The following is a 57,671-nucleotide window of genomic DNA, read 5'->3' on the forward strand; positions in this document are numbered from 1 at the left end:
CAGGAAGTGTCTCGATCAGTATCGTGCGACGCGACAAATTCGAGGCCCAAAGCATGTACCAGAAAATAGGTAACATGATGGATAAGACGAGGAGGATAACGAGAAAATCCTTAGACAATAAATAGGTTATCGTTTTTTTATAAAGACGGAACATCTATCCATGACCTTGTATTAACAGCTTGTTTTGTTGATATTTTACATGACTTCACGGAGCCACAGGAAGTGACTCTGAAACTTGAAAGTTGGATGGCGACCTATCGCTTTAACATGAAAGAGGAAGCGCTTGGCTTTCATTCGTTCAGCCGGAATGCTCCACGTTCCTTTCTCGATATCGATCTCTGCCAATACCGTGGCGGAGGTTTCTGCAAAGCTGTTCAGGAATAGCAACTGTGATTTCCGCAGCAGCGGGGTGCCCTGTAATGAAGAACGTTGTGGACAAATTGCAGACATAAAAAAACCGCTGAACCTTGCGGTTAGCGGCTTTTTCACGTTTCCGGCCTTATCTGGTAATAACCGGAGTCTAAATTGGCTGGGGGGAATCTGAATATCTATCGTAACATTATGATTTTTATGTTTTAAGTGTGAATTAAGACTTTGTTGGTATACCTAAGCGTATACCAATGCTGAAAAGTGATAGGGCTTTTTGCTCACGTTCTAACCCTGTGAAACCCACCTTTTTGTCACCTTAATCTATGACAATCTTTTGATAAGTACACGCGAATATCACTTATTAGTGTCATTCACGTGTACTTAATTCCTCTGGATGCTATTCAGGCCAGTTCAAATGAAGCTAATTCTTTTAACAAGGTATTTGTGATAGGAAGATAGAGCGAATTAGGCTTACGTTGAAAGGCAACAAATCCATACTTCAGATAAAAGTTCTTTGCAGCCTGATCTTTGGCATCGACATGCAAAGCCCATATTCCTGTCGTCGAGCGTGATACATTGAGGATCGCATCAACGAGTAATGAACCGCCTATGCCTTTTCCTGCAAATTGAGAATCAACGGCAAGGCGACCAAGTAACGCCGCAGGTACAGAAGGATAACGCGGGAGTTTCTTGGTAATCGTATCGGGAAGGCCGCTGATGTCGATTGCACTGGAAGATAACGTATAAAAGCCTGCTACGTTATTGTTTTCATCAACGGCAGCATAACATTTAGTAAAGCGTTCCCGGCTGTCCTGCCCAGCATACTTTTGCAGGTAGGTATTTAGTTCAGGAACGCCGCAATTAAAGTCTTTCTTGTTATGGTTTTTGGCAAGTAGCGTGTAGGTCAATAAGCTCATTTTATCTTCCCAGCGCTTTACGCCTTTTCATTGCGCCTAGTAATGCAGGGGAAACCGGTGATTCAGACAGTAGCGAGTCAGCAAATTGCTTTTGGTCTTCCATTGCCAGTCTCAGGATTGCGGTTTCCTCTACGGCTCTCTTAGCGGCTTCCTGCGTTGCTGTGATAATAAAATCCGTCATTGTACGACCCTGTAACTCGGCGGCATGTTTGATCAAGGCGTGGAGTTCCGAAGGGATGCGCGCTTCCAGTCTTGCGGTGGTAGGCATAGTCACCTCATATATATTGTTCCGGCAAATTGCCGTACAAGTAGTATATAAAAGACACATATCAAAAGATAGTCTGAGTATTTGCATTGAGGATGAGCGTGCTTACCGCAAAATAAAAAGATTTTGCACAAAACTGTTCACCCTCTTCACTAGAGGTTTTTATTTTTACTAATCAATAAATTAATGGGTGATGAGTTGGTGAACAGGTGACGAGTTACTCATCACCTTACAACTTTTGGTGAACTGCTCCCGCATCGGAGCGCTCAGCTTCTTAAATTCTTTCAGCGCGTGCTCTTCAAACTCCAGCTTATAACTCATCCAGATCGACCTTCACACGTTTACCCTTCATCCGGGAATGGGCAATTTTGGCAAGTTCGATATCTTCCTGATAGTCGGCCAGCGCTTCCCATGTTTCCGGGGAAAAATAATAGCCAGAGATACGCCCGTTGGTTAACACGGCTACAGGTTCGCCGTTAGCTTCTTTCAGCGCGGCATTGGGCGATTTTTTAAAGTCGCTGATGCTCACGACAGCATTGGCAAGGATAGGTTGTACGGACATAATCAACCCCTTTTAAGTATGATATTTGATACTAAATTTAGCACTTAATCAAAGAAGCAGCAACATCACGGTATAAATGTGACACCAAATAAAATAATATTGAAAATACATTAAAAACAGGGAAGTTTAATGGATACTACTGAGGAACTCAATAATACATATTATTATCATGGGCATGGAAATTTAACTGCTGGTGAGTTATTTAACCTGATCTTTCTTGAAAATTTTTCTTCTCGCACCGGTTTAGAGATTACAGCGGCGGCGCTGATCCTCTCAGGGCAACCTTATCTAAAGGTATCAGGAAAACTATCCGCCGCCACTGCGACGCCCGGAACCAGTGTGGCTTCCAGAGTATCACGAGCATTGCTCAGAGATTTACGTTTTCCTTATGGGTTAAGACCGCTCACGCCTATGGGAAAGAATCTTGCGACATTGAAGATGGTTCCTACGAATAAGATTGCCTCTTTTGTTGGGCGTTATATTCCATGGATAGGTTATGTCCAATTAATAGCTATAATGCAATTGGTAGCAAGAGATACCCGTCGACAATATAACCTGATCGCTAGGCCAGAAGACCGCATTGAATGGACGTATTTCTGATGAACCAACGAGATATCGAAAATGAGGTTATTCAATACCTAATGCAACGTTACCCGATTAGGAAGCATTGGTTTAAATCCGGTATTAGACAAGTCACTAAAGATTGGACATTACAGGATGATTACCAGTTTCTGCCGGAGGATGCTCATGATTTCCTTCTTGATATATTCGGACATTTTAATATTGAGCACTCAAACTTTGATGGAAGAAATTATTTTGAATATGAGTATCCCATCTGGCAAAAGAAACCACTATCAAAAGCGTTAAAACCGCTCACGGTCGGGATGATTATTGAGTCAGCTAAAGCAGGGAAATGGTTATACGATTAGAGGCACCTAATATTGAAGTATCTGGGCGTAAAAAAAACCGGCCGGAGCCGGTTTCGTCGCTTCTGGTGCCTACCTAGCCGATTCACATTTGGGCAGCCAGTCTGCGTCTGATTCGTCTTTCAGCTCAAGATTGGTCTGTATGCCCTGCTTGGTTCTGCCCTTAAGGTAACTTTGCCCGTATTCCGACATCATGTTCGGCAGCACCTTACCAAAGGCCGTCAGGCTGATCGGCTTCTGGTGGCCGTGCGATTCCATAAAGGATAGATAGGCGTGGTACAGGTACTTACGCGGGTTACGCGGTGTGATGTTGGCGTTGCCCATATACAGCCCGGTGGTGTCGCTGTGCGCCAGCAGGTAGCCGCAAAAATCAACCAGCGGGTCAGCCTGCCGCTTGATTTCCAGTGCCTCAGCGGAGTGTTGCTGTGCCTGTAACAGCGTCCGGGCGTCGTTTGGGTCAGCAAAGCGTTTCATCAGGTGACGCACTATTACCGCCAGCTCTGCGCGGATTTTCTCTTTCAGCTTGGGGTCGCGTTCGCTGGCCGGGATAGTTTCACCGAAGTGGATAATTACCCGGCGACGGGATACGCCTCCGCTGCGGTCACTAAAGCGCATTGGCGAGTTATTGACGGCCAGAATCACCGCCGGAATACGGGTGGAATAGGCGTCACGGTATTTCGGGTCAACCATCACCGCATCGCCGCCGGTAATCGCCTTGATACCTGCACCGTCACCGCTCCATTTCTCTTGGTCAGGCAGTACGATGAGTGAGAAGCCAATAATCGACGAGCGCTCACGGGATGATTCAATGGTGTTGATGGTCGCCGCCGTGGCGTTATCGTCCCCGGCCAGCATGGTGGCAATTTCCGCTAGAATACTTTTGCCGCTGCCACCGGGGCCGGTGACTTCAAGGAACAGCTGCCAGTCGTAGCAGTTCGCCAGCACCATAAACAACGCGGCCAGAATACGCTCCTGTTTATCAGGGTGGTTCCCGGCGGCACGGGTCAGCCAGCGCCAGAAGTGCGGCGCGTTGTCTGCAAGGTTTTCCCCGGCCTTAAACGGGGTGTAATCCACGTCATTCACGGTATGCAACCAGTGCTCCCGGCGATGGGGTTTAAATTCCCCGTTTGCGGTATCAAACACGCCGTTACTAAAGCCGATTAACCGGCGCTGGGGTTCAGCCTGCATAGGAACAATCAGTTTCAGCGTATTAATGACACTGTCTATACCGGACGCGGTAAAGGGTGCCTGTATCTTCTGAAACAGTGCGGCGATATCCCGGCTTAACAGACGATGGGGAAGGACTTTCCACGCGCCGTTCTGGTACTGGAAGAACGTTTCCCCGAACGCGTCAATCGCCAGCGTATCGCGGTAGTGTTCGCGTATCTTCTCCGCTTTCTCACTGGCGCTCATGGCCTTGAATTCGGCTTCGCCCAGCGACTTAAACGGGCTGGCTTTTTCCGGCAAGGTGAAGGCATGCAGATGCTGTCGGGTGGCGTCGGCACCCTCGGCACGATACACATCATTCCAGTCACCAAACACCGGCGGCAACGCGACACGGCCATTGACGGCAACGGCGGCCTGTTCGGCTTTGGTCTGGCCGGTGCCGTTCTCGTCCCGGTCAGCGGCTATCAGCAGCGTGACCGACGGGTGGCGGGTTTTCAGCTCGCGGGCAAGGGACGGCAGGTTGTTCGCGCTGAGCGCTACATACACGCTATCACCGGTTAACTGATGCAGCGTTAAGCCGGTAGCGTAGCCCTCGGCCAGCCAGATAACGCTGGCCTGTTTGCCGCTGAAACAGTGAAAGGCACCTTTGACCTGTCCGCCTTTTAACGTGCGCTTGTCACCCTGTGCGTTGATAGGCTGGAGATTCACCACTTCACCCTCTGGTGTGGTCAGCGGCACCAGTACATCGCCGGGCTGTCCGGCAGGTCGCCCAGCCACGCGCTCACTTTCACAGCGGCTTCTGTCGGCGTCAGGTTCAGGGCTTTTTCCACCAGATTGAGGCCGTCACCCGCGCCGCACTGGTTACAAATCCATGTGCCGCGCCCCTCTTTGTTATCGAAGCGAAAACGGTCTTTGCCCTCGCACATCGGGCAGGCGGTATGCTGCCCGGTGGCATCAATGCGAATACCCACTGCCGGGAGCAGTTGCGGCCAGTGGCCGCTGGCGCGTTTCACGGCCTGTGTCACGGTAAGGTGTGCCATGCATTGCCCCTTAATGCAGTGTGGTGTCGGTGTAGTCAACGTCGCTCAGGTCGCCGAGCGCGTCGGGTGTATCCAGCGTGGCCGAGAGCACTTCCAGCCGTTCGGCCAGTACAAACAACAGCACCTCTTTTGCCATCGGGTTATCCAGCTCAATCACGGCATGGGTTAAGGCGCGGCACTGGTCGGTCAGCTCTTCCGGGGTCAGGGGCGTATCATCAAACATGGCGTGTACTCCGCAGCGGCAGACGGCCAGCGAACGACAGCACATAGTCACGCGCCAGCAGACGGCGGGCGCTGATTTCATCCGGGGCGATAACGGCTTCACGGTGCGGCAAGGCGCGTAATTCAGCGCGGCGCACGGCCAGAAACAGAAAGGTAAATTGCGGGTGTGACTGGGTGGGGGTCGTAGCCATGTGGCAGTCTCCGTTGAGTAGCTAAGATAGCTACCACCAGAAACGCCAATTTCAAGGGTGGTAGCCCAGACGGGGTTGGCGTAACCGGCCTCAACGAACACCGGCCAGCCCGAAGGCTGCCCCGCCTGAGCCACCATTGTTTGGATGCAATAACGGCTAAAAAGCTGCCGCACATTATGCAGGTGTGCTAAGGCTGCGACGTAAAAAAAGACGCATGGCGCGTCTGGTGTCGCCGTTGAGTTGTTCAGGACGCCAATCCCGGCTACCGATTTTGCGGCAGCGACGAAACTATAACGCCAAAAAGCCCCGGCAGGCAAGCCGGGGAAACGGATAAATTGCGCAGTCATGGACAGCCTCAGCAGTTGGTCAGCGCATCACCGGCACGGGATGCGCAGTAACGCCGGGGAGAATCAGAAGCGGCGGGCGTTGGGGCAATGCTCAGCAGCAACGCGCCGAAACGCTGTTCACGGGCGGCAATGGTGGCCGGGTTACGAATGGCGGGCAGCAATTGGTCGCACAGGCTGAGGGCTTCCCGTTCATCGAGTGTGACCGACTGCCCGGCGATAGTTAAGGTGATCATGCGTGGTTCTCCTGTTTACGGGCGGCGATACGTTCGGCCACCCAGTGATGAATTTCGGACTCAACCCACGCGACGTTCTTCCCACCCAGTGGGACTCGGGCGGGAAAGGCCTTGCGGCCGCTCAGTTCATACAGCGTTGAGCGAGAAATGCCGGTGACGTGCAGCACTTCCGGTAAACGCATTAAGCGCTCTCTGACCGGATGCTGTGACATCGGGGGCATAGCAGGAATAGGCGTTGGGGGTGTGGCTGACAACATGTGGCGCTACCTCGTTAATGTCCGCCCGGCTCTGGCCGGATGGCGCTGGATTTCTCTGGTAGCTCGCTATTATGTGAATATTTTTGGAGGCCGCAACAAGGGGCTGTTGTGTGATGAATGAACAAAGTAAAGGCGGAAAGTTATGTTAATTCTGATAGTTATCGGTAGTTACTGAATATTGCTGAGTTGAAGAAAAGTACATTGCCCATCCCTATTAATCCTTACGATATTGATAGCAAAAAACATGGAAAAAACGGCTCGCCAGAAAAAAGGCTCAAAAAACCGAGTGAACGGTATGAACACTCGGTGAAGAGTTCCTTATCAACTCTTCACCCCTTTATTTATTGATTTATCTATTCTTTTTTCTCAGGTGAAGAGTAGTGAATAGTTTTATAAAAGAGTTAGTCATCAATTGGGGGAAACGGCCTGCGGTAGAGATTGTTTTGTGTGGGAAGTGGCACAACCGGCTCAGATAGCGGGAGTTGTGTGGTGAATTGCACAATAGCCACCAGACACTCACCCCATACAGAAAAATGACCATGAGCCAGAAAATAGAACAAACTGATAAGCCAGCAGTAGTGGATTATGTGAAAAAAACGGCGGATGAATACCAGAAGAAACGAGCGGAACACTTTGCCAACGCTAGTGAACTGGACAACATCAATACCGCGATTGAGCGTGCCAAAGAGCAGAAAGCCAATACGGAAGCGGAAAATCAGCTTTCTGACACCGACTGGCGAGCGCGTTTTCTTGCCGCTCGTGGCGAAATGACGGAAGAACTGAAAAATCAGCAGTTACAACGGCTAGCACAACGTGAACTGGCACAAGAATATGATGGGCTACTGGCACAATTGGAAATAGAGCAGCTTAGACAGAAAGCGAAGTGCTACGCCTCAGCAAAAGATTGTTGCGATGCTCACGCCAGCGCCCTTCGAGACTATGCTGAATGGGAATTTAATCAGGCGTTAAATAACATCAGTACAAATCTGATCCGGGCGATTAAGTTAAAACGGCATATGCTGGATATCACCACCTCTGAATATAAACAAGGGATCGCCTATCAGAAACCCGAAAAAGTCGTAATGGATTTGGTTACTGAAAATCTCAGAGTGAAAACGGATAACTACCGCTTTGATATGAGTAACGAGCTGGTGTTGTCATCGTTGGGACTGAATTCTCCTTCATTGCCGCATTCCTATTTTGAGCCTGTGGCAAGCCCGGCACAAAGAATGAAATTTTTCCGTGAATTAAAAGAAAAAGAGGAAGCGTTAAAAGTTCGGAGCCAGAAAGTATGATGCACTGCCCGTTCTGTGGCCACGCAGCCCATGCACGCACGAGCCGATCGTTATCGGAGAACGTCAAGCAGCGTTATCACCAGTGCCGCAATATTGAATGCTCAGCAACTTTCCGAACATTGGAATCGATAGAGGAAATTATTCAACCGTCGAATAGACGAGATTTGTCAGTGCCGGATATTCCGTTATCCCCGGCCATGCAGAAAAAATATAAGGATTATCCGGCCTCAGCACTGCGGAATTAATTAGCCAGATTATAATTTCATTACCGTCAGTCTCAGGAAGTCGCCCGCCATTACGCGGGCTTTTTTGCGTACTTTTTTCTCTGGCTAGCTATTTTTTGACCGTGCATGCATACGGTGCATGGAATTGCATGCAATACTTACCCCCGAATCTGCCCTATAGCGCCAGTACTGGCGCGGCCTGAACGCTTCCATGCAACTGCATGAAAAGCGCTACATAAAGCGGGCAGGCGTGGCGGGGATAGCATTGCACGCTTATGAGATTAATTCATTCTTTTTCATTTTCTTTGGCTTTTTTAGTTTTGCTGCATTTTGAGGGAATTTATCTGGATTAGATAAAATTATGGACTGGACGGTTTCCTTGTCATCAGATTTCCAACGAGTAAAGTTGAAATTCTGTTTATCAAGCCAACCAGAAAGGCTAATAGACTCTATCGCATATGGAAATAGCCGGATGATTGTTCTGTTGACTAATTTTTTATCTGTATCCTGTAAAGAAATAATATCGCCAAACTTTTCAATCAACAAAATTTGTTTTTTGATATCAAAATCTCTTTGGTAAATTAGATCGGTTAAGTTATCCAATGTCGATTTTTTTTCTCTTTCTGAAAGTATATCAAATATCAGGCGAGAATTAATGTCTTTAAGCATTTCATTGTATGGGGTCTCAGTAAACCACCATGTAAATACCTCACTGCCATTTTTCAATAGATTTATCGAGTTCTTAGAACAATATTCTATGACGATTTTAAGGTTGCTTTCAATTTTAATAAATAATGATTGAATATCCTTGGTTCCGGAAAGCTTATCTTTCGCTGCATCTATCAATTCCTTATGCGATAGTGGAAGTGCTTTAGATTCTAATAAATCATCAATGAATAATATATCCATGCTATCGATGCTGTTTTTTTGTTTGTCTTTTATTGCTTTAGCGAACGAATGATCCCATCCGCTGAAGAAAGATAATGTGGTATCAAATTTGTAACAAGAAACTAAGATTGAGTAGTCTTTGTTTATAAAACTATTGATGCTTAGCCTTGCTACTTTACGATTTATTATAATTGATTTAATGGACTCTGCAACGTAATTGGTTATTTCTGTGTCATTGAGAGATTGAATGATGTTCTCGAAAGAAGTACTAAATAATAAGTAATCACTAAGAGTTTTTTGGAACTTAGGTGACTCGAATATACTTTCATCAATTGAGTTATTAGTAATGATATTACTAATGTCGTAGGTTTTTGATTCGATAGAGTTCAAAATGAGTAAGCATAAAAAGTTTACGATATGCTCCTCTCTAAGTGTGTCTAAAGAAATAATTAGATTGGAAAGGTTTTTTTTATGGTATGCGTTTGATAGCACTAATAGGTTTGCATCTCTTAAACTCATATCTTTTTCATCTTTTTCCAAAGATGTTGCAATTGCTTCTGCCTCTAGAAATGCCTTTGTGTTTATTTGTGTCGCTAATGGTGCCATATCAACTCTTAACCTCGAAATAAAGAATTCATCGAATATGTCGAAGTTAGGATTTTTAGAGGTTAAGCAATTAAGTGAATTTATCAATTCATTGTCATTTAGTTCTAATGTATTAATTTTTAAATTAGTATAATCTTCTATGTGTTCATAAAGAATGTTAGCGAAAAAATCACCTGATAAATTTTCAAGGTCGTTAAGGTAATTAGATACTAATTTATCTTCATCTAGGATGCAAAAACTGTTTGCAATTTTTATAATAGCTTCACATTTATCTAATTCAATTTCGCTTGTCTTGTTATTTAAATAAGATTCATTATAAAATGCTATAGCATCTATTATATATTGCCGAATGTTTGTGAAATATACCCCTCTAAAATTGATATTCCTTTTATTCAATTTTTCTAATGACTGGATTAAGTCTAAATCAAGAGTATTTTTCTCAATAGTAAGTTCTTTTGTGTTTAACGCTTTAACAACATCGTTGATAATATTTTGACTGATCCCAAGATGATTGTCATCGGCTTCTGAGAGAATCTTGATCCACTTAGTTGGTTCTGTTTTGTCTAATGTCGCTTTCCAAAGCGAATCAAACCCAAAGGTATCAGTCAAACGGAAAAAATCAATAGTATTTCCTTGATTTATAGCGACTAATAATGGCTCAGAAATTAATTCACTTTTAGCTAAGTTTTCATTTGTTTGAAAATGTAAGCATAAAATATCCTCGAGCCAGCTATTTTTATTGTTCTCATACAACCTTTGTAATTGAGGGAAGCTTAAAGAGTATTTTTTGTAGTATTCCTCAGAGATGTTGTGCAATTTTAGAAAATCGTTAATATTATCACTTTCATAATTTAAAGTTGCCCAAGAGAATGGATTAGTATTGTATCTGCAAGCGAGTATGTAGAAAGATGCTGCTATTGGAGAAACTATTTTAGGTGTTGTGAAAACACTAATATTTATATCATTGATAAGTCTTTTTAAAAGTCGAGGCGTAACTTGCTTGTAATTAGCGGGTAGCCAAGTTTCGATTAGTTGAGATATTTCTTTAGACTGATCGGTGTAATGATCGGAAAAGGTTTCTTTCCAAAAATAATCGAAAGCGCTTCTCCAGCCAGTTGATATTATCGGGGGTACTCTAAAAGTCACCGGTAATCTTTTGGAGAGAAACTCCATCCCTTCATTGCCGTCATTGTCTTTGTCTGAAAGGGATTTGGATAGATGCTCTGCTGAATATGGGATTATTATTTTTAATTTAGAGTTAGAGTTGTGTGTTATTAGTTCAATGTCGCTCCATATTTCCTTGACTTTCTCTTTCGAAACGCGATCAAGATTATCAATTATTAATATAAAAGTATGATCATCAACACACTTTAGAAAGCCATTCAAAGCGCTCTTAAGTTCTAAAGCACCAACTTCTTTAGATATAAGTACAGTCTCTGTTATCGTATCTAGGCTATTCTTTTTTATAATGTCTGAGAAATTTATAGAATTATTTCTGTCTCTAAAGAGAAAGAAAAGTAAGAGTACGGCTAATGGAGATACAAGCAGCAATGATTCAACAAATAATGTGATTTTACTATAAGATTCGTTATTGAAAAGCTTAGAAAGATCTAGGAGGAAAAATCTGAAGCTTTGAAGAGAAAGTAGGCTAGTAAAAATAAACGAAAAAGTCCAGGCGCTCATGGAACTTTTCTGATGTTTTTCATATGAGAATTTATTACCTAACGCAAAGTTTTTATAGTCAACAAATGCCTTAAGAATATAATCTTTAACTTTTGGTTTCATTCCGTCATAGAGAACATTTATTAAGGCTTTTTTAGTAGAGCCATGATGATAGAGCTCTACGTCGAAATCGATGAATGTAATTTTAGTGTTTTCTTTTAATTTTTTCTTTATAAGAGTTAATACGGTGGATTTACCTGAACCTAGACAACCATCAAGACCAATTGTATTGATATCTTTCATTAACAAAATAGATGATATTTTGTCAGCTAAATTTGAATGGTTCTGTCCATCAAAAAGATCTTGTTGAGAAGGTGTTTCATCATAAAGTTTGAATTCCATCATCATCCCTTATTTCTTATATATACAAAGTTTCCCCACCAATCCATCAACTCTTTCCGCTGTTCAAGATAGGTAGAACGGTTATAAGCTCGTCGAACTTCATTCTTATCGCAATGTGCTAACGCCGCTTCAATAACATCAGGATTAAAACCCGCCTCATTCATGGCGGTACTGGCTATCGAGCGTAAACCATGCGCGACCAGTTTGCCACCGTAGCCGATGCGTTTTAATGCGGCGTTTGCGGTCTGACTGTTCATGGGTTTTTTAGGATCGTTACGGCTGGGAAATACGTGTTCGCGGTTGCCGCTGATAGGGCGCATGATGTCGAGCAGTTCCAGTGCCTGATCGGAGAGCGGCACGATATGATCGCGCTTGGCTTTCATTCGTTCAGCCGGAATGCTCCACGTTCTTTTCTCTATATCGATCTCTGCCCATGCGGTGGCGGAGGCTTCTGCCGGGCGAATCAGCGTCAATAACTGCCATTCTAATAAGCAACGGGTCGGAATTGACAGGTTAGACATAGCAATGGTGCGCATCAGCTTGGGGAGTTCTTCTGGCCGGATAGTTGGCATATGCTGCTTTTTAGGGCGCTCAAAGGCCATACCAATGCCAGAAGCGGGGTTAGCGTCAATCAGCCCCGTATTGACCGCGTAAACCATGATTTCGTTAATGCGCTGTACCAAGCGTCTGACGGTTTCTAGTGCGCCACGGGCTTTAATCGGTTCTAGCGCCTGTATCAACGTGCGGGCTTTGATTTCCTGTACCGGGATATTCTCAATTGCTGGGAGCACGTCTTTTTCCAATGAACGCCAAATGTCTTTAGCGTGATCGGCGCTGACATTCGTCTGTTTCAAGGTGAACCAGCTACGCGCCACGTTAATAAAGATGCTTTCCACCGCGATTTGCGCTTCTTCCTCTTCTTTAGCCACTTTTTCCTGTGGATCGATACCGTTGGCTAACAAAGAGAGTTTCTCGTCTCTCATTGCGCGAGCGTCAGCTAACGACAACGCCGGGTAAGCGCCAAACCCAATCATGGTGCGTTGGCCGGTTGTTGGTTTCTGGTAACGGAACCGCCATAGCTTTTTCCCGGTAGTTTTGACTAAGAGAAATAACCCGTTGCCGTCATGCAAAGTCAGATCTTTGTCTGTCGCTTTGGCCTTTTGTACTTCAGTGTGGGTGAGGGGGCGGGTTGTCCGTGCCATGAGGGAATCCTTTGTCATTGGTATACACATGCAATTGGTATACGCCTTTTGGTATATATCCTACCGTATACCAATTCGTATACCAATAATCTCTGGATTCAGGCGAATATCGTCGGACAATAACGGACACAAAAAAGCCCGCAGGGCTTGTGCCGTGCGGGCTTTCTGGATTTCACCGGACGTATCCGGATCATAATGTGGTGGAGCTGGGGGGATTTGAACCCCCGTCCGGAACCACTCTACCGTCGGTACTACATGCTTAGTCTATCTTTACATTCGCTTGCCAGCTGCGAATAGACACGCCACTAACAAACTAGCCTGATTAGATTTAGTGCTTCAACCCCAGGCAAGGCATCCACACGATCTCTTTTGGGTTTGACCTCTCTTGATCCCCGTCCTAAGAGCGGAGGCTAGGGAGAGAGGGCTCAGAGCAGGTTATTAAGCTGCTAAAGCGTAGTTTTCGTCGTTTGCGACTATTTTTTTGCGGCTTTTTACGAGGCAAACCGCCCCTCGGCATGCACCTTGGGCTTTGCAAATCCCGTCGAATCCAGAATCAGCCCCCAAGAAACTGTCACCAGTATACCAGAACTTACCGTTGTTAAGCCAGTGGCTTAGCGATTGGCGTTCTTCATGATACGGGCTTTGTCTAACTTCCATTCACGTTCTTTGATGTCATCACGCTTGTCGTGATCTTTTTTACCTTTCGCCACGCCGATTTTGACTTTGCTCCAGGCATTTTTCCAATACATGGACAGCGCAACGACCGTATAGCCATCGCGACTGACGCGGCCAAACAGCGAATCCAGCTCGCGTTTGTTGAGCAGGAGTTTGCGCGTGCGTGTGGGATCGCACACAACGTGTGATGAAGCCACGTTCAGCGGCGTGATCGTGGCGCCAAACAGGTAAGCTTCACCGTTCATGAAGGTGACATAGCTGTCGCTGAGGTTTGCTTTGCCTGCGCGCAGTGATTTGACTTCCCATCCTTGCAGCGCAAGGCCTGCCTCAAATTCTTCCTCAATGAAGTATTCGTGACGGGCGCGCTTGTTCTGCGCAATGGTGGCGGAACCGGGTTTGTATGCTTTTTTCTTTGTCATAGTGCCGTCATTATACTGGATGTCATGGGGAATGAAATCCCCGCCGTGCGTCCGTGTCGTGGTTAATGATATCGTGCGATAAGCTTCGCAGAATTTTTGTCTGTCGGGCTATCAATGCTATTATTTTGCGCGTTTTATGAATCACGGAAAAGAGTATGCCAAAGATAAGTCGTTCCGCACTGGTGCCGTTCAGTGCTGAACAGATGTACAAGCTGGTGAATGATGTCGCTTCATACCCCGCGTTTTTACCGGGCTGTACGGGGAGCCGCGTGCTTTCCTCCTCAGAAGGGGAGATGACCGCCGCAGTCGATGTTTCCAAAGCTGGTATCAGCAAGACCTTTACCACCCGCAATACGCTGACGCATAACCAGAATATCAATATGCAGTTGGTTGATGGCCCGTTCCGTCAGTTGGGTGGCGACTGGCGTTTTACACCGCTGAGCGCTGATGCTTGTAAAGTCGAGCTGCATCTGGAATTTGAATTCACCAATGCCTTGATTGAACTCGCTTTTGGCAAAGTATTCAAGGAGCTGGCCGGAAATATGGTGCAGGCTTTCACGCAGCGAGCCAAAGAGGTCTACAGTGTCCGCAATGCAGGTTGATGTGGTCTACGCGCTGCCGGAACGCCAGTATCTGCGCACGGTGAAGCTGGAAGAGGGCAGCACGGTTGAGCAGGCGATTATGGCATCGGGTCTGCTGGAGCTGCGTCATGACATCGATTTACAGGTGAATAAAGTCGGTATCTACAGCCGTGCGGCGAAGCTGGCCGATGTGGTACAGGATGGTGACCGCGTGGAAATTTATCGCCCGCTGATTGCCGATCCGAAAGAGTTACGCCGTCAGCGTGCAGAGCGTTCTAAGAGCAAATCCTGAATCATATCGCTAAACGGCATATGACGTTTTCCTTAACGTTCTTACCTTAATGCCTTTACAAAAAACACAGGCAAACCTGAAGTGTTCAGATTTGCCTGCTGTTATACCCGCCATACATCAAGCCGCGTGTGTGTTAGCTTTCTTCAAGGACTCTGCCCATTTTTGGGGTCGTCTTAACGTGCTGCTTCTGGTTGCCGGGATCGTTAATCCTGATTCAGCCGAGCGGCATTAAAAGCATTAATTCAGCGCAGGCTTGTTGTTGATATTGGTTAACACGCCACTGCCGCTGAAGGTCAGCGTCAGCGTCTGCTGTTTTACCGACTCATGGCCAGGCTGTTGGCGGAAGACATAAAACCAGGTATCGCTGCCAAACGGATCCTGCATCATAGGCGTACCCAGCGTATAAGCGACCTGTTGTTTGGTCATGCCGGTGTGAATTTTCGCAACGTCAGCCGGTGCCAGATAGTTTCCCTGATTGATGTCCGGCCGATAGACCACCTTTTCCAGTGTGGAACAACCGGCAGTCAGCATAACAACCACCGCGGCGACGACAGTCAGCGTTTTACAGCGCATAGTGATTACATTCCTTAAGGGCATAGGTTGCCGATGATAATAGACCTTGCAGGACTTGGAAACCTGCAAGGCGATTGTATGACCTCAGGAAGGTAAAAAAGTTGAGCTTTTTTACCAGTAATGCACCTTTCTGGCCTTTGCCAGCGGTGGATTTTAGGCTGCCAGCAATTCTTTGGCATTTGCCAGCGTGTTTTTGGTTACGGCGCTGCCGCCCAAGAGACGAGCCAGTTCCTGTAGCCGAGCGCGCTTGTCTAATGGCTGCATCAGGGTTTCTGTTTCAGCACCGTCCGTTTGTTTGCTCACGAAAAAGTGCTGGTGTCCACAGCCTGCAACCTGCGGCAGGTGCGTCACACACATCACCTGCGTAGATTCGCCGAGTTGGCGCAACATTCTGCCGACGATGGCGGCGGTTGGTCCGCTAATACCCACATCGACCTCATCGAAGATCATCGCTGGCGTGTCCATTTTCTGTGCGGTGATCACCTGAATAATCAGTGCAATACGCGACAGTTCACCGCCCGAAGCTACTTTCGCCAGCGTCTGATGCGGCTGGCCGGGGTTGGTAGTCACGCGAAATTCGATACTGTCGGCGCCGGTGGCGGTCAGGCTGTCTGGCGTAAACTTCACATCAATCGTGAAGTGGCCATGTGGCATCGCCAGCTCACGCATATTGGTGGTGATAAGCTGCGCCAGCTCGCTGGCGTGGTACTGACGACGTACGTGCAGTTGTTCTGCAAGGTGTAACGCCTGCTGATGATATTCACCGACCGAAGCGCTAAGCGCATCATGATCGCTTTCCTGCTGTTCCAACTGTTGCTGTTCTTCCAGTAGTTGCTGATGGAACGCCGGGAGCGCTTCTGGAGCAACATGGTGTTTGCGTGCCAGCGCGAGCTGACGCGACAGGCGTTGTTCCAGTTCATACAGCCGAATTGGGTCGAGATCCATTTGTTCGCTGTAGTGGCGCAGTTCATCGCTAGCTTCGCTAAGTTGAATGCCTGCTTCTTCGAGCATGGACAGCACGCCAGACAGCTTGTCATCCATGCTGATGAGCTCGCCAAGCTGATGTTTTACGCTGTGCAGCATACTGATGATGTTCTGCTCTTCATCTTCGCTCAGCAGTTGCATAGCCTGTTGGCTCATCGTCAGTAGCTGGCCGCTATTCGCCAGGCGTTTATATTCAACGTCAATTTGTTCGTATTCGCCGGGCTGTGGGGCGAATTCATTCAGCTCTTTTAATTGGTATTGCAGCAGTTCCCGGCGGGCTTCGCGCTCAATCGCCGCCTGTTGCAACTGTGCCAGCGCGCGGCAACTTTGATGCCACTGATGCCAAACCTGCTGCATCGCAACCAGCAGTTTCGGTTCATCGGCATAGGCATCCAGCAGGTGTTTTTGATGATCGGGGCGCAGCAGTAGCTGATGCGCATGCTGGCCATGTACCTGAATCAGATGCTGGCCGAGTTCACGCAGTTGAGAGAGCGGCACGGCGGTGCCGTTAATAAAGCCGCGTGAACGACCATCGGCGCTAATCACGCGGCGTAGCAGGCACTCGTTGCTGTCATCCAACTGGTTTTCTTCCAGCCACTGACGTGCCGTCGGCGTATCCGCCAGCGCAAAGCGGGCGCAAATGTCGGCGCGGGCAGCACCCGGCCTGACCATGCTGGCGTCAGAACGAATTCCCAGACATAAACCGAGGGCATCAATCGCAATCGATTTCCCCGCACCGGTTTCCCCGGTGATCACGCTCATCCCTGACTGAAAATCGATTTCTAATTCGCGCACGATAGCGAAGTTACTGATAGTGAGTTGCGCCAGCATGATAAACCCCTGTATGTAATCACATGTGATTACATACAGTATAAACTGGTTTTATATACAGTAAAGTAGCTGGATAGAATTTTAGAATAATTTTTTTGACCAGCCGAGTTTTGAACTTAGTGTGTTGAAATAGCTGTAATTTTTAGGATGAATCAGATTCAGATAATGCTCGCTGCGGCGAATCAGTACTTCTTCGCCCTCTTGCACTGGCAGCGCAATCTGGCTGTCACAGCTGATCTCCAGATCGTTGGTAATGCAGGAAAATTTCAGCCGAATTGTACTGCTGCTGTTAATGACCAGCGGGCGGGCGGACAGCGTATGCGGGAACATGGGCACCAGCGCAATGGCATCCAGCGACGGCGTCAGGATTGGGCCACCAGCGGAAAGTGAATAGGCGGTGGAGCCGGTAGGCGTGGCGATAATCAGGCCGTCTGAACGCTGGGAGAAGGCGAATTTGTCGTCAATATAGACTTCAAATTCAATCATATGGGCAACCTTGCCGGGGTGAAGCACCACTTCGTTAATGGCGGTACTGATGCTGTCTGGCTGGTTTGCACGGCAAACGTGCGCTTCCAGCATGAAGCGCTGCTCGCTCAGGTAATGGCCGTCGAGCACGTCAGAAAGTTGTTGCTGCGCCTGATCAGGGTCGAGATCGGTTAGAAAACCGAGGTTGCCACGGTTCACGCCGATCACCTTGATGTCATAGCGTGACAGCACGCGCGCTGCGCCGAGCATGTTACCGTCACCGCCAACAACAACAGCCAAATCCGCCTGTTGACCGATGTCAGCAAGGCTACCCGTCGGCGCGTCTTTCAGGTTCAATTCGCGGGCGATCTGTTGCTCGATCAGAACCGCGTAACCTTTGTCGGTGAGCCAGTGGTAAAGCATCTCATGCGTTGCCAATGCCGTTGGGTGACGCGGATGGCCGACAATGCCAATACAATTAAACGGCCTGTTCATTGTAAGCGGTGTGTTCATTGCTGTTTTTGTCCTCAGCGTGGTGTATCGGCAGCGGCTGGAACCAATATGTGACTGGTTCCCTTGAATCCCCGATTTTGATCCCCATAATAAGCAACTAGCGAGATTAATGCTAAACCGCGGAGAATTTCATGAGTAGTAAAGAACAGAAAACGCCTGACGAGCAAGTCCTGGATCAAAAGGAAGCAGCAAAAGGGCAGCAAACGGATGCCACGCCAGAGACGGCAGACGTAGCTGACCCGCGTGATGCGCGCATCGCCGAACTGGAAGCCCAGTTGAGCGAACTGCAACAGCGTGAACGTGACAATATGCTTCGCGTCCGTGCTGAAGCCGATAACATTCGCCGCCGTGCGGAAATGGATGTTGAGAAAGCGCATAAATTTGCGGTAGAAAAATTTGCCAGCGAAATGCTGCCAGTTATCGACAATCTGGAACGTGCGCTGGATACGGCGGACAAGGCCAATGAATCACTGGCTGCAATGATTGAAGGTGTCGAACTGACGCTGAAATCGTTGCTGGATGCCGTGCGTAAGTTCGGTATCGAGATTGTGGGTGATGTGGGTGTACCGTTTAACCCAGAAGTGCATCAGGCGATGACGATGCTGCCTTCGGCCGATCACCAGCCGAACCACGTCATGATGGTAATGCAAAAAGGCTATACGCTGAACGGCCGTTTGCTGCGCCCGGCGATGGTTGCGGTATCAAAAGCACAAGACTGATAGTTTTTGCTTTTAAGACTGTATTTACAACGCATCTTCATTCCGAACCCCGTGCCATCGCATGGGGTTTTTTGTTTATATCTTGTTAAGATTTGTTTGATAAAAAAGATATTTTTTAGGTTTTGAATGGCTCATCATCATTAACTATTAAAAGAATTGGTATTACCACTCTAAATGCACTTGATAATCATTATCGTTTCTGTGAGAGTAATAAAACACCAGTGTTAGAAGGGTCATACTATGCCGGGTAACCGTGTTATTGAGTCAACAAGCCGCACATCAAGGAAGATCAAACTTTCTCTGATGGGCCCGGCGTTTATTGCGGCGATTGGTTATATCGATCCGGGTAACTTTGCCACAAATATCCAATCTGGCGCGGCTTATGGCTATACGCTGCTGTGGGTGGTGGTGTGGGCTAACCTGATGGCGATGCTGATCCAACTGTTGTCCGCCAAATTGGGGATCGCAACGGGTAAGAATCTGGCGGAGCACATCCGCGATCGCTTTCCGCGCCCGGCGGTTTGGGCATATTGGGTGCAGGCCGAAATTATTGCGATGGCGACCGATCTGGCCGAATTTATCGGTGCGGCGATTGGTTTTAAATTACTCTTGGGCGTGTCGCTGCTGGAAGGCGCGATCCTCACTGCCATTGCGACTTTCCTAATCCTTATGCTGCAACAGCGTGGGCAGAAGCCGCTGGAGATGGTCATCGGCGGCCTGCTGTTGTTTGTGGCGGCGGCATATATTGTCGAACTGGTCTTTTCTCAGCCGGAACTGTCCGCGTTAGCCAAAGGCATGGCAATCCCCAGTCTACCGACTTCCGATGCCGTGTTGCTGGCTGCGGGTGTGCTGGGGGCGACCATTATGCCGCATGTGATTTACCTGCATTCTTCTCTGACGCAGCATGAAGGTTCTCATACTCGTGCCGAGCGCTATTCTGCAACGAAAGTCGATGTTGCGATTGCGATGACTATCGCCGGATTCGTCAATCTGGCGATGATGGCAACGGCGGCAGCGGCATTCCATTTCAGCGGCAATCAGGATATTGCCGATCTGGATAAAGCCTACCTCACGCTGGAGCCGCTGTTGGGTAAAGCCGCCGCAGTGATTTTTGGCCTGAGTCTGGTGGCGGCGGGTCTGTCTTCTACCGTCGTCGGTACGCTGGCGGGTCAGGTGGTAATGCAAGGATTCGTGCGTTTCCATATCCCGCTTTGGGTGCGCCGCACTGTAACGATGCTGCCGTCATTTATCGTGATCCTGTCCGGTATGGATCCGACGCGGGTGCTGGTATTGAGCCAGGTCGTGCTGAGCTTCGGGATTGCGCTGGCGCTGGTTCCTTTGCTGTCCTTCACCGGCAACCGTGAATTAATGGGGACGATGGTGAACGGAAAGTGGGTACAGCGTATCGGGCAACTCATTGTAGTGCTTGTGGTTTCTCTCAATATGTATCTGCTGATTGATACGATGTTGGGGATATAATACGGGTGCCACACAGGTGGCACCGTTTCACTATTGACTGGCCTTTCTCAGCTCCGTCACGGGCACGCCGCCGATCCCCCAGTTGTCCGTTTCGACTTCATCAATCACGACCACGGTGGTTTTCGGGTTCTTATTTAGCACATCGACCAGCAACTGTGTGACGCCTTCAATCAACTGACGCTTTTGTTCAGCAGTGACGCCTTCATTGGTGATCTTGATGTTTACGTACGGCATAGATTCTCCGGGGTTAGGGTAGTGGTCGGCAGTAGGGGGAGCAGAGCCCTGCCGCGATGAAAAGTGCTGCTGCGCTACATAGAATCGTTAGTGCGACAGCATTCGCATTCGTCAGAGCGCTGGCGAGCAGTGGGCCAAGAATCTGACCTATTCCGTAAGTGAGTGTCACCAACCCAAGCAGGTTGATGCCGTGCGGTGCACGTAGCCGTTTGGCTAAGGGCATCACCAGCGAGGTGGTTCCCATAAAAGTAGCACCAAAGCCAAGACAGCTGAATATCAATGCCACAGGGGAGTGGCTGAATAGCGTCAGTAGGACGCAGCTTCCCTGAATCAACAGATTTGCCGTCAGGCAGGGCAAGGTTCCCCAACGGCTGGCGGCCCATAGCCAGAAAAAACAGCCGGGAATAACTGCCAGTCCAAGCAGCGACCATAAATGTAGGGATAAACGCGGTATGCCAAGTGATGTCACCATCAACGGCAGATAAGTGGCGATGATGATATACCCGAAGCCTGCAAGGCCATACAACAACGCAAGCCGCCGCCAGCCAAGCTGAGGGGGTTCATCGACATTGACCATGTGTTGTTGCACTACGGTGGATTTATGCGGTGAAAGAGTGAGTAGAGCGAGTAGAAGTAGCGCGGCGATCAGCGCCGACCCCCACCACAATAGCTCGGCGGTGAGAGCGTAATGTCGTCCGATGATGATGTATTCATTGCCTAACACAATTCCCACGCCAACCCCGGCATAGAGCGAAGCGATAACGCGAGGATGCTTTGTGTGATGCAAAATAGTCAACGAACCGAAGATCATCATCGCCGCACTGGCGATCCCGGCAATGAAGCGAACGATCATGACCAGCGTTGTATGGGTGGTCAACGCCATCGCGATGAGCAAAATGCTCGTTGCAGCTGCGGCGATAAACAGCAGAAACGTCGGTTGAGCGGTTGAGGCGCGTCGGCTGAAAGAGAAAAACAGGCTACCGAACAGATAGCCTGCGTAGTTTGCGCTGGCGATATAGGAAAGCTGGCCAAAGGTGAAGCTGCCTTCTTCTAACATCACCGGTAGCATCGGTGTATACAAAAAGCGCCCCAGCCCCATGCCTAATGCCAGCACGATAGTCCCGAAAAGGGCAAGCGTCAGCGTATCCGATAGCGCGATTGGGAGAGGGCGTTTCGTCATTCGATGGCTCAGGGTCGAGAGAGTATGTCGTTATCCTGCCCGTTTTCTCATCGAATGAAAGTGAATAGTAATGAGTAGATTGATGACGCAGAGAGAACAGATTGTGGTAAGGCATTGGCGCACAGAAGACAGAGCCTGTAACCCGTTTATGCTGCGGTTAAAAGGGGATATGATAAATTCGCGAGTTATATAAACGAGCCTTCCCTCCACATCGATCACCGAGGTGTTTGCATGTCGTCTCCCATTGATATCGTCGAAAAAAAACTGCTATCCGATAACTGGTATATTCTGAATAGGTATACTTTTGATTTAAAAAGAAATAATGGCGGCATCGTTCGCCAGGTTCGTGAAGTTTACGATCGTGGTGATGGCGCGACGATTCTGCTGTACAACCGGGCAAAAGGCACGGTGATTCTGACACGACAATTCCGCATTCCCACCTACGTAAACGGCAACGAAAGCGGCATGCTGTTGGAAACCTGCGCCGGTTTGCTGGACGATCATTCGCCCGAAGAGTGCATCCGTAATGAAGCAATCGAAGAAACCGGCTATGCGATCGGCAACGTGGAAAAGCTGTTCTATGCCTACATGTCGCCGGGTAGCGTGACGGAGCGAGTGTACTTTTTCGCTGCGGAATACGATGAGTCGCTGCGGGACAATCCGGGCGGCGGCGTGGAAGATGAAGACATCGAGGTACTGGAGCTGCCATTTAGCGAAGCCGTTGCGATGATGAACGATGGCCGGATTAAAGATGGCAAGACCATCATGCTATTACAGCACGCGATCATTCACGGCTGGTTTGCCTAAGCGTCAGTGTATTTTATGGCACACGGGCATCTCCGTGTGTCGCTTGATTTGCCGTGGTAACGTTTTCATTTTTGGGTAATTCCGTGATGGCTGTGTGATTATGGCTAATACTATCGGAGTAAATTTTTTATTTATTTTCCTATGATGGTTTTTTTACTTAAGTTTCAATGTAATAAATTTATTTTAGGTTGTTTTTTAATCTATTTTATCGATCGGATAGGGGTTTTTTCTAAGGAAATTTTTCCTAAATTTTTTGTATTGAGATCGAATATTTAATTATTTCTCTCCTTGTTGTGTGAGCCGTATCACTGGATTAAAGAATGTAAGCGGTGTAACTCGTTGCTTCATTATGCAGTAACTCATATTCTCTCTTTACAAAAAGTAAAGAAGGACTGCTCTGATGAAGATCAAGAATAAAGTATCTACCCTATTTGCAGTTTCATTCCTCACGTTGGGCTTATCGAGTCAAAGCCTGGCTGCTGAAGTCACCGTATGGGCCTGGGATCCTAACTTCAATGTTGCGGCAATGCATGAAGCCTCTTCGATATATACAAAAGCCGATCCAAGTTTTAGTCTGAAAGTGATCGACTCAGGTAAAGAAGATATTGAACAGAAACTCAATACGATGCTGGCTTCTGGTGTTAAGAATGCGCTGCCTGATATTGTGCTCATTGAGGATTATAATGCGCAGAAATATCTTCAGGCCTATCCTGACTCGTTTATCCCATTGCAGGATGCCATCGATTATAGTCAGTTTGCGCCTTATAAAACGAAAGTGATGACGGTGGGGGATAAGGTTTATGGTATTCCCTTTGATTCCGGCGTGGCGGGAATGTTCTATCGACTCGATTATCTGGAAGCTGCCGGATATAAAGAGAGCGATATGGTGAACATTACCTGGGATAAATATATTGAAATCGGCAAGCAGGTAAAAGCGAAAACCGGTGTCGATATGCTGACCTATGATATGAATGATGTGGTGCTTCCCCATATTATGATGCAGTCCGGCGGAGAATGGTTCTTCGATAATCAAGGTCAGCTCAATCTCACCAAAAACAATGCACTGAAAGAAACATTAAAAACGATTAAGGCGATTAACGACGCTAAGATTGCACGTCCTATCTCTGGCTGGTCGAGTTTTGTTGGTAGCTTTAATGCCGGGAAATCGGCGAGTGTGGTTTCCGGCGTGTGGGTAATTGGCTCAATTAAAAGCGCCGACGATCAGAAAGGAAAATGGCGTGTTGCGCCGATCCCACGGCTGAATCTCGACAAAGCAGTACACGCTTCCAACCAGGGTGGATCAAGCTGGTATGTCTTAAAAGGTGGCAAAAATACCCAACAGGCGATTGAGTTTTTGAAAAAAACCTTTGCGGCGGATAGCAATATGTATCAAACCCTTTTGGTTGATCGCGGTGCGCTTGCAACTTTCCTTCCTGCTACTTCCGGCCCGGCTTACGCAGTAAAAGATCCGTTTTTCGGTGGGCAGCCTGTGTTTGCTGACTTCTCTAAATGGGTGACAGAAATCCCGCAGGTCTCCTATGGTATGTATACCCAGGAAGTTGATAACGCGATTGCTGCTGAAATACCTGCACTACTGAAAGGCGATTCTGTTGATGACGTTTTAAAACGCGCCGAAACTGCATTAAAAAACCAGATTATGCAGTAATGAGTGTGAGCCTGGGGGCGGTAAGCCCTCAGGCACTTCTCTCCAGAAATCTATGGTGTGATAATGATGTATAAACCTAAAATGAATAGGCTTTATAACATCAACGGCTGGGCTTTTGTCGCTACCGCTGTTGGGTTAATTGCCCTAATGACGATATATCCTATTTTCAAATCACTTTGGCTTTCCTTTCAGTCTGGCCGTGGTGTGGTTACGCAATTTGTTGGCTTGGGAAATATCATTCGTTTATTTAATGACCCAATGTTTAAAACGGCGCTTTGGAATACCTTGACGTTTCTGGTTATCCAGGTGCCTATTATGATTTTGCTATCATTAGCGATATCTTCTTGCTTAAATTCGTCTCAGCTTAAATATCGTCAATGGTTTAGAATAGCTATATTCTTACCCTGTGTAACCTCGCTGGTTGCCTACTCTATTCTGTTTAAAAGTATGTTTGAGTTGGACGGCGTGATTAACTCATTCTTGATGTTTATTCATGTTATTGACGACCCGATTCCGTGGCTGTCTGATCCTTTCTGGGCAAAGGTGACGATTATTATTGCGATCACATGGCGTTGGACGGGGTATAATATGATCTTTTACCTTTCCGCTATGCAGAATATTGATAAGTCAATTTATGAGGCCGCCAGAGTTGATGGTGTTAGCCCCATTAAGCAGTTTTTCTTTATCACTATACCCTTACTGAAACCGGTTATTCTTTTTACCAGTGTGACATCAACCATTGGCACATTGCAGTTGTTTGATGAAGCGATGAATATCACGAATGGTGGTCCGGCAAATGCGACGCTGACGTTATCGCTTTATATTTACAACTTGTCGTTCAAATTTGTACCTAACTTTGGTTATGCGGCAACGGTTTCGTACGTGATTGTTGTTTTCTCAGCAATACTGGCGCTGATTCAATTTAAAGCGGCACGGAAGGGATAATATGAGAAAAAGTAAAATTAACAGCATACTGATGCATGTTTTTCTCGTGTTGATGAGCATTTTTTCGCTTTTCCCTTTCTACTGGATGGTGGTATCGAGTACGAATAGCACCAGTCAAATCAACATGGGGAAATTCACGTTTGGCGATCAGCTATTGGTGAACTTTACCAATCTGACGAGCCAGGTGGATCTATCATTAATATTTTGGAATACATCAAAAATTGCGTTGATCAGCACGGTGTCAACGCTTGTGGTGTGCTCTATCGCAGGCTATGCGTTTGAGATTTATTCCAGTAAAAACCGCGAGCGTGTCTATGTCGCACTATTAACGACGATGATGATTCCGTTTGCAGCCTTAATGATCCCACTCTTCACCATGTTTGGTAAGGCTGGCTTACTGGATACACACTTTGCCGTTATTATGCCAACGGTGGCTGGGGCATTTATTATTTTCTACTTTAGACAGTGTACTAAAACGTTTCCGAGGGAGCTGATAGACGCTGCGCGCGTGGAAAGCGTCGCTGAGTGGAAAATTTTCCTTTATGTCTACGTGCCGATTATGCGTGCCAGTTATTCTGCCGCTTTTATCATTGTTTTTATGACGTCATGGAATGCCTTTCTCTGGCCGCTTATTGTCCTTCAGTCTAATGAATTAAAGACGATTAATCTGGTGCTATCCAGTTTTGCTTCTGCCTACTCGCCAGACTTTGGGCTTATTATGGTTGGAACGGTTATCTCCACACTTCCTAGTTTAATTATCTTCTTCGCCATGCAAAAGCAATTTATCGCGAGTATGACGGGCGCGGTAAAATAATTCGCGCTCAATGGCAAGTTAAAGTTTGAGGTTCACATGGCTGATATTTTACTAAAAAATATAGTGAAGCGTTACGATAAGACGGAAACGATCCATCGTATCAATCTTGAAATTAATTCTGGCGAGTTTGTGGTCTTCGTCGGCCCGTCGGGATGTGGTAAATCGACATTGCTGAGAATGATCGCTGGGTTGGAGGAGATAACGGATGGCGAAATTCATATTGATAACCGTTTAGTTAACCATTTCGATCCCGCAGAGCGAGGGATTGCGATGGTATTCCAGTCTTACGCGCTGTACCCGCATATGACAGTGGCTGAAAATATGGGGTTTGGCCTAAGGATGAATGGGCGCCCTAAAGCTGAAGTAGAACAAATGGTGCGAAAGGCGGCCATGACGCTTCAGCTCGAAGCATTGCTGGATCGCACACCGAAACAGCTCTCTGGCGGTCAGCGGCAGCGCGTTGCGATTGGGCGAGCTATTGTGCGCGATCCTAAAGTGTTCTTATTCGATGAACCTTTATCAAACCTCGACGCTGAATTACGCGTGGAAATGCGTTTACAGATCGCCCGGCTGCACCAGGAAATGCGTAATACCATGATTTATGTAACGCACGATCAAGTGGAAGCCATGACGCTGGCGGATAAAATCGTGGTACTAAACAAAGGTTATATTGAGCAGGTAGGCACGCCAATGGAGTTATACCATAAGCCAGAAAATCTTTTTGTCGCTGGCTTTATCGGTTCGCCGAATATGAATTTTCTACCCGGTGAAGTGATGCAGGTTGAAGGAAATAACGTGAGTATATTGATCAATACGCTCAATACACTTTCCGTTAATGTTGCCGATCACGGGCTGCAAATCGGACAAAAGATTACCGTGGGTATTCGGCCTGAACACCTGAGTATTGATCCAAATGGTGGCGATGTCAGCCTGTCAATCAATAGTGAGGTAACTGAAAGACTGGGTAATGCCACCTATATTTTTGGTGCTTTTTCTGGCGTTAATCATTTCAAGGTACATTTGTCGGGTGACAACAGTATTGTACCCTACTCAACGATTCCACTTACGTGCCGTAGTGAACATCTGCACTTTTTTGATGAAAATGGAAAACGAATTAATTAAAAATAACGTTCTGTAATTCTGGAAATAGCGTCACAAAAGACGCTATTGCGTAAAGTGAAAAGCATAAATTTAACCAAGCAGCGATTAAAATTGGTTGCTTGGTTTCTTGTATGAAATTTATTTTTATAAATATCGCCCTCTATTTTTTAATCTGTACCTGGGTATTTATGTAATAAATACCTTTTAAGCGTGTTACCTCAAGGAGAAATGAATGAAAAAGAATAATTATTCAGGAATCATCTCTATATTGTTAATGCTGTTTATCGGGTTTATGTCAGCCAATCTGGCGAAAGCCGCACAGCCGTTTGCTTATGGCGCGGATATTGGCTGGGTAAAGCAATTGGAAGATCGCGGTGTCACCTGGCGTGACGATGCAGGTACTCAGCGTGATGTATTGCAGATATTGCGCGATCACGGCATAAACGCGGTGCGGCTACGCATTTTCGTTAATCCCGATCCCAGTGCGTTATGGCATAAAGATAATACGACTTGGACGATGCTTGGCTATACGGATAAAACCCGCGTGGTGGATGCCGCGCAGCGTGCCAAAGCGATGGGAATGCGCGTCATGGTGGATTTCCACTACAGCGATGTTTTCGCAGATCCAGGTCATCAAATAAAACCCGCCGCGTGGGCGAATTATAATCTTAGTCAATTAACGACGGCCGTTTATAACCATACACATGAGGTGATGACGGCGCTCATTGCCGCTGGCGTAACGCCGGAATGGGTTCAGGTCGGCAACGAAATGAACCCCGGCATTTTACTACCGGAAGGTAGTACAAGTCGTTTTGCCAATTTAACGCAGCTACTGAACGCTGGCTATGATGCGGTTAAAGCAGTCAGCCCTTCGTCCAAAGTGATCAGCCATTTGGCGCATGGGGATAATAATTCGAACGCTCGCTGGTTTTTTGATAATTTCCTCACCACGTATGGTGGGAAAACCGATGTGATTGGTTTTTCATTCTATCCCTATTGGGAGGGGAAAAACTATTGGGAGCTCACTGGGGCTCTAGCCAGCAATCTTAATGATATGGCGAGCCGGTATGGTAAGGAAGTCATGGTTGTTGAAGTCGGCGGTTTGGAGACCAACCCGACAGACAGCTACTGGACTATCAAAGATACCATTAATCTTGTTAAAGCCGTGCCGGGAAATAAGGGGATTGGGGTTTTTTATTGGGAGCCTGCGGGTAATGCCAGTGTGTTGCCGGATGGCTACGCATTAGGGGCGACAACGCGTGTTTCAGCGAATGTATTACAATTTACCCGCGCATTGGACGCGTTTGCTGAATCGCAAATCAATTTCGTCAATGGAACGCGCTATAAAATCGTTAATCGACATAGTAGTAAATCGCTGAATATCGTGAGTGGTTCGCACGAAGACGGCGCATTTGTTGAGCAATACAGTGATGGCAACTGGGACAGCCAGCGTTTTTATTTTAACGCGATTGGCAATGGTTATTTTAATCTGGTGAATGTTAATAGTGGAAAATACGTCGATGTTGCTTCCAGTGCCGATGAAGATGGCGCACAAATTCTCCAAATGTATAACACCGGTCATTTTAGTCAGCAATGGCTGATTTTGGATGCTGGAGATGGCTATTATAAAATTCTGAATAGAAATAGCGGAAAGCTACTGGATATCAGTAGTCGTTCGACAGAGAACGGCGCGTCAGGTATTCAATGGCATGATAATGGGGGATGGAATCAACTATGGCAAATTACGGCTAATTGACTCTTGCCGGCCGCGTCATTTCTTTGCGTGGCCGTTTTATTTGTAAAAATAATAAATAGTAGGGCGGTATTATGAACGGCATTGCTACGGATTGCTGAGCGTAAAACTTTCACGCCAGACCATCTCATAGCCCAGTTCTACATGTTTCTTGTAATAGCGCCCCGCAACCAATTCTAAAAACAGATCGACAGCCGCTTCGCCCATTTCAGTGGGGTAGAGTCGCATGGTGGTCAGGCTTGGGTTGAGGTGTTGGGCGGTAGGAATATCATTCATTCCAATCACTTTTATTTGTCTGGGAATGGAAATGCCTTTTTCTTGCAGCGCGCGGTAGACACCTATCGCGATAATATCTGTTGCCGCGAACACAACATCGGGCCACTCTTTTTGTTGCAGCAATTCATTCATCGCCTGATAGCCGGACTCAATACAGAATAGCTGACTCACCTTACATCGTGATTCGTGATAGATACCGTGTTCTTTTGTTATTTCTTGAAATACATGCAACCGACTCTCATTATTGCCGATAAATGCAGGGCGTTGAGCACCGCTATTAACGATGTAATGCAATACCTCGCGTGCAGCCGCTTCCCGGTCGAAAAGCACGGCGTCACATTTCTTATCGAGGGGAGCCGAATCGATAAAAATCAGGTTCTTATTTAATGAGTAAATTAAGGCAGTATCGTTATCGCTAAAGTGGCCAACACAAATGATGGCCTGTGCCTGAGCTAAGGTGTTGCTATTGGATGATAAATTTGTGGTGAATATATTTCGCAATGAAACATTAAAGTGGTGACAGCGGTTTTCAATCCCAATGCGTATTGCGGTGAAATAAGGGTCGTTGAGTTCTTCTGAAGGCGTAAGAAAGTGGACGACGGCGAGATGTAATAAATTATCGTTATCTATTTTAAAATGGGATCGTACAACAATCGCGTTCTCTGATCTCTTTTTCTGCTGTTTACGCTGTGTGGGCGATAAATATTCCAGTTCGTGAGCAATTTTCTTGATGAGTTGACGTTTTTCTTTCGTTACCGACAGACTGGGATCGTTATTAAGCACACGAGAAACGGTTGATGCTGCCACCCCGGCTTTTTGGGCGATATCTCTAATCGTTGTCACAAAAAATTTTCCATAATTTTTCTATGAGGCTGATAGTAGCGAATGCTTAATTAATTTAAAACGCTAATTATTCAAAAGTACGCTTAAATCTTCAGAAGTGCGACGAGTTCACTGACCCGTAGCCGTAATATCCTAAATTATTCGAGTGGCGTGAAAAAACGAGTTCGTTTTGAACGCCGCTTGCGGCAGCCTTTTAGGGGGAAGCTCAGACATGAGCCGAGCACAAGCAGCTTGAAGTATGACGGGCATAAATAGCAGAACATGCACTAATCACAGCACGGTTGAGAAAAAGGCCTGCGTGCGGCGGTTCTGTGGGGCGTCCAGCACCTGTCTGGCTGGGCCGGTTTCGACAATTCGACCGTTTTCCATAAACACGATGTTATCGGCGATCTCACGGGCGAAGCCGATCTCGTGCGTGACGATGACCATCGTGATACCGGAATGTGCCAGCTTCTTAATGACCTGAAGCACTTCGCCGACCAGTTCTGGGTCTAATGCCGAAGTGGGTTCATCAAAGAGCATCACCTGCGGATTCATGGCGAGGGCGCGGGCAATCGCGACCCGCTGCTGTTGGCCGCCAGAAAGCTGGTGCGGCCAATCGTCGGCTTTCTCCGCGAGTCCAACCTGTCGCAGCAGCGAATACGCCTGATCGAGTACCTCCTGCCGTTCGCATTTTTTGACGCGCAGCGGGGCATCGCTCACGTTTTGCAGCACGGTACGGTGAGGGAACAGGTTAAAGTGCTGAAACACCATACCCATCTTGCTGCGCTGGGCTGCGACCTGTTTGTCACTCAATTCATAGAGCCGATAGCCTTTCTGCCGATAGCCAACCAGCGTGTCACCAACGCAAATGGTGCCGCCATCGAGTTTTTCCAGGTGGTTAATACAGCGCAGCAGCGTGGATTTACCTGCACCGGATGGACCCAGAATAGCAGTGACCGATCCAGCCTCCATCTGCAAATCGATGTCATCTAAAATCAGGTTTCCCGACAGAAATTTACGTACGTTTCGCAGTGTGATGGGCTCACCCATAGTTTCCTTTCCTTCATCATTGATTGAGATCACGACTTTGGTCGCCCGCCGATTCAGGTGCCAGGGGACTCGCTGGGCTGTTGCCGGTTTGCTGGCTGGGTGAGTTGGGTAAGCCTTGCAGCGCGTGGTTTACGGCTTCTGCCTGGCTTGCTGCGTTTGAGCGTGGAACGGCCGAAATAGCGTTCAACATAGTATTGGCCGACAGACAGCACAGAGGTCAGCAGCAGATACCAGATAGTGGCAACCAGCAGTAGCGGGATGACTTCATAGGTCCGCTGATAAATGATCTGTGCCGAATACAGCACATCCTGAAGCGAAATCACGGAAACTACCGCCGTGGTTTTCAGTTGGCCGATGACCTCGTTGCCCGCAGGAGGCAGGATGGCGCGCATCGCCTGCGGCAGAACGGTGTAGAAGAATATTTGCGGTTTACGGTATCCCAGCGCGCGGGCTGCTTCTAACTGACCGGGGTTGACGCTTTGAATGCCCGCGCGAACGATTTCTGCCGCATAGGCAGACTGGTGCATGACCAGCGCCAGCACGGCGGCATTAAACGGGCTGATGAGTGTATTGCCGGGAACGCTGAAAAGTTCGCCAACAAACGGCAGCGAGAGCGAAATCGTTGGGTAGAGTGCCGCGATGTTATACCAGAGAAACAGTTGCACCAGCGTCGGGACGCCACGGAAGAACCAGGTGTAGCCCCAACTGACCGCCACCAATACGGGGTTGCTGGATAGTCGCATCAGCGCCAGTATCGTGCCACCGCCAAAGCCCAACACCACCGAAATGGCGGTCAGTTTCAGCGTCATGATGACGCCCTGAAGAATGGAGTCCTCTGTAAAACTGTCCACAACGACCCGCCATTCGAAACGGGGATTGTTCAGCACGGAATGGGCGATAGCGCCTAACAGCAGCAGAACCAGCAGGGCGCTGATCCAGCGCCCGTAGTGTCGGTTGGCAACGATGTGCAGTTCCTGCTGCGGCGAGGAAGTACTCATCCGAAGATCTCTGCGTTACGTTTCGCTTCGGGGACTGCGCCGTAGCCGATGTCCCATTTATCCAAAATCTTCTGGTAGGTGCCATCTTTAATCAGCGAATTCAGCGCCGCCTGAACCGCGTCTTCCAGAGCCGAGTCTTTAGGGAACGCAATGGAAACTGGCGCATCGTTAACGGCGATATCACCGCTGATGGTCAGCCGTTTTACCTGACTCACCTGGTAGCGTAGTCCTTCATAAGGGCCGAAGAACAACGGTACGCGCCCGCTGATCACCGCCTGTACGCCAGACGGACGATCTGGGAAGATCGCGATTTTGATCGCGTCTTTCTGCTCTGCGACACACTGCTTGTCGGCTTCCTGTAAACGCAATAGCTGAGTGGTACCGGCTCCCGCCCCAACTTCTTTCCCGCACAGCACGCTGAGGGAGGTAAAAGGCGCGACGTTAGCGTCTTTCAGGGAAATGATGGCCAGTTTTGACGCGTTGAAATAGCCGATGAAATCGATTTGCTCAAGGCGCTTTGGCGTCGCATTGATATTCGACAGCGCCACATCGTAACGGCCTGATTTCAGACCGGGGATTATGTTGTCGAACCCGCCGGTATCGTTCCAGTTCACCGACACGCCCAACCGGTCGCCAATCGCATTCATGATATCGATCTCGCGGCCTGCCAGCGTTTTATTATCTTCCTGATAAAAGGTGGTTGGTGGCGTATTGGGGTTGGTGCCCGCAACGATAAAGCCTTTTTGCAGGACGGCCTCTGGCACTTTGGCTTTTAAGGCCGCATCGGACTGAACCTGAAAGGTGCGAGTGGTGGGGACATTTTGATCGGCAGAAAAGGCCGGCGGCAATACGCCAAGCATAAGTAACGGAAAGGCAAGCAGAGTTTTTTTCATTGTTTTTACCTGGGTTAACTAACATGCCTTTCTTCATAAGACATGAAAAAATAAATGGGTTTTTCTTATCAAAAGAAAAGGGCTTATGCGGTATGTGATTTGCCAAACGGCATTTTTTGACACCTTTTCTCTTTTAATCGTCAGGGTAAAACAGGACAAATAAAAAAAGGTTATAAGTTATAAGCGAGCGATTTTGTTACTTTTGTTATTGGATTACGGGAGTGTGAAATGGGTTTTTTACTATGATAAACATAACGATAGCGTTTATTTCGTTATTAGCTTGACTGGGTTGAATGCTAAAGAATAAATATCGAAAAGCAAAGGCAATCAGAACATATACCCGAAAAGGGACCGGTGATAATGGCAGAAATCTTGCCCAATAGCGGCGTTTCGCCTGGCTATTGGGAAGGGGTTATTTTTCCGGTGTGATGCGGACGATATGAATAATCAGGTACAGCATTTCATCGTTAGAAATGTCGATGTTGAGCAGGTTGTGAATATAGTCTTTGATCAGTCGACTGCATTTATAGGCATCAGGGTATTCTTTGGTGACCTGCTCAAAAATAAAGTCATCATTTGAATGGATCAGGCTATTTTCCAACAGACGTTGAATAAAGAATTGCATATGCGTCAGGAAGCGGGAGTAGTTAATCGACTCTTTATCAATCACGATATGGAAGTTGTACTGGATGATATTAAAGATATCTTTCAGCATCTTGACCGACTGGAGCGTGTTTTCCATATTCTGGACGTCGGTTTGGGCATTGACTAAATGAAACGCGATATTGCCTGCTTCCTCTTCGGGTAATTCCAGCTTCATCTGTTGGTTAATGTCGTTGAGCGCCCGCGAGGCAATCGCGAATTCCTGCGGATAAAACCGCTTTACCTCATAAAGCAGACGATTTTGTATGCTGATGCCTTTGCGATAGCGCGCAATCGCAAAGCTGATATGGTCGATCAGCGTAAAAAAGACCTGTTCGCTCAAGCGACCATGAAGCTGCCGGTTCGCATCATCAATAATCTTATTCACGATGTGAACATATTCTTCCCCAACGTGCTCAATCAGACGAGCAAATTCGCGTGGCGATGTACCATCCTTGAGAATAAAGGTCTTCTCAATTTTGGCCGGATCGAGAATATCCCCGGTCTTGCTGTTAAAGCCGATTCCTTTCCCCATAACAATGATTTCGTTGTTATCTGCATCGGAAGATAACACCAGGCTATTGTTCAGTATTTTTATTGCTTTTATCGGTTCAGCCATCATGCGTTTCTTGAGTGATTCAGTGGGAAAGCCAGTGAGATAAGCCTGCTTCATGATGTGTCACGTTGCGGGAAAATAGGCTTCCTGCAACGTGACACATCCGGCGTCGTACTTATCCCCGTTTTAACAACGTGTACTGGATATCTGTATCACGGGACGCTGGGAAATAAGCGCGCTCCATTTGATTCTATGACACCTTGATACCAGTAAAAACTTTTCTTTTTGATGCGGCGCAGATCTTTCAGATCGAATTCGTCACGGTTCACGTAAATAAACCCGTAGCGTTTACCGTAGCCCTGATGGGTGCTGACCACATCGATCGCCGACCACGGACAATAGCCAATAAGATCAACGCCATCGCTGATGGCGAGCTGCATCTGTTCAATATGGCGAGCAATAAAATCGATGCGATATTGATCGTCGATTGTACCGTCGGCCTCAAGCTTATCCGGCGCGCCCATGCCGTTTTCCGTAATCAGGAGCGGCAGATGATAGCGCTCGTAGGTTTTCCGCAGTGTTAAGCGTAAGCCAATAGGATCGATCACCCAGCCATAAGGCGTTTTATCAACGTGCGGGTTTTCCGCTGCGCGATAGACGCCGGGTTCGCCCAGCATGATTTGCTGATCGCCCGCGCGGGCGCTGACATCCGACGCATCGCCTTTGCTGGCGGCAATGGTGGCGGTGGAGTAGTAGTTGATCGCCACGTAGTCGGGCTTTCCTGACTGTAGGATATCGTCATCGCCGGGTAATTTTTCCGGTGCCAGACCGCGATCTTCCAGATAACGCCAGGCCAGCGCGTTGTAGCGGCCATGCACGGCAACATCCAGAAAACTCCAACAGCGCAGCGTTTCCCAGTTGTGTGCGGCGATAGCATCTTCCGGTTTGCTGGTGGCCTGATACATAGACGTGGTGTTGATCGCCGGACCAATCAGGCCATTGGGCGCGAGTTCGTGACACAAGGCCATGACCTGAGCCTGCGCCAACATCATGTGGTGGTTTTGCTGATATAGCACTTTTTTAGACGGTAAAACTCCACCTTCCGGCAGGCCAATCGCGCCGGGATGCAGAATCATGGTGTTCTGCTCATTGATTGTCAGCCAATATTTTACCTTATCGCCGAAATGCGTAAACAGCGTGCGGGCGTAGTGAACAAAGGCATCAATCGTGGCGCGATTCTGCCAGCCGCCTTGTTCTTCAAGGCAATAAGGCAAGTCGAAATGGTAGAGCGTGACGACTGGTTCGATATTGTGCGCGTTCAACTCATCAATCAGATTGTTGTAAAACGCGATACCCAGCGGATTGATGGCACCAGTGCCATCGGGAAGAATACGTGTCCAGGCGATAGAGAAGCGATAGGCCTTTAAGCCCAGCTCCGCGAAAAGCTGCACATCTTCTTTAAACCGATGGTAGTGATCGCTGGCGACGGTGAAGTCGGCAGTGTTTTCCGGGTGCTGGCATTGATCAATGATCGACGGGCTTTTCCCATCGGCCTGCCAGCCACCTTCTACCTGATAAGCCGACGTCGACGCTCCCCACAGAAAACCTGCCGGGAAGTGTTTTTGCTGTTGATAGTGCATATTTTTCTCACATACAGGGAGACTGAAAAGCATTGGGCAGGGTGCCCAATGCTTTTATGGATCGTCAGGCATTCACTTTAATGATGGTATCCATCGGGGCGATCGGCTGTGGTGCGGTGCAGACGACGCTGGCGTACTCATCGCTATTGATAATCACGACTGGCGTAACCGGGTCATAACCCAGACGCGTGATTTCATGCAGATCGAAGCTAATTAGCCTGTCGCCAGCGATGACACGGTCGCCCGGTTTGATATAGCCGGTAAAGTGCTTGCCGTTGAGGTTCACCGTGTCCAGACCGACGTGAATCAGCAATTCCAAACCGTTGTCAGCCCGGATGCCGATGGCGTGTTTAGACTCAAGGAACGTGATGATTTCGCCACTGACTGGCGCGACCACTTCACCGTTGTCAGGAATAATCGCCACGCCTTGCCCCAGTAATCCCTGTGAGAATACGTCATCGTTGATGTCGCTCAGCGCGACCAATTTGCCGGACAGGGGACTCATAATCGCTTGCTGTTCCGCGTGGCCTTCTGCGGCCTGCGTTTTTTGCGCGGTATCGGCTACCGGTGCGGCTTGACGTTGGTTTGCCTGAGCCGAGTCGGTTTGGGCACTGTCCGTTTCATCCACTGGATCGTCGAATCCCATGATCCAGGTGAGAGCAAACGTGACGACAATCGCAATGGCGCAGGTGATCAGCGCATGGACGATGTTCATCGGGTTTTCACCAATGAAAGCAGGCAGCGCTGCCAGCCCCGGCGAGACGAAGGCGTAGCGAACCAGCCCAGCCAGCCCGGCATAAATCCCCGCACAGCCCCCACCAATCATGGCGGCAATCAGCGGTTTCTTCAGTTTCAGCGTCACCCCGTACAGAGAAGGTTCGGTGATACCCAGCAGCGCGGTGAAGCCCGCCGAAGAAGCCAGCTGTTTCAGATTCTTGTTCTTGGTTTTAAACGCGACGCACAGTGTGGCGGCACCCTGAGCAATGTTGGAAGCCAGCATACCGGGCCCGTTGATCATTTCGAAGCCGTTATGGGTAAGCTGTGAGGTGGCAATCGGCGTCATCGCCCAGGCCGTACCGGTGATCACCAGGAACGGTTGCAGGCCACCCATCAGCATCGGGATTAACCAGCTTGCCTTGCCGTCAATGATGGCCGCGCCGCTGGCGACCAGATCGTTGAGGAAAATACCGAAAGGCCCAATCACCACTAACGCCAATGGCGCGGTAAACAGCAGTACGATCATCGGTTTGGTGAAGAAGGTGATCATCGATGGCGAGACTTTTTCAGCGAATCTCTCGATGTAAGACATGATCCACACGGTGAGAATGATCGGTAACACCGATCCGGCATAGTCCGCTAGCCGTACCGGAATACCGATAAAGCTGATTGGCCCGCCTGATGCTAACAGCTGAGCCAGATTCGGGTGCAGCAGTGCGCCAGCAATTGTCATCGCCAGAATCGGGTTACAGGCGAACTTGATGGAGGCACCGTAAGCCAGCAGCACGGGCAGGAAGAAAAAGGCCGCATCGGAGATGGTATCCAGCAAGCGATAGGTCGTGCTGTCGGCAGAAATTAAACCAGTCAGCTTGAGGATTGCCAGCAGTGCTTTGATCATCCCTGCGCCGGTAATTGCTGGAATGACGGGGGTAAAGGTGGTGGAAATCACGCTGATGATTTGCGTGAAAATGCCGCCTTTTTTCTGCTGCTTGTTGCCAGCATTGCGCTGGCTGTTCATCTCGCCAATCTCATTCAAAATCGCCCGGTAGGTGACTTGAACGTCGTTGCCGATCACCACCTGAAACTGGCCGCCGCGATCGACCACGCTGATGACGCCGGGAAGTTTAGCAATCGCCTCTACCTGTACGGCATGGCTGTCGTTGAACTCGAAACGTAAACGGGTGGCGCAGTGGGTCAGTTTGCTGATGTTCTGCTTGCCGCCGCTCAACGCGAGGATGTCGACTCCAAGTTTTTGATAATTCATAGTTTTACCCTGTGTTGACGCCAATTAGGCCAAAAAAAAAGACCAAAATAAAAATGCACCTCTTAAAAAGAGGAAATGCATTTTTACTTTGGTCTTGCCTGCCGAAGCAGTAGCACGCCGCGATAAAAATAGGCTGGTGCAACTTGTGGTGTTGCGCCGCAATATCAGCATGCGGCGCTGGAGTCATGCAATGTACTCAGGTGAATTAATTGATCTTGATCACAAACAATAGCGCGGTTTGCGATCCTTTTGCGCACGGTATCGCAGTCTGCTATCGGTGTTTTACTGCATCGTCAATTTACCGAACCGCCGCTTTACTTCAGCAGCGCCTGCGCTTTTTCGACCACATTATCGACGGTGAAGCCGAATTCTTCGAACAGCAGTTCAGCCGGAGCCGATTCGCCGAAGCTCGTCATGCCGACAATCGCACCGTTCAGGCCGACGTACTTGAACCAGTAGTCTGCAATACCCGCTTCAATCGCCACGCGTGCCGATACCGCTTTCGGCAGCACCGCTTCACGGTAGGCCGCATCCTGCTTGTCAAACGTATCCGTTGACGGCATGGATACCACGCGTACCTTGCGGCCTGCGGTAGTCAGCTTGTCATACGCACCGACAGCCAGCTCGACTTCAGAGCCGGTGGCGATCAGGATCAGCTCAGGCTGGCCGTCGCTGTCTTTCAGCACGTAACCGCCTTTCGCCACGTTCGCCAGCTGTTCAGCCGTACGTGACTGCTGTGCCAGATTCTGACGAGACAGGATCAGCGACGTAGGGCCGTCCTGACGCTCAATGGCGTATTTCCACGCCACCGCGGTTTCTACCTGATCCGCCGGACGCCAGTTGCTCATGTTCGGCGTCACGCGCAGGCTGGCCAGCTGTTCAACTGGCTGGTGTGTCGGGCCGTCTTCGCCCAGACCGATAGAGTCGTGGGTGTAAACGTAGATGCTGCGGATTTTCATCAGTGCAGCCATACGCACCGCATTACGCGCATATTCCACAAACATCAGGAAGGTCGCGGTGTACGGCACAAAACCACCGTGCAGCGCAATCCCGTTGGCAATCGCCGTCATGCCGAATTCGCGCACGCCGTAGTGGATATAGTTGCCCGCGTGGTCTTTATCCAGCGAGACCGAGCCGGACCAGATGGTCAGGTTGCTCGGTGCCAGGTCGGCAGAGCCGCCCAGGAATTCCGGCAGCAGTTTGCCGTAGGCTTCCAGCGCGTTCTGTGAGGCTTTGCGGCTGGCGATTTTCGCCGGATTGGCCTGCAAATCGTCGATAAATTTCTGTGCGTCGGCCTGCCAGTTGGCTGGCAGTTCACCGCTGGTGCGGCGAGTGAATTCGGCAGCCAGTTCAGGATACGCGCTGGCATAGGCGGCAAACGCCTCATCCCAGGCTGCTTCCTTACGCTGACCGGCCGGTTTCGCATCCCAGGCAGCATAAATGTCAGCCGGGATATCAAACGGCGCGTGCGTCCAGCCCAGCTGTTCGCGGGAAGCCGCGACTTCCGCCTCACCCAGCGGGGCACCGTGGGAGTCGTGCGTACCGGCCTTGTTCGGTGAACCGAAGCCAATCACGGTTTTGCACATCAGCAGCGACGGCTTGTCAGTGACAAGCTGAGCTTCGCCGATGGCGCGTTTGATGGCGTCCGCATCGTGACCGTCCACGCCGCGCACCACGTGCCAGCCGTAGGCTTCAAAGCGGGCCGCAGTATCATCGGTAAACCAGCCTTCAACGTGACCGTCGATGGAGATGCCGTTGTCATCATAAAACGCGGTCAGTTTGCCGAGCTTCATGGTGCCGGCCAGCGAACAGACTTCGTGGGAAATCCCTTCCATCATGCAGCCGTCACCGAGGAAGGTGTAGGTGTGATGATTAACAATCTCGTGGCCCGGACGGTTGAACTGCGCGGCCAGCGTGCGCTCGGCAATCGCCATGCCGACCGCGTTGGCAATCCCCTGACCCAGCGGGCCGGTGGTGGTTTCGACGCCGGCGGTGTAGCCGTATTCAGGGTGACCCGGAGTTTTGGAGTGCAACTGACGGAAATTTTTCAGTTCTTCAATCGGCAGGTCGTAGCCGGAGAGATGCAGCAGGCTGTAAATCAGCATGGACGCGTGGCCGTTGGACAGCACAAAGCGGTCGCGGTTGGCCCAGTTAGGGTTGGCCGGATTATGGTTGAGATAATCGCGCCACAGCACTTCGGCGATATCGGCCATGCCCATCGGTGCGCCCGGGTGACCGGATTTGGCTTTCTGCACCCCATCCATGCTCAGCGCGCGGATAGCATTGGCAAGTTCTTTACGAGAGGACATGCTTGACTCCAGACGTTACAGCTTGGCCGCCAACAGCGCTTCCAGCTTTTGTTGATCGGCAGCGAACAGGCGAATGCCTTCCGCCAGTTTATCGACGGCCATCGGATCCTGATGGTGCTCCCAGCGGAATTCGGCTTCAGACAGCGGCGAAGGATGATGGAACGCTTCGGTTGACGGCGTCAGTTGACGTTCGACCGGAGCATTACTGTTTTTCAACTGTTCCAGCAGCGCGGGGGAAATCGTCAGGCGATCGCATCCCGCCAGCGCCAGAATCTGTTCCACTTTGCGGAAGCTGGCGCCCATGATGACGGTTTGGTAGCGGTGGCGTTTGTAGTAGTCGTAAATATTACGTACAGAAATGACGCCGGGATCGTTTTCTGCCTGATAGTCGCGGGTGGGCTGTTTTTCCTGATACCAGTCATAAATCCGGCCGACAAACGGGGAGATCAGAAAGACGCCCGCTTCAGCGCAGGCGCGCGCCTGTGCAAACGAGAACAGCAGCGTCAGGTTACAGTTGATCCCTTCTTTTTCCAGCTCTTCAGCCGCGCGAATGCCTTCCCAGGTGGCGGCGAGTTTGATCAGAATGCGCGAGCGCGGAATGTCTTTTTCCTGATACATCCCAATGAGTTTGCGCGCTTTCGCTACGCACATACCGCGATCGAACGAGAGGCGGGCATCCACTTCAGTGGAGATGCGCCCCGGAATACTTTTCAGCACTTCTGCACCGATATTCACGGCCAGTCGGTCACTGGCGTTGATGAGCCGCGTTTCCGGGCTACCACCTTGCTGGTTTGCATAGGCAATCGCGTCATCAAACAGCGGTTGATACTGGGGCAGGGTGGCGGCTTTCAGAATCAGAGACGGATTTGTGGTGGCATCTTGCGGTGAAAATTGACGAATAGAGTCGATATCGCCGCTGTCGGCGACCACCACGGTAAACTGCTTAAGGGCTTCTAATTGATTCATGCTTGAGCTCCTTGGCATAGCAAAGAAAGTAATCAGCGGAATCGTATCCGCCGCGGCATGCCACACTGCCCCATTGCTGGGTAGAATGACATGCGCTTTTTCTGATTACTGCGATTGGAAAAGAATCTGAAGAGAGGGATTCGCCACTGGAGAATCCCTGAGCGTTATAATTAACGAGCGTTTTCCTGATGCTCGTAATAGCCGATCTTTTCGACTTTTGATGCGGAGCCACCGCCTTCAAATTCAGACTCCAGCCAGGCGCTTATAATCTCTTTTGCCAGCTCTGGACCAATGACCCGCGCACCCAGCGCGATAATCTGCGCGTTGTTACTTTTTCTGGCTCGCTGAGCGGAATAAGTGTCATGGCACTGAGCGGCACGAATGCCATTGACCTTGTTAGCCACGATACTCATGCCAATCCCAGTGCCACATAGCAGAATCCCGCGTTCGTACGTTCCCGCCTTAATCGACACCGCTACCGTATGGGCAACGTCGGGATAGATGGCGTTATCCTGATTTTTGTCGCTGCTAAAATCGACCCAGGGAATAGCGATCGAGTCCAGATGGCGGGTGATAATATCGCGTAAACTCCAGGCTGCATCGTCTGCGCCAATAGCGATTGGTTTCATGGTGATTGTCCTTACATTTTATTAAAACAGTGATATTTAAAAGTTTGTTATTAAAAAGCGTGTGATATTAATAACCGAATTATTTATTACTCTTCGAAGAACGTAATCTTTCCTTGCGCTGATAGGGCCTTGGGTATCTGTCCTGTCAGATGAAGGGTGCCGGGGAGTTCTGCCTTTTCTGCTCCATCAAATAACAGCGTAATGTGTCCCAGTTCTTTCAGGTTTTTGTTTGCAACATCACCAATTGCGCTAATCGAATACGTGATGCCAAATAATTCCATTTTATGATGAACAGAAAGCGGTTTAATTAACTCGCCATCATGGTGGGTAATGCAATAATCTCTGATGTCTTTAGGCGCATTATCACTGAAAAGAATGAGGCGTTTCTCAGCCAGAAATAATGCAGCATTTTCACCCACCGAGCTTATGACCGCCTGCCAGATAATATGCCTCATGTTTCTTTCCCTTATTTTTGCTTATCTGTTTGTGTATTGAGCGCATGGGAAGTGGCGGTTGGTAACGTGTTCTTTTCTTCCCCTGATGGAATAATGCCTTTTTTCTTCAGTCGATTATCAAACCAGGCAACGAGCACGGGCGCGGTAAGCATGGTAATAATGCTGGCCGTTGCCAGCTGTGCGGTGGCGGAATCAACAAAAACCTGAAGGCTGGGGTCAGCTTGTGCCACCATGGCAGGCGTGAGGGCTGAGCTAGCAGCGGTGGTACCCAACGCGGCACCCAGCGCCGTTTTTCGTTTCAGGAATAGGTTGTACAGGAAGTAGAAAACCAGCCCGGTTATGGCGGAAATGATACCCAGAACAATGCCGGATAAGCCCGCAGTAAAAACGGTGTGCATACTGGAATTGGCACCGATGGCGAAGGACATGATAATAATCACCAGCGGTTGAGCCGCAGCACAGAGCTGCTTGAACTTCTCATCAAGGTTACCCCACATCATGCCGATGAGTAGTGGGATGAGCATAGAGAGCAGGGCTGCGAACGGGATATTGGCTAAACCGCTGACGCCGAGAACCACCATCGTGACGAAGGGGCCATCCTTAATACAGAAAACGGAGATGGCGCCGGCATCGCTGGCATCACCGTAGTTACTGCACAGGGCGATATATAATGAGCTGTTTGAGCTGGTGATACAGGCAATAAATGCCAACGTTGAAATCCCAAAAAAGCCAGCGGGGCCAAAAAAGGTACCCATTCCCCATACGGCCAGTGCACCCGCACTGAATTTCAGCATCAGTAGAATAGTGCCTTTATAGAGCGGAAGCCCTGCCTGGCGAATATTAATTGACGAACCACAGATGAGAAGAAATATCCCCATCATCGCGCTAGAACCCGCCTTAAATAATGCCGTTGTAGGGCCGCCTATTTGTAATAATGATGGTGCGAAGGTATTCATCATTATCGCCGCCAGCAGGGGGATAATGATCAGTCCGCCAGGGACTTTATTCATTTTCTCAAGAATGTTTATATTTTTCATGGTGTTTCTCTCGTGTAGGGTAGAGCAACATCCAGGTCTGTTAATCAGACCTATGCAATACGTCAGATTTATTATTTATATCGACTTTCTTTTTTGCTCTTTTTTACCGTTTTTTATTTATTACATCGTTTCCCGGTGAATATGATGAATAATGGTATGGATGATATCTTCCGGTCCGGTTAGGCCACCTTTCCCGACACAAATTAGCCCTTCATAATCACCACCAATAATTTTGACCAGATCGGTTTGGGGAATAACGTAATCCACCATTTCAATGCCGTTAGCACCGAGCTGCTTGAGCACGTTGACCATCGTGTCCCCGCCCGTCATATACAGCCCTTTAATCTCAGAGGCGGCGGCATCAAGCACCGTTTTGACGATATTTCCCAGACCCTGATTGATATTTTCTGCTGCCTGACCGTGCGCCAGCCCAAAGCGCTGCTCTTCCTCATTAAGATCGAGCAGACGGCCTGTTAATGCGGATTCAAATACGAAGATGGCATTGGCGTGAGTTTTCACGCACTCCAGCGCCTGCTTGACGACTCTTTCTACTTCGATATCCGCCGAATGTTCTTTATCAATCAGCAATTCGGCATCGATAGGAATATGGCAAACGCGTGGGTCGGTTTCAATCAGTGCGGTAAGCTGCTTTTTGGTGACCGGAGTTGCGCTGCCTGCTACGACAATAATGGAACCCTGTTGTTGTTCCTGAGGAATGAGCGCTTTCTCTTTGCGTTCCTCGTCGCGGATCATTTCTCGGGTGAAGGCCAGACGCTCGGTGAAGGGGCCAGGGTCGACGGCCAGCACATTCCAGTTCAGCTTGGTGACTGCGCGAGCAATATTCTCTACATCGGCGAGTGAAATCGCATCGACGACAATCACGCGAGCGCCTTCCCGCTGCTGCTGAACCAGCGCATCGCTGATGGCGTGATAGCCTTTTAGCACGCAAGAAAGGGGAATATGTTTCACCTGATGATGGGTTTGCTCACTAAGCAGCCCAGGAACAAAGGTTTCCGTCACCGGCGTACGAACATCTTTAGCGACATCGGTGCAGGATAGGGCAACGGAATCAATCACCGAGTAGCCGCCGACGACAATACGGCGTGACTGTGGCATGGCAGGCACCACCACAGCGACAGTTTCCTGCGGCAGTACTTCCAGCATGGCATCAATTTCATAGCCAATACCGCCGCGCAGCGTAGTATCAACCCGTTTGGTGAAATACACCGCACCGCGTTCCAACAGGGCTTGCGTCGCGTTTCTTACGCGATTTTTTGCTTCTGCTTTGGGTAGCGGTCGGCTATCGCTGCTGATCACCATGGCCTGCCAGTCTGATTCACAGTCCGTAAACGACGTGGTATTAAAAAAGGCCGCGGTTTTCATGCCGCTGCGTGCCAAGAGAACGCCAATCGTTGTCGCGCCAGTGAGATCGTCAGCGACGATGCCGAGTTTATCTCCTTGTTTCCCCTCTGCCCGTAATCGAATTCCGGCTGGCGTGACATCCGAGACGTAGATCTCTTCCCGAATGTATTCCGCCAGCGGCCCCGTTTTTGCCGTTGGATGGAGATTGATTGTCGGGATCCCACGTTTGGGATAAAGACCGCAGCGCAGCGTACCGCCGCAGTCGATGACCACTAAGCCGATCTCCTGTTCATCCGGTTCGCCGTGTTTGAAGACATCCACAGATTCCCAGCCAGTGAGTTCCATTAACCGATCGACTACGGTGGGGCGAATGCCCCCGGTGATGTAGGCAATCTTTTTCCCTGGTGTGACATTAATAAGCAGTGGTCCGCCCCAGCCTTTACCGCCTCTAATAATTTCCAAATATCGCGTCATGGCATGTTCTCCGTCAGTGATCTGAAACCTGCATTAGTGCTTCATTTTCCAGTAACGTGCGGCAACCAGCGTCGATTCCAACATGCTGACCGTGCCCGCTTTACCCGTTCCCGCAATATCAAAAGCCGTGCCGTGGTCGACAGAACTACGCATAAACGGTAAACCGAAAGTGATGGTGATAGAGCGCTCGAAATCGAGTGTTTTGCAGGCGATATGCCCCTGATCGTGGTAGAGCGACAGAATGGCGTCGTAATGCCCTTGTTTTCCGAGGTGGAAAACCGAATCCGCCGGAATCGGGCCTATCGCGTTGATGCCCATCTCCTGAGCGGCTTTGACGGCAGGAATCAGGTTGTCTTTCTCTTCATGACCAAATAGGCCGTTATCTGAGGCGTGCGGGTTGAGGGCGGCAACGGCGATACGCGGATTGTTGATATTGAGTGCGGTGAATTCATGATGGATTTGCTGAACGCAAGCGAGGACACGTTCTTTGTTGGCGTAGTCGCAGGCTTCTTTCAGGGCGATATGGCGGCTGACAAAAAACACCCGCAGTTTTTGCACATGAAACATTGTCAGGCCGTAATCTGAACCGGTTTCGACCTGATAAATTTCGGTGTGGCCTGGTAATTTACAGCCCGCGAGTTTTATCGCTTCTTTATGAATCGGAGCGGTAGAGACGACATCGATGTCACCGGCCATACCTAATTCAATGGATTTCATCACGTAATCAAGAGACATCTTCCCAGCCAACTGCTGGACCTTACCCCATTCGATGCTATCGCAATCATATTCACCGGTTTCCAATACATCCAACGTGCCCCAGGTGAATTTGGCCTCGGCGGGAGAGGTGATGACATTGATCGAAAAATCACAGTGTTTGATGGTCATCGCGCGGCGGATGATGGGGACCGAACCGATGAGGAAAGGGCGGCACTCTTCATACACGTCTTTATCCATCATGGTCGCTACTGAGATTTCAGGGCCAATCCCTGCTGGATCGCCGATAGTCAGAGCAACAACAGGTTTTTTTGCGGTCGACATAATTTCCCCTTTTTATCGTAAACCGATGTGGTTTTTGTTCATTTGTTCATGTATTGAACTTTTGTTTTATGGGATTTTACGGTTTAATTAAGAAATAGCTTTGAATTCGATCACATTAAAGACAATTTATTTCTTTTTTATACGTTTTAGTGATCGAGCATTTGTTTGTTGTGTGAATATAAGTTTGGTGTCAGGACTTTTGTTACGCTACGGCGAAAGGCACAGTGTGAAAGGAGGAGATGACATGAAAAAAGTGATGATAGGCACGAGCTGGAAAATGAATAAAACCCGACAGGAAGCAATAGACTACTGCGCGGTGTTATCCCGACAGCTTAATTCTGTGGCGGGTGAATGCATTCAACCCTTTGTGATTCCCCCCTTTATGTTGATAAGGGAAGTAACCGAGTACCTGTCTGCGCACAAGGTGAATTGCCTGACAGGGGCGCAAAATATGCACTATGCTGACAGCGGCGCGTGGACGGGAGAGGTTTCTCCGGTGATGGTATGTGATTGCGGTGCGACGCTTGTCGAGCTGGGGCATTCCGAACGGCGGCAACACTTTGCGGAAAATGATGCGGATATCCAGAAAAAAGTGCAGGCGGCACTGCGCTATTCGTTACGTCCGCTGGTTTGCGTGGGGGACAGCGCACAGGAGAAGGCGTGGGGTGTTTCCAGAGAAACTGTTATTCGGCAAATGAAAATTGCGCTTGCAGGTTTACATGCAGAGCAGGCGGAAAACGTCATCATCGCGTATGAGCCTATCTGGGCTATTGGCGAAGGGGGAACGCCTGCCACCGCACAGGAAGCGCAAGCTATTCACGCTGCTCTGCGTCAGGCGTTGGTTGCCCTGTATGACGAAGACATTGCTTCTCGAATGACGCTTCTGTACGGCGGCAGTGTGAATCCGCATAATACGAGCGAACTTATTCAATGCGTCGATATTGACGGATTATTTATTGGCAGGTCTGCATGGGATGCGGAGCATTTCTGCCAGCTGGTACGCAGTGTTTCAGCATTGTTGAATGAACAGGGTGAGTGAGTGACCCTAAGCGAAACCAAAATGGGTTAAGCCATGAGTGAATTTGATTCAGACAGTGAATTACTAACGGAAATAGCCGTCGCGTATTATGAAAATCAACAAACTCAGGAAGAGATAGCCAGCCGTTTTGGTATCTCTCGTATTAAAGTTGGACGTTTGTTGAAGCGTGCGCGGGCGGAAGGGATCGTGGAAATCAATGTCCGTTATCATCCGGTATTTAGTTCTCAGCTCGAACAACAATTTATTAAGAGCTTCGGCATCAAACGTGCGCTTATTGCTATTGACCACCACGATGAAGACGAACAACGCCAGCAGGTGGCCTCGCTGGTGTCCACTTACTTGTCCAGCATTTTGAAAAATGGCATGTCCGTGGCAGTTGGGCAGGGGCGTAACGTGGCGGCTGTCGCCAGTCACGTGGGCGTTTTTCCAGAACGACACTGCAAATTTATCTGTGGTATTGGCGGTACGCAGCGCGATGGCGAGCTGATTGATGCCGATCATATCAGCCGTCATCTGGCGCGAAAATTCAATGCCACAAGCGAAACGCTGTACGCCCCTGCTTATGTTGAAAATCCGGCGCTGAAATCTTCCTTTATGCAAAACCGTTTGATTAATGACACGCTTGAACGTGCAAGCAAAGCGGATATTGCGCTGGTGGGATTAGGCGATATGAACGAAAACAGCTTCATGGTTCAACTCGGCTGGTTCACCTCACAGGAAATCATCACGGCGCGTCAGGATGAGGGGGTTGTCGGTGATATCGCTGGCTATGCTTTCTTGGATATTCAGGGGCGACCTGTCGATACGGTGATGAATGACAGAGTGATTGGCCTGAGTCTTGATCAGCTTCGCAAAATCCCTTACGTGATCGCTATCGCCTCTGAGAACACTAAAGCAACGGCGATTCTGGCTGCGTTACGCTCCGGTATTGTGGATGTTATTGCCACCAGTGCTAGCAACGCGCGTACGGTGTTGAGTTTGATCTCCGCCAAACACTAGTTTTGCCCTATCTTTTCTCGTCGCCCATCTGTTTTATCGACTCTCTGCTTTATCGCGTGGTGCATCAGCACCGCGCGATTTTTTCTTGTTGCGCAACTGGCCGATGAACAAAAAACCGTCAAATAAAATAACTATATTAACCAGCATTCCCCCGCAGTTTTTGCCATCCTCGGTAGTTTCGTCATTCGCAAACACTATACTGGGTACTCTTGACCCTACAGACACAACACAACAAAACCGAAAAGGTACATAAAATGGATGAACAGCTAAAGCAAAGCGCCCTTGATTTCCACCAGTATCCGATTCCCGGAAAAATTCAGGTTTCCCCGACGAAACCGCTGGCGACACAGCGCGATCTGGCGCTGGCCTATTCTCCTGGTGTTGCCGCTCCCTGTCTGGAAATTGCGGCAGATCCGCTGGCTGCCTACAAATACACCGCGCGCGGCAATCTGGTTGCCGTTATCTCTAACGGGACGGCTGTTCTGGGTCTCGGCAATATCGGCGCACTGGCCGGTAAACCGGTGATGGAAGGCAAAGGCGTCCTGTTTAAAAAATTCTCCGGCATTGATGTTTTCGATATCGAAGTCGACGAGCTGGATCCAGACAAACTGATCGATGTGATCGCCGCGCTGGAACCGACGTTCGGCGGTATCAATCTGGAAGACATCAAGGCACCTGAGTGCTTCTACATTGAGAAGAAACTGCGTGAGCGCATGAAGATTCCGGTCTTCCACGACGATCAACATGGCACCGCGATCATCTGTACCGCCGCCGTTCTGAACGGCCTGCGCGTAGTCGAAAAAAATATCTCCGATGTGCGTCTGGTGGTGTCCGGTGCGGGCGCGGCGTCTATCGCCTGTCTGAACCTGCTGGTGGCGCTGGGTCTTCAGAAGCACAACATCGTGGTATGTGATTCACGCGGCGTGATTTTCCACGGCCGTGACGAAAATATGGAAGAAACCAAAGCCGCTTACGCGATTGACGATAACGGTGCCCGTAAGCTGGCAGACGTGATCCCTAATGCGGATATCTTCCTCGGCTGTTCCGGTCCCGGCGTACTGACGCCAGAGATGGTGAAAACCATGGCTCCGCGTCCGCTGATCATGGCGCTGGCGAACCCAGAGCCGGAAATTCTGCCGCCGCTGGCGAAAGAAGTGCGCCCGGATGCGATTATCTGTACCGGCCGTTCGGACTACCCAAACCAGGTGAACAACGTGCTGTGCTTCCCGTTCATCTTCCGTGGTGCATTGGATGTCGGTGCGACGACGATTAACGAAGAGATGAAGCTGGCTTGCGTGCATGCGATTGCCGATCTGGCGCTGGCGGAGCAGAGCGAAGTGGTTGCCTCTGCTTACGGCGACCAGGAGCTGTCGTTTGGCCCGGATTATCTGATTCCAAAACCATTCGATCCGCGTTTGATCATCAAGATCGCACCGGCGGTGGCGAAGGCGGCGATGGATTCCGGCGTAGCGACGCGTCCGATCGAGGATTTCGATGCCTATATCGAAAAACTGACCCAGTTCGTCTACAAAACCAACCTGTTCATGAAACCGATCTTCGCACAGGCGCGCCAGCAGCCGAAGCGTGTCGTCTTCGCCGAAGGTGAAGATGCGCGCGTGCTGCATGCTACGCAGGAGCTAGTGACGCTGGGGCTGGCGTTCCCGATTCTGATTGGTCGTCCGAGCGTTATCGAAATGCGTCTGCAAAAGCTGGGGCTGCAATTGACCATCGGTAAAGATTTCGAAGTGGTCAACAATGAATCCGATCCGCGCTTTAAAGAATACTGGAGCGAGTATTTTGAGCTGATGAAGCGTCGCGGCGTGTCACAGGAGAAAGCGCAGCGTGCGGTGATCGGCAACCCAACGCTGATTGGTTCTATCATGGTTCATCGTGGCGAAGCAGACGCGCTGATTTGTGGCACGATTGGCACGTATGAAGAACACTTCGATGTGGTTGAGAAAGTCTTCGGCTACCGCGAGGGCGTACATGCGGCGGGGGCGATGAACGCCTTGATGCTGCCGAGCGGCAACACCTTTATCGCTGATACCTACGTCAACGCGGATCCGACGCCGGAACAGCTGGCGGAAATCACGCTGATGGCGGCAGAAAGCGTACGTCGTTTTGGTATCGAACCGAAAGTCGCATTGCTGTCGCACTCCAGCTTCGGCACCTCGGACTCGCCAACAGCACAGAAGATGCGGGAAACGCTGGCGCTGGTCAACAAGCTGGCTCCTGAACTGGAGATCGACGGCGAGATGCACGGCGACGCCGCGCTGGTGGAAGCGATCCGTCGCGAGCAAATGCCGGACAGCCCGCTGAAAGGCTCGGCGAACATCCTGATCATGCCGAACATGGAGTCTGCGCGTATCAGCTATAACCTGCTACGCGTGTCTTCTTCAGAAGGCGTGACGGTTGGGCCGGTGCTGATGGGGATCTCGAAACCCGTACACATCCTGACGCCAATTGCCTCTGTGCGCCGGATCGTGAACATGGTGGCGCTGGCGGTGGTAGAAGCACAAACTCAGCCGCTGTAAGGGATTTTCAGCTCTCGCAATAAAGACAAACCCAGCCGATTTCTGGCTGGGTTTTTTACTTTCTCAGCTTATCGACCAAATAGTCGCTTAAGAACATAGAACCGATAAAGCACAGCGCAAAGGCGGGGAACATGAGGTTCTCTGGGAATAAATACCAGACCATGAGAAACGAGATCACCCAGAAAATAAATCTCAGTATCCTAGAGAGAATATCGAATAAAACAGACTTCACTGCTTTTAGCATTACCGCATCATCCTTAAACAACTTTTCCCTTTAGTCGCTTACAACATAACACACCATTTTGGGCAGAACCTGAGGTTTTCCATACCGTATAATACGCTAAATCAATGGAATAATTTTCGTTTTATGCCATGATCCAGCTTCATCTATAGAACTTGGTTCCCCGGACTTGATAAAAATCCAATGAGCGACTATCGGTTATGGCAACTCGCGCAGTGAACGAAAATACAGTAGAAAAAAGCGGTACAGAAAAACGTCGTCCTTCGCTGTTTGGCGGGTCGATGATTATTGCGGGAACCATTATCGGTGCCGGGATGTTTTCCCTGCCGGTGGTGATGTCGGGCGCCTGGTTTTTCTGGTCATTTGCCGTGTTGGTGTTTACCTGGTTTTGTATGTATCACTCGGGGTTGATGATACTGGAAGCTAACCTGAATTATCAGACGGGAGCCAGCTTCGATACGTTGACCAAAGATCTGTTGGGTAAACACTGGAATGTCATTAACGGCATATCGATTGCCTTTGTCCTTTATATCCTGACCTACGCCTATATCTCGGCGAGTGGCTCAATTATCCATCACACGCTCGCTGAAATGTCGATCGATTTCTCTGCTCGAACCGGCGGCTTCCTGTTTGCGCTGTTTGTCGCATTGACCGTGTGGTGGAGCACCGCTGCGGTGAGCCGTATGACCGCGTTTTTTCTGGCGGCAAAAGTACTGACCTTTTTCATGACGTTTGGCAGTCTGCTGTGGAACGTTAAGCCGGTTGTTTTACTCAATGTTGCGGAAGAAGCGCCCCGCTATCTGCCGTATGTGTTGATGACGCTGCCATTCTGCCTGGCCTCTTTCGGTTTTCATGGCAACGTCCCCAGTTTGGTGAAGCATTACGGCCACAAACCACAGATCATCAAGCGTTGCCTGTTTATTGGCAGCGTACTGGCGCTGGCGATGTATGCCATCTGGCTGATTGGCACAATGGGGAACATTGCTCGTCCTGATTTTATCGGGATTGCGGAACGGGGCGGTAATATTGACGTGCTGGTGCAGACGCTGGGGAGCGTGTTGAACAGTCCCTATTTGGACGTGTTGCTCACCGTCTTTTCCAACTTCGCCGTCGCTTGTTCATTTCTTGGGGTGACGCTGGGGCTGTTTGATTATCTGGCGGATTTGTTGAAGTTTGACGATAGCCGAATGGGAAGAGCCAAGACGGCGCTGGTGACTTTTCTGCCACCAATCATCGGCGGTCTGCTGTATCCGAACGGCTTTATTTATGCGATTGGGTTTGCCGGATTGGCCGCTACCGTATGGGCCGTGATTACGCCTGCGTTGTTGGCGCTTGCATCGCGTCGCCGCTTCGGTAGCCCGCTGTTCCGCGTGCGAGGTGGCAATGCGATGGTTGCACTGGTGCTGCTATTTGGCATTGGCACCGCGCTGATACACATTCTTTCTAGCCTCGATCTGCTACCGGTTTATCGCTAAGTCATATCGCCATCCTGCTTTGCCTGTTAAAAGTAGCAAACGCGGGATGGCGAGAGCTAGGCCGTTACGGTTTTTTCGCCTGCTGTAACCACTTGTCCAGCTCATTAGCGAACTGTTGGCGGTCTCGCTGATTCAATGCGCTAGGGCCACCCGTTTGTATCCCGCTAGCGCGCATGGTATCCATAAAATCCCGCATGTTAAGCCGTTCTCGGATGGTATCCGGTGTATAGCGCTCTCCACGCGGATTCAACGCGACGCCGCCTTTTTCTATCACTTCTGATGCCAGCGGAATATCGGCGGTGATCACCAGATCGCCAGCTTCAACGCGGTGCACTATCTCATTGTCGGCGACGTCAAAACCCGCCGAGACGCGGAGCGTGCGGATAAAACGCGACGGCGGCACTTTTATGGTCTGGTTGGCAACCAGCGTGACCTGTGTTTGTGTGCGATCCGCCGCGCGAAATAGCACTTCTTTAATGACGTTCGGGCAGGCGTCGGCATCGACCCAAATCTGCATGTTTTATGCTTCCTTGTTGTGCGTGTGACTTTCTGCCAGCCAATCTTTAGCCGGTAAAAAATCTTGATACAAAAGGGCTTCCGGGCTACCGGGTTCAGGCTGGTGCTGATACTCCCAGCGTGCCAGCGGCGGCATGGACATCAAAATTGACTCGGTGCGTCCACCGCTTTGCAGGCCAAATAGCGTCCCACGATCCCAAATCAGGTTGAATTCCACATAGCGGCCACGACGATAGAGCTGGAATTCACGCTCGCGTTCTCCCCACGGCAGATCTTTACGCCGTTCAACGATGGGCAGATAGCCATTGAGGAAGCCGTTACCGACGGCACGAATGAAGGCGAAACTGGTCGCAAAATCTGGTTCGTTGAGATCGTCGAAAAAGAGCCCGCCTATGCCGCGTGCTTCGTTACGGTGCTTGAGGAAGAAGTAATCGTCGCACCATTTTTTATAGCGCGGATAGACATCGTCACCGAAGGGCTGGCACAGGTCGTGGGCTGTCTGATGCCAGTGCACTGCGTCCTCTTTGAAACCATAATAAGGCGTGAGATCGAACCCGCCGCCAAACCACCAAACCGGCTCTTCTCCGGGTTTTTCGGCGATGAACAGGCGCACGTTGGCGTGACTGGTGGGAATGTAAGGACTTAGCGGGTGAATCACCAGCGACACGCCCATTGCCTGAAAGCTACGGCCTGCCAGCTCGGGGCGATGGGTGCTGGCGGAAGGCGGAAGCGATTTACCGATGATATGAGAAAAATTTACGCCAGCGCGTTCAAAGATGCGTCCGCCGGACAGCACGCGGCTGCACCCGCCGCCACCTTCGGCACGCAGCCATTCATCTTTGGCGAAATCGGCTCCGCCATCGATCGCTGCAAGCTGCTGGCAGATATCTTCCTGTAAGCTAAGCAAAAAATGTTTTACCGCATTGACGTCAGACATAGTGGGCGTCTCGTTTCTCTGGCGATGAGGGCACAATAATAAAGGCGGCAGTATACCATCAATGAAATCGATCCCCGGTCACCTGTTGTGTGATTCCTGATGGCGGCGCGCAATTTGAGATTGCGTCTGATAAAAATCACGCGATAATCACGATTTACCTTATTGCAAAATGGCGACTGTGATGGAAATCCGCATATTCAGGCAGGATGACTTTGAAGCCGTGATCACCCTCTGGGAGCGCTGTGACTTGCTGCGCCCGTGGAACGATCCTGAAATGGACATCGAACGTAAGCTCAATCACGATCCCGATCTGTTTCTGGTGGCAGAGGTGAACGGCGAAATCGTGGGATCGGTGATGGGCGGTTACGACGGCCACCGTGGCTCGGCGTATTATCTGGGCGTACACCCGGATTTTCGCGGTCGTGGTATTGCGAATGCGTTGATAAGTCGGCTGGAGAAAAAACTCATTGCCCGCGGCTGTCCGAAAATTCACCTGATGGTGCGTGAAGACAACGATGCCGTGATCGGCATGTATGAAAAACTCGATTATGAGATCGTCGACTGCATCACGCTGGGAAAGCGCCTGATTGAAGATCGGGAATATTGATTGTTATCTCACAGATGCTAAACCGCTATACCCGCGCAGTATCTCCTCTCCATTTCCCTTTCAAGTAAAAAACGCGCCTCGTTAGCGCGTTTTTTATTAATTATCAAATCTTTACTAGTTTTTGTAATGATATTGCAGGCAATTTGTGAGCCTTTATGGGTAATAGTTTTCATTTGTAAAACGATTCTCATTTGTATTATTATTTATTAATGTTGTCCGATCGGTCTTGACATGTTTTTTCGTGTACCGATCTTGCTTACATTTTATTGCCTGGAAGATTGTGATTGCACTGCTGACACCAGGAAGTTGACGTTCAAGAGATGGAGTTGGATAGTGAGTGGTGAAAATCTTCAGGGGGGGTTACTGGGTGCGAATCGCACTGGCGGCGGCGCATTGCTGACTCCCTCATTTGCTCATCCTTCTGCGACCACGTTGACCTCTGATGCCCCTAACTGGCGTTCTCTGGCATTTTTTGTGTTGTCCTGCGTGGCGCATGCGGCGCTGGCAGTTTTCTTTCTATTGCACTATTCCCCGAAAGAAAGCATTGACGATATGGCGGGAAATGCAGGTGGAAGTATGCAGGTGACGATGATGGCTGCGGCGATGTCACAGGTAGCCGAAGCGGCACCACCACCGATTGACCCTCCCGTTGTGCAACCTACTCCCGTGGTGATGCCAATCTTAACGCCGTTACCAGAACACCCCAATCCGGTTATTAAACAGCCTGTCATTGAGCGCAAACCTGTCACGCCCACAGCGGAAAAGAAGCCGCCCGTACGTGAGAAAAAGCAGTCTGAAAAGAAACCAGAAGATAGGCCGAAAGAACAACTGAGAGAACAACAGCAGGCCAAGGCACAGCAGGCAGAAAGGAAAAGTGAGTATCCTGTCGCGACAAGCCAGGCAGGCGATGCGCCTTCGCCGCTGCAAGCTTCTGCTGGCATGCCGGGCAGTGCGGCAACAGCCAAAGCTGGAGAGAGCGAGAACGGTCAGGCAGCGCGAGGTGCCGGGAAAAGCAACAGCCAAAATTTTAGAGCATTGCATCGTCGCGTGAACTATCCCGCGAGGGCAAAAGCGCTGGGTGTGGAAGGAAAAGTGCGCGTCAAATTCGATATCACTGGTAGCGGTACAGTCACTAACGTACAGATTCTATCTGAAACGCCAGACGGTGTATTTGGCGATGACGTAGTGAAAGATATGGCGCGCTGGCGCTATCGGACGGAGGCACCGGTTGAGAATCAGGTGGTTTCCATCGTTTTCAAACTGAATGGTCATATTCAGGTTGATGATTAGCAATAAATGTTACATGCGGTAATTACAAAAATAATTTTATTTTCAAATATTAAGGTTCACTGGGGATTTTGAATAAATGAATAAAAACGTCTATTTAATAATGATTTTGTCATTATTATCAGGGTCGGCGCTCGCACAGCAAAATGATACCTCTGCTGATGAAAATCAGCAGAAAAACAATGCAGAAGCTGAAGAAGAACAGCAGGGTGATTCCTCTTCGGAGAATAGTGAAGATACGATTTTAGTCCGCTCAACCCCGACTAGCCAGTCGATGGGAACGCAGATCATTAATGCCGAGCAGATTAAAAAGATGCCGACGCGTAATGGCAGCGTGACGGAGTTGTTGAAACACAATCCTAATGTCAACTTTGCTAATGAAACGGATAGTAGCTTGACTGCGGGGGAAATTGCTCCTGAGAATGTTTCATTTCATGGAGAGAAATTTTATAACAATAACTTTATGATTGATGGATTATCCAACAACAATACCATTAGCCCAGGCGCTAATGGCGGGACATTGGGGACAAATCCAGATGGTTATAATGCTACTGACTTACCCGCTGGTGGTGCTCAGTCATTTTGGATAAATTCTGAACTAATAGATAAACTAGAAGTTTTTGATAGTAATATTTCGGCTAAATATGGTGATTTTACTGGTGGTGTTGTTGATGCCAGATTGAAAGATCCTGACTTAACAAAATCATCAGGTAAAGTTTCTTATCGTACAACGAGTGATAAATGGACTCGTTATCACGTTGATGCAAAGGATGTTGAAAATTTTGAGTCAGCAACTCAACTTTATCATCAGCCTAAGTTTAAAAAAGAGTTTTATTCTTTAACGTTTAACCAACCGTTAAGCGATAAAGCGGGATTTATTTTTTCCTATAATCGCCAGCAGTCAACGATACCTAATTACCATGTTTATCTTAATGAGTGGCACGATCAAGAGCGTCTCTCAGAGACTTATCTCTTAAAAGGAACTTACTTAGCGGATAATGGGGACATTATTCGTCTGACCGGAATGTATTCACCGCATGAATCTACTTATTATAAAAAAGATGTTAAGAATGGTGGGTTTACGAATACAGGAGGAGGATATCGGGGGAATATCGAATGGGAACATAATGCTAACTGGGGTAAAATGACCAGTCTAGCGGGATATCAATTTGAACAAAATAAAATAGATCACGAATCGGATAACTATCAATCCTGGCGACGTTTCCTGAATAGCCAGAATTTTGTTTCCAATGTTATTGATTGGAGTAGTACCGGTGGCTCGAGTGGACAAAACGCCTATATCGGCGGATATGGCTCTTTTGCGACGGAAAAAAGAACCGTTACGCTGAAACAGGATTATGAACTTAATCCATTAGCGTTATACGGTATTAACCATCAGGTTGATTTTGGCTGGCAGATTGACTCCTACCACGCGCAATACCGCAGATTTCGTGACGTATATTCCAGTCGTGGAACGCCAACGCTTAATGCCAGTACCGTTTGTAATACTGGCGACGTATTTTGTATTGATGGCGAACAATATTACAAAACAGTTGGTTTTTATCCTGCTCGTACAGTCGAAGGTAACTACATCAATTATGCTGTATACCTACAAGATAGTTTGAGTTATGGCAATTTGGAAGTTACACCGGGGGTGCGTTTTCAATATGACGATTTCCTGAAGAATTTGACGACTGCCCCTCGGTTCTCTGCTTCTTATGATGTATTTGGCGATCGTTCTACTCGTTTATTTGGTGGTGCCAATCGTTATTACGGACAAAATATTCTGGCTTACAAGTTACGTTCGGGTATAAGCTCATTTGAGGTACTATCACGCACAAATGCAAATAGTGATTGGACTAGTGGTGGGATTCAAACTGCCTCTTTCGATTATGATGTTTCTGACTTAAAAACGCCTTATAGCGATGAATTATCATTAGGCATTTCACAGCGCGTGATGAATACCATTTGGACATTAAAATGGGTCAATCGACAAGGGAAAGATCAATTTGGACGAGAATCTTATACGGATAGTAATGGTGATCGTTTTTATCGTTTAAGCAACAGTGCAAAAACGGAAGGCAATGATTTTTCTCTGA

General features: G+C 49.0%; 55 protein-coding genes, 1 other RNA gene and 3 pseudogenes (2 of these 59 running past the window's edge). 21 read left to right on the forward strand and 38 right to left on the reverse strand.

Annotation, left to right across the window (positions count from 1 at the left end; genetic code table 11):
* From KKH3_RS02645 to KKH3_RS02670, 6 genes and pseudogenes are all read right to left on the reverse strand, one after another.
* Window positions 1-154, reverse strand: the 5' end (the start) of a protein-coding gene (locus tag KKH3_RS02645; protein ID WP_039355524.1) for a hypothetical protein. It extends 425 nt beyond the left edge of the window; only the first 154 of its 579 coding nucleotides appear in the window; the start codon lies at window positions 152-154; its stop codon lies beyond the left edge, outside the window.
* Window positions 155-195: 41 nt separating this feature from the next.
* Window positions 196-450 (reverse strand): hypothetical protein, encoded by a 255-nt coding sequence (locus KKH3_RS02650; protein ID WP_039355526.1) that lies wholly within the window; start codon window positions 448-450, stop codon window positions 196-198.
* A 320-nt stretch (window positions 451-770) separates the two neighbouring features.
* Complete coding sequence (locus tag KKH3_RS02655) at window positions 771-1,286, reverse strand: GNAT family N-acetyltransferase (protein WP_039355527.1); 516 nt, start codon at window positions 1,284-1,286, stop codon at window positions 771-773.
* A gap of 1 nt (window position 1,287) precedes the next feature.
* A complete protein-coding gene (locus tag KKH3_RS02660) occupies window positions 1,288-1,554 on the reverse strand; it encodes a type II toxin-antitoxin system TacA family antitoxin (RefSeq protein ID WP_039355529.1) in 267 nt (88 codons plus the stop codon).
* Between the two features lie 234 nt (window positions 1,555-1,788).
* Window positions 1,789-1,872, reverse strand: a pseudogene (locus tag KKH3_RS22550) (type II toxin-antitoxin system RelE family toxin); the annotation flags it as partial.
* Window positions 1,862-2,113 (reverse strand): type II toxin-antitoxin system Phd/YefM family antitoxin, encoded by a 252-nt coding sequence (locus KKH3_RS02670; protein ID WP_039355531.1) that lies wholly within the window; start codon window positions 2,111-2,113, stop codon window positions 1,862-1,864. The pseudogene KKH3_RS22550 and the gene KKH3_RS02670, both read right to left, overlap by 11 nt.
* 129 nt (window positions 2,114-2,242) lie before the next feature.
* Here KKH3_RS02670 and KKH3_RS02675 point away from each other — a divergent pair, with 129 nt between their 5' ends.
* Window positions 2,243-2,713 carry an STM2901 family protein gene (locus tag KKH3_RS02675; protein WP_039282012.1) on the forward strand — a complete coding sequence of 157 codons (471 nt, stop codon included), beginning with the start codon at window positions 2,243-2,245 and terminating at the stop codon, window positions 2,711-2,713.
* On the forward strand, window positions 2,713-3,042 hold the full coding sequence (locus KKH3_RS02680) for a DUF1493 family protein (RefSeq protein ID WP_234991477.1): 330 nt from the start codon (window positions 2,713-2,715) through the stop codon (window positions 3,040-3,042). The genes KKH3_RS02675 and KKH3_RS02680 overlap by 1 nt, the downstream gene beginning before the upstream one ends.
* A 69-nt stretch (window positions 3,043-3,111) precedes the next feature.
* On the opposite strand, the pseudogene KKH3_RS02685 reads toward KKH3_RS02680, so the two are convergent.
* The 6 genes and pseudogenes from KKH3_RS02685 to KKH3_RS02710 form a co-directional block, all read right to left on the reverse strand.
* Window positions 3,112-5,246: pseudogene (locus tag KKH3_RS02685) on the reverse strand (phage/plasmid primase, P4 family).
* A gap of 10 nt (window positions 5,247-5,256) precedes the next feature.
* Entirely contained in the window at window positions 5,257-5,514 is a 258-nt protein-coding gene (locus KKH3_RS02690; RefSeq protein WP_240560609.1) for a hypothetical protein, read from the reverse strand.
* On the reverse strand, window positions 5,462-5,659 hold the full coding sequence (locus tag KKH3_RS22175; protein WP_039362050.1) for a host cell division inhibitor Icd-like protein: 198 nt from the start codon (window positions 5,657-5,659) through the stop codon (window positions 5,462-5,464). Before KKH3_RS22175 ends, KKH3_RS02690 begins: the two co-directional genes overlap by 53 nt.
* Window positions 5,660-5,703: 44 nt before the next feature.
* A pseudogene (locus tag KKH3_RS21465) lies at window positions 5,704-6,006 on the reverse strand (ash family protein); the annotation flags it as partial.
* 8 nt (window positions 6,007-6,014) lie between these two features.
* Window positions 6,015-6,239 carry a hypothetical protein gene (locus tag KKH3_RS02705; RefSeq protein ID WP_005973635.1) on the reverse strand — a complete coding sequence of 75 codons (225 nt, stop codon included), beginning with the start codon at window positions 6,237-6,239 and terminating at the stop codon, window positions 6,015-6,017.
* A complete protein-coding gene (locus tag KKH3_RS02710) occupies window positions 6,236-6,496 on the reverse strand; it encodes a helix-turn-helix transcriptional regulator (protein ID WP_039355534.1) in 261 nt (86 codons plus the stop codon). The genes KKH3_RS02705 and KKH3_RS02710 overlap by 4 nt, the downstream gene beginning before the upstream one ends.
* Before the next feature lie 539 nt (window positions 6,497-7,035).
* Here KKH3_RS02710 and KKH3_RS02715 point away from each other — a divergent pair.
* Both KKH3_RS02715 and KKH3_RS21470 read left to right on the forward strand, forming a co-directional pair.
* Window positions 7,036-7,791: a phage capsid size determination protein gene (locus KKH3_RS02715; protein ID WP_039355535.1), complete on the forward strand. Its 756-nt coding sequence runs from the start codon at window positions 7,036-7,038 to the stop codon at window positions 7,789-7,791.
* Window positions 7,788-8,036, forward strand: a complete 249-nt coding sequence (locus tag KKH3_RS21470) for an ogr/Delta-like zinc finger family protein (RefSeq protein ID WP_072034494.1) — start codon at window positions 7,788-7,790, stop codon at window positions 8,034-8,036. Before KKH3_RS02715 ends, KKH3_RS21470 begins: the two co-directional genes overlap by 4 nt.
* 252 nt (window positions 8,037-8,288) lie before the next feature.
* Here the strand turns inward: KKH3_RS21470 and KKH3_RS02720 are convergent, their stop codons facing one another.
* The 4 genes from KKH3_RS02720 to smpB form a co-directional block, all read right to left on the reverse strand.
* Complete coding sequence (locus KKH3_RS02720) at window positions 8,289-11,573, reverse strand: P-loop NTPase fold protein (protein WP_039355537.1); 3,285 nt, start codon at window positions 11,571-11,573, stop codon at window positions 8,289-8,291.
* A 2-nt stretch (window positions 11,574-11,575) separates the two neighbouring features.
* A complete protein-coding gene (locus KKH3_RS02725; protein ID WP_039355538.1) occupies window positions 11,576-12,775 on the reverse strand; it encodes an integrase domain-containing protein in 1,200 nt (399 codons plus the stop codon).
* Between the two features lie 198 nt (window positions 12,776-12,973).
* Window positions 12,974-13,336, reverse strand: a transfer-messenger RNA (tmRNA) gene (gene ssrA, locus KKH3_RS21480).
* Between the two features lie 50 nt (window positions 13,337-13,386).
* Window positions 13,387-13,869: an SsrA-binding protein SmpB gene (gene smpB, locus KKH3_RS02730; protein WP_039281975.1), complete on the reverse strand. Its 483-nt coding sequence runs from the start codon at window positions 13,867-13,869 to the stop codon at window positions 13,387-13,389.
* A 155-nt stretch (window positions 13,870-14,024) separates the two neighbouring features.
* Here smpB and KKH3_RS02735 point away from each other — a divergent pair, with 155 nt between their 5' ends.
* Window positions 14,025-14,471: a type II toxin-antitoxin system RatA family toxin gene (locus KKH3_RS02735; protein WP_039355540.1), complete on the forward strand. Its 447-nt coding sequence runs from the start codon at window positions 14,025-14,027 to the stop codon at window positions 14,469-14,471.
* A complete protein-coding gene (locus KKH3_RS02740) occupies window positions 14,461-14,742 on the forward strand; it encodes an RnfH family protein (RefSeq protein ID WP_412458865.1) in 282 nt (93 codons plus the stop codon). Before KKH3_RS02735 ends, KKH3_RS02740 begins: the two co-directional genes overlap by 11 nt.
* A 237-nt stretch (window positions 14,743-14,979) precedes the next feature.
* On the opposite strand, the gene bamE is transcribed toward KKH3_RS02740, so the two are convergent.
* The 3 genes from bamE to nadK form a co-directional block, all read right to left on the reverse strand.
* Complete coding sequence (gene bamE / locus KKH3_RS02745) at window positions 14,980-15,315, reverse strand: outer membrane protein assembly factor BamE (RefSeq protein ID WP_039355545.1); 336 nt, start codon at window positions 15,313-15,315, stop codon at window positions 14,980-14,982.
* Window positions 15,316-15,468: 153 nt separating this feature from the next.
* Complete coding sequence (gene recN, locus KKH3_RS02750; protein WP_039355547.1) at window positions 15,469-17,130, reverse strand: DNA repair protein RecN; 1,662 nt, start codon at window positions 17,128-17,130, stop codon at window positions 15,469-15,471.
* Window positions 17,131-17,211: 81 nt separating this feature from the next.
* Entirely contained in the window at window positions 17,212-18,090 is an 879-nt protein-coding gene (gene nadK / locus KKH3_RS02755; RefSeq protein ID WP_039355549.1) for an NAD(+) kinase, read from the reverse strand.
* A 149-nt stretch (window positions 18,091-18,239) separates the two neighbouring features.
* Between nadK and grpE the strand changes: the two genes are divergently transcribed.
* Complete coding sequence (grpE, locus tag KKH3_RS02760; protein WP_039355551.1) at window positions 18,240-18,827, forward strand: nucleotide exchange factor GrpE; 588 nt, start codon at window positions 18,240-18,242, stop codon at window positions 18,825-18,827.
* A 240-nt stretch (window positions 18,828-19,067) separates the two neighbouring features.
* Window positions 19,068-20,306, forward strand: a complete 1,239-nt coding sequence (locus KKH3_RS02765; RefSeq protein ID WP_039355553.1) for an Nramp family divalent metal transporter — start codon at window positions 19,068-19,070, stop codon at window positions 20,304-20,306.
* Window positions 20,307-20,336: 30 nt separating this feature from the next.
* Here the strand turns inward: KKH3_RS02765 and KKH3_RS02770 are convergent, their stop codons facing one another.
* Both KKH3_RS02770 and KKH3_RS02775 read right to left on the reverse strand, forming a co-directional pair.
* Window positions 20,337-20,540: a 2-hydroxymuconate tautomerase family protein gene (locus tag KKH3_RS02770; RefSeq protein ID WP_039355555.1), complete on the reverse strand. Its 204-nt coding sequence runs from the start codon at window positions 20,538-20,540 to the stop codon at window positions 20,337-20,339.
* A gap of 13 nt (window positions 20,541-20,553) precedes the next feature.
* A complete protein-coding gene (locus tag KKH3_RS02775; protein ID WP_039355556.1) occupies window positions 20,554-21,720 on the reverse strand; it encodes an MFS transporter in 1,167 nt (388 codons plus the stop codon).
* Window positions 21,721-21,951: 231 nt separating this feature from the next.
* On the opposite strand from KKH3_RS02775, the gene nudK reads away from it, so the two are divergent.
* The 6 genes from nudK to KKH3_RS02805 all read left to right on the forward strand — a co-directional run bounded on the left by nudK (window position 21,952) and on the right by KKH3_RS02805 (window position 28,809).
* Window positions 21,952-22,527 (forward strand): GDP-mannose pyrophosphatase NudK, encoded by a 576-nt coding sequence (gene nudK / locus KKH3_RS02780; RefSeq protein ID WP_039355558.1) that lies wholly within the window; start codon window positions 21,952-21,954, stop codon window positions 22,525-22,527.
* A 400-nt stretch (window positions 22,528-22,927) separates the two neighbouring features.
* Complete coding sequence (locus tag KKH3_RS02785) at window positions 22,928-24,193, forward strand: ABC transporter substrate-binding protein (RefSeq protein WP_039355560.1); 1,266 nt, start codon at window positions 22,928-22,930, stop codon at window positions 24,191-24,193.
* A gap of 63 nt (window positions 24,194-24,256) precedes the next feature.
* Window positions 24,257-25,138, forward strand: a complete 882-nt coding sequence (locus KKH3_RS02790) for a carbohydrate ABC transporter permease (RefSeq protein ID WP_039355562.1) — start codon at window positions 24,257-24,259, stop codon at window positions 25,136-25,138.
* Between the two features lies 1 nt (window position 25,139).
* Entirely contained in the window at window positions 25,140-25,952 is an 813-nt protein-coding gene (locus KKH3_RS02795) for a carbohydrate ABC transporter permease (protein WP_039355563.1), read from the forward strand.
* A 36-nt stretch (window positions 25,953-25,988) separates the two neighbouring features.
* On the forward strand, window positions 25,989-27,074 hold the full coding sequence (locus KKH3_RS02800; RefSeq protein ID WP_039355565.1) for an ABC transporter ATP-binding protein: 1,086 nt from the start codon (window positions 25,989-25,991) through the stop codon (window positions 27,072-27,074).
* Between the two features lie 211 nt (window positions 27,075-27,285).
* Window positions 27,286-28,809 (forward strand): glycosyl hydrolase 53 family protein, encoded by a 1,524-nt coding sequence (locus KKH3_RS02805; RefSeq protein WP_039355567.1) that lies wholly within the window; start codon window positions 27,286-27,288, stop codon window positions 28,807-28,809.
* Between the two features lie 84 nt (window positions 28,810-28,893).
* Here the strand turns inward: KKH3_RS02805 and KKH3_RS02810 are convergent, their stop codons facing one another.
* From KKH3_RS02810 to pdxA, 14 genes are all read right to left on the reverse strand, one after another.
* Window positions 28,894-29,925: a LacI family DNA-binding transcriptional regulator gene (locus tag KKH3_RS02810; RefSeq protein WP_039355570.1), complete on the reverse strand. Its 1,032-nt coding sequence runs from the start codon at window positions 29,923-29,925 to the stop codon at window positions 28,894-28,896.
* A 270-nt stretch (window positions 29,926-30,195) separates the two neighbouring features.
* Complete coding sequence (locus KKH3_RS02815) at window positions 30,196-30,957, reverse strand: amino acid ABC transporter ATP-binding protein (protein ID WP_039355573.1); 762 nt, start codon at window positions 30,955-30,957, stop codon at window positions 30,196-30,198.
* A 53-nt stretch (window positions 30,958-31,010) separates the two neighbouring features.
* The gene (locus tag KKH3_RS02820; protein WP_039355575.1) at window positions 31,011-31,955 is read right to left on the reverse strand and encodes an amino acid ABC transporter permease; all 945 of its coding nucleotides are present in this window, start codon (window positions 31,953-31,955) and stop codon (window positions 31,011-31,013) included.
* Window positions 31,952-32,848 carry an ABC transporter substrate-binding protein gene (locus KKH3_RS02825; RefSeq protein WP_039355577.1) on the reverse strand — a complete coding sequence of 299 codons (897 nt, stop codon included), beginning with the start codon at window positions 32,846-32,848 and terminating at the stop codon, window positions 31,952-31,954. The genes KKH3_RS02820 and KKH3_RS02825 overlap by 4 nt, the downstream gene beginning before the upstream one ends.
* Before the next feature lie 412 nt (window positions 32,849-33,260).
* Window positions 33,261-34,109: a BglG family transcription antiterminator LicT gene (gene licT, locus KKH3_RS02830; RefSeq protein WP_080756552.1), complete on the reverse strand. Its 849-nt coding sequence runs from the start codon at window positions 34,107-34,109 to the stop codon at window positions 33,261-33,263.
* A 149-nt stretch (window positions 34,110-34,258) separates the two neighbouring features.
* Entirely contained in the window at window positions 34,259-35,686 is a 1,428-nt protein-coding gene (locus KKH3_RS02835) for a glycoside hydrolase family 1 protein (RefSeq protein ID WP_039355579.1), read from the reverse strand.
* 64 nt (window positions 35,687-35,750) lie between these two features.
* A complete protein-coding gene (locus KKH3_RS02840) occupies window positions 35,751-37,667 on the reverse strand; it encodes a beta-glucoside-specific PTS transporter subunit IIABC (RefSeq protein ID WP_039355581.1) in 1,917 nt (638 codons plus the stop codon).
* A 314-nt stretch (window positions 37,668-37,981) separates the two neighbouring features.
* Complete coding sequence (gene tkt / locus KKH3_RS02845) at window positions 37,982-39,976, reverse strand: transketolase (protein WP_039355582.1); 1,995 nt, start codon at window positions 39,974-39,976, stop codon at window positions 37,982-37,984.
* A gap of 15 nt (window positions 39,977-39,991) precedes the next feature.
* Window positions 39,992-40,942 carry a transaldolase gene (gene tal / locus KKH3_RS02850; RefSeq protein WP_039355583.1) on the reverse strand — a complete coding sequence of 317 codons (951 nt, stop codon included), beginning with the start codon at window positions 40,940-40,942 and terminating at the stop codon, window positions 39,992-39,994.
* Between the two features lie 170 nt (window positions 40,943-41,112).
* Window positions 41,113-41,571 (reverse strand): RpiB/LacA/LacB family sugar-phosphate isomerase, encoded by a 459-nt coding sequence (locus KKH3_RS02855; protein ID WP_039355584.1) that lies wholly within the window; start codon window positions 41,569-41,571, stop codon window positions 41,113-41,115.
* An 86-nt stretch (window positions 41,572-41,657) separates the two neighbouring features.
* On the reverse strand, window positions 41,658-42,026 hold the full coding sequence (locus tag KKH3_RS02860) for a PTS glucitol/sorbitol transporter subunit IIA (protein ID WP_039355585.1): 369 nt from the start codon (window positions 42,024-42,026) through the stop codon (window positions 41,658-41,660).
* Window positions 42,027-42,037: 11 nt separating this feature from the next.
* A complete protein-coding gene (locus KKH3_RS02865) occupies window positions 42,038-43,063 on the reverse strand; it encodes a 2-keto-3-deoxygluconate permease (RefSeq protein ID WP_039355586.1) in 1,026 nt (341 codons plus the stop codon).
* Window positions 43,064-43,183: 120 nt separating this feature from the next.
* Complete coding sequence (locus KKH3_RS02870; RefSeq protein ID WP_039355587.1) at window positions 43,184-44,899, reverse strand: four-carbon acid sugar kinase family protein; 1,716 nt, start codon at window positions 44,897-44,899, stop codon at window positions 43,184-43,186.
* A gap of 33 nt (window positions 44,900-44,932) precedes the next feature.
* Window positions 44,933-45,937, reverse strand: a complete 1,005-nt coding sequence (gene pdxA / locus KKH3_RS02875) for a 4-hydroxythreonine-4-phosphate dehydrogenase PdxA (RefSeq protein WP_039355588.1) — start codon at window positions 45,935-45,937, stop codon at window positions 44,933-44,935.
* A gap of 244 nt (window positions 45,938-46,181) precedes the next feature.
* On the opposite strand from pdxA, the gene KKH3_RS02880 reads away from it, so the two are divergent.
* A complete protein-coding gene (locus KKH3_RS02880) occupies window positions 46,182-46,976 on the forward strand; it encodes a triose-phosphate isomerase (protein WP_039355589.1) in 795 nt (264 codons plus the stop codon).
* 33 nt (window positions 46,977-47,009) lie between these two features.
* On the forward strand, window positions 47,010-47,975 hold the full coding sequence (locus KKH3_RS02885; RefSeq protein WP_039355591.1) for a sugar-binding transcriptional regulator: 966 nt from the start codon (window positions 47,010-47,012) through the stop codon (window positions 47,973-47,975).
* Between the two features lie 33 nt (window positions 47,976-48,008).
* Here KKH3_RS02885 and KKH3_RS22180 read toward each other — a convergent pair whose 3' ends face one another.
* On the reverse strand, window positions 48,009-48,170 hold the full coding sequence (locus KKH3_RS22180; RefSeq protein WP_159440281.1) for a hypothetical protein: 162 nt from the start codon (window positions 48,168-48,170) through the stop codon (window positions 48,009-48,011).
* A gap of 59 nt (window positions 48,171-48,229) precedes the next feature.
* On the opposite strand from KKH3_RS22180, the gene maeB reads away from it, so the two are divergent.
* Together maeB and mtr are read left to right on the forward strand one after the other, a co-directional pair.
* Window positions 48,230-50,509, forward strand: a complete 2,280-nt coding sequence (gene maeB, locus KKH3_RS02890; RefSeq protein WP_039355593.1) for an NADP-dependent oxaloacetate-decarboxylating malate dehydrogenase — start codon at window positions 48,230-48,232, stop codon at window positions 50,507-50,509.
* Between the two features lie 441 nt (window positions 50,510-50,950).
* On the forward strand, window positions 50,951-52,225 hold the full coding sequence (gene mtr, locus KKH3_RS02900) for a tryptophan permease (protein ID WP_039355595.1): 1,275 nt from the start codon (window positions 50,951-50,953) through the stop codon (window positions 52,223-52,225).
* A gap of 64 nt (window positions 52,226-52,289) precedes the next feature.
* Here the strand turns inward: mtr and KKH3_RS02905 are convergent, their stop codons facing one another.
* On the reverse strand, window positions 52,290-52,742 hold the full coding sequence (locus KKH3_RS02905) for a YaiI/YqxD family protein (protein ID WP_039355596.1): 453 nt from the start codon (window positions 52,740-52,742) through the stop codon (window positions 52,290-52,292).
* A 3-nt stretch (window positions 52,743-52,745) separates the two neighbouring features.
* Window positions 52,746-53,678 carry an oxygen-dependent coproporphyrinogen oxidase gene (gene hemF / locus KKH3_RS02910; protein ID WP_039355597.1) on the reverse strand — a complete coding sequence of 311 codons (933 nt, stop codon included), beginning with the start codon at window positions 53,676-53,678 and terminating at the stop codon, window positions 52,746-52,748.
* 181 nt (window positions 53,679-53,859) lie between these two features.
* On the opposite strand from hemF, the gene KKH3_RS02915 reads away from it, so the two are divergent.
* The 3 genes from KKH3_RS02915 to KKH3_RS02925 form a co-directional block, all read left to right on the forward strand.
* Window positions 53,860-54,285, forward strand: coding sequence for a GNAT family acetyltransferase (locus KKH3_RS02915; protein WP_010284320.1), 426 nt, complete (start codon window positions 53,860-53,862; stop codon window positions 54,283-54,285).
* 333 nt (window positions 54,286-54,618) lie between these two features.
* Window positions 54,619-55,575, forward strand: a complete 957-nt coding sequence (locus tag KKH3_RS02920; RefSeq protein WP_039355598.1) for a TonB family protein — start codon at window positions 54,619-54,621, stop codon at window positions 55,573-55,575.
* 76 nt (window positions 55,576-55,651) lie between these two features.
* Window positions 55,652-57,671, forward strand: partial view of a TonB-dependent receptor plug domain-containing protein gene (locus KKH3_RS02925; protein WP_039355599.1) — the 5' portion only. It continues 566 nt past the right edge of the window; the window shows 2,020 of its 2,586 coding nt (coding positions 1-2,020); the start codon lies at window positions 55,652-55,654; its stop codon lies off the right edge, out of view.

The sequence above is a fragment of the Pectobacterium actinidiae genome, from assembly GCF_000803315.1.
GTDB classification, from domain to species: Bacteria; Pseudomonadota; Gammaproteobacteria; order Enterobacterales; family Enterobacteriaceae; genus Pectobacterium; species Pectobacterium actinidiae.

Bases quoted from the DNA above. Each gene is read 5' to 3' on its own strand.
- KKH3_RS02870 (WP_039355587.1), bottom strand. From the start codon at position 44,899: ATGACGCGATATTTGGAAATTATTAGAGGCGGTAAAGGCTGGGGCGGA.
- KKH3_RS02840 (WP_039355581.1), bottom strand. From the start codon at position 37,667: ATGAATTATCAAAAACTTGGAGTCGACATCCTCGCGTTGAGCGGCGGC.
- KKH3_RS02715 (WP_039355535.1), top strand. From the start codon at position 7,036: ATGAGCCAGAAAATAGAACAAACTGATAAGCCAGCAGTAGTGGATTAT.
- KKH3_RS02915 (WP_010284320.1), top strand. From the start codon at position 53,860: ATGGAAATCCGCATATTCAGGCAGGATGACTTTGAAGCCGTGATCACC.
- KKH3_RS21470 (WP_072034494.1), top strand. From the start codon at position 7,788: ATGATGCACTGCCCGTTCTGTGGCCACGCAGCCCATGCACGCACGAGC.
- maeB (WP_039355593.1), top strand. From the start codon at position 48,230: ATGGATGAACAGCTAAAGCAAAGCGCCCTTGATTTCCACCAGTATCCG.
- KKH3_RS02860 (WP_039355585.1), bottom strand. From the start codon at position 42,026: ATGAGGCATATTATCTGGCAGGCGGTCATAAGCTCGGTGGGTGAAAAT.
- KKH3_RS02675 (WP_039282012.1), top strand. From the start codon at position 2,243: ATGGATACTACTGAGGAACTCAATAATACATATTATTATCATGGGCAT.
- KKH3_RS02705 (WP_005973635.1), bottom strand. From the start codon at position 6,239: ATGATCACCTTAACTATCGCCGGGCAGTCGGTCACACTCGATGAACGG.
- KKH3_RS02680 (WP_234991477.1), top strand. From the start codon at position 2,713: ATGAACCAACGAGATATCGAAAATGAGGTTATTCAATACCTAATGCAA.
- KKH3_RS02765 (WP_039355553.1), top strand. From the start codon at position 19,068: ATGCCGGGTAACCGTGTTATTGAGTCAACAAGCCGCACATCAAGGAAG.
- KKH3_RS02820 (WP_039355575.1), bottom strand. From the start codon at position 31,955: ATGAGTACTTCCTCGCCGCAGCAGGAACTGCACATCGTTGCCAACCGA.
- KKH3_RS02770 (WP_039355555.1), bottom strand. From the start codon at position 20,540: ATGCCGTACGTAAACATCAAGATCACCAATGAAGGCGTCACTGCTGAA.
- KKH3_RS02670 (WP_039355531.1), bottom strand. From the start codon at position 2,113: ATGTCCGTACAACCTATCCTTGCCAATGCTGTCGTGAGCATCAGCGAC.
- KKH3_RS02880 (WP_039355589.1), top strand. From the start codon at position 46,182: ATGAAAAAAGTGATGATAGGCACGAGCTGGAAAATGAATAAAACCCGA.
- tal (WP_039355583.1), bottom strand. From the start codon at position 40,942: ATGAATCAATTAGAAGCCCTTAAGCAGTTTACCGTGGTGGTCGCCGAC.
- KKH3_RS02740 (WP_412458865.1), top strand. From the start codon at position 14,461: ATGCAGGTTGATGTGGTCTACGCGCTGCCGGAACGCCAGTATCTGCGC.
- KKH3_RS02655 (WP_039355527.1), bottom strand. From the start codon at position 1,286: ATGAGCTTATTGACCTACACGCTACTTGCCAAAAACCATAACAAGAAA.
- bamE (WP_039355545.1), bottom strand. From the start codon at position 15,315: ATGCGCTGTAAAACGCTGACTGTCGTCGCCGCGGTGGTTGTTATGCTG.
- smpB (WP_039281975.1), bottom strand. From the start codon at position 13,869: ATGACAAAGAAAAAAGCATACAAACCCGGTTCCGCCACCATTGCGCAG.
- KKH3_RS02725 (WP_039355538.1), bottom strand. From the start codon at position 12,775: ATGGCACGGACAACCCGCCCCCTCACCCACACTGAAGTACAAAAGGCC.
- recN (WP_039355547.1), bottom strand. From the start codon at position 17,130: ATGCTGGCGCAACTCACTATCAGTAACTTCGCTATCGTGCGCGAATTA.
- KKH3_RS02775 (WP_039355556.1), bottom strand. From the start codon at position 21,720: ATGACGAAACGCCCTCTCCCAATCGCGCTATCGGATACGCTGACGCTT.
- KKH3_RS02710 (WP_039355534.1), bottom strand. From the start codon at position 6,496: ATGTTGTCAGCCACACCCCCAACGCCTATTCCTGCTATGCCCCCGATG.
- hemF (WP_039355597.1), bottom strand. From the start codon at position 53,678: ATGTCTGACGTCAATGCGGTAAAACATTTTTTGCTTAGCTTACAGGAA.
- KKH3_RS02815 (WP_039355573.1), bottom strand. From the start codon at position 30,957: ATGGGTGAGCCCATCACACTGCGAAACGTACGTAAATTTCTGTCGGGA.
- mtr (WP_039355595.1), top strand. From the start codon at position 50,951: ATGGCAACTCGCGCAGTGAACGAAAATACAGTAGAAAAAAGCGGTACA.
- KKH3_RS02855 (WP_039355584.1), bottom strand. From the start codon at position 41,571: ATGAAACCAATCGCTATTGGCGCAGACGATGCAGCCTGGAGTTTACGC.
- KKH3_RS02660 (WP_039355529.1), bottom strand. From the start codon at position 1,554: ATGCCTACCACCGCAAGACTGGAAGCGCGCATCCCTTCGGAACTCCAC.
- nadK (WP_039355549.1), bottom strand. From the start codon at position 18,090: ATGAACAGGCCGTTTAATTGTATTGGCATTGTCGGCCATCCGCGTCAC.
- grpE (WP_039355551.1), top strand. From the start codon at position 18,240: ATGAGTAGTAAAGAACAGAAAACGCCTGACGAGCAAGTCCTGGATCAA.
- nudK (WP_039355558.1), top strand. From the start codon at position 21,952: ATGTCGTCTCCCATTGATATCGTCGAAAAAAAACTGCTATCCGATAAC.
- licT (WP_080756552.1), bottom strand. From the start codon at position 34,109: ATGGCTGAACCGATAAAAGCAATAAAAATACTGAACAATAGCCTGGTG.
- KKH3_RS02690 (WP_240560609.1), bottom strand. From the start codon at position 5,514: ATGTGCTGTCGTTCGCTGGCCGTCTGCCGCTGCGGAGTACACGCCATG.
- KKH3_RS22175 (WP_039362050.1), bottom strand. From the start codon at position 5,659: ATGGCTACGACCCCCACCCAGTCACACCCGCAATTTACCTTTCTGTTT.
- KKH3_RS02825 (WP_039355577.1), bottom strand. From the start codon at position 32,848: ATGAAAAAAACTCTGCTTGCCTTTCCGTTACTTATGCTTGGCGTATTG.
- KKH3_RS02790 (WP_039355562.1), top strand. From the start codon at position 24,257: ATGATGTATAAACCTAAAATGAATAGGCTTTATAACATCAACGGCTGG.
- KKH3_RS02735 (WP_039355540.1), top strand. From the start codon at position 14,025: ATGCCAAAGATAAGTCGTTCCGCACTGGTGCCGTTCAGTGCTGAACAG.
- KKH3_RS02865 (WP_039355586.1), bottom strand. From the start codon at position 43,063: ATGAAAAATATAAACATTCTTGAGAAAATGAATAAAGTCCCTGGCGGA.
- pdxA (WP_039355588.1), bottom strand. From the start codon at position 45,937: ATGTCGACCGCAAAAAAACCTGTTGTTGCTCTGACTATCGGCGATCCA.
- KKH3_RS02650 (WP_039355526.1), bottom strand. From the start codon at position 450: ATGTCTGCAATTTGTCCACAACGTTCTTCATTACAGGGCACCCCGCTG.
- KKH3_RS02720 (WP_039355537.1), bottom strand. From the start codon at position 11,573: ATGGAATTCAAACTTTATGATGAAACACCTTCTCAACAAGATCTTTTT.
- KKH3_RS02805 (WP_039355567.1), top strand. From the start codon at position 27,286: ATGAAAAAGAATAATTATTCAGGAATCATCTCTATATTGTTAATGCTG.
- KKH3_RS02785 (WP_039355560.1), top strand. From the start codon at position 22,928: ATGAAGATCAAGAATAAAGTATCTACCCTATTTGCAGTTTCATTCCTC.
- KKH3_RS02800 (WP_039355565.1), top strand. From the start codon at position 25,989: ATGGCTGATATTTTACTAAAAAATATAGTGAAGCGTTACGATAAGACG.
- tkt (WP_039355582.1), bottom strand. From the start codon at position 39,976: ATGTCCTCTCGTAAAGAACTTGCCAATGCTATCCGCGCGCTGAGCATG.
- KKH3_RS02905 (WP_039355596.1), bottom strand. From the start codon at position 52,742: ATGCAGATTTGGGTCGATGCCGACGCCTGCCCGAACGTCATTAAAGAA.
- KKH3_RS02795 (WP_039355563.1), top strand. From the start codon at position 25,140: ATGAGAAAAAGTAAAATTAACAGCATACTGATGCATGTTTTTCTCGTG.
- KKH3_RS02835 (WP_039355579.1), bottom strand. From the start codon at position 35,686: ATGCACTATCAACAGCAAAAACACTTCCCGGCAGGTTTTCTGTGGGGA.
- KKH3_RS02885 (WP_039355591.1), top strand. From the start codon at position 47,010: ATGAGTGAATTTGATTCAGACAGTGAATTACTAACGGAAATAGCCGTC.